This is a genomic window from Streptomyces sp. NPDC006510 (assembly GCF_040611955.1).
Lineage (GTDB): Bacteria > Actinomycetota > Actinomycetes > Streptomycetales > Streptomycetaceae > Streptomyces.
Map to the genome: position 1 here is coordinate 1 of NZ_JBEXPH010000015.1, position 43,458 is coordinate 43,458.

Genomic DNA, 43,458 nt, shown 5'->3' on the forward strand with positions numbered 1-43,458 from the left:
TGCAGGGGGGACCCTGTGGGAGAGTAGGACGCCGCCGAACTCCTTTTACGGGAAAGCCCCGTGTCCGCAGGGACACGGGGCTTTTCTGCGTTCACCGCCCTTTATGCCGGCACCACCAGGTGGGTGTCGTAGGCCAGGATGACCGCCTGGACACGGTCACGGGATCCGGTCTTGGCGAGGATGCGCGTGACATGTGTCTTCACCGTCGATTCGGCGAGGTGGAGCCGTTCGGCGATCTCCGTGTTGGACCAGCCCTGTCCGATGACGGTGAGGATCTCCCGTTCCCTCTCCGTGAGGGACGCGATGCGTGCGTCCGGGGTGGCGGGGCCGCCGGGAACGGTCGGGAGATGCTGGACGTACGCGTCCAGAAGACGGCGGGTGAGGCTGGGGGCCACCACCGCGTCGCCGCCCGCCACGGCCCGGATGCCGGAGAGGAGCTCCTCCGGCAGCGCGTCCTTGACGAGGAAGCCGCTGGCGCCGGCGCGCAGGCCGTCGTACGCGTACCGGTCCAGGTCGAAGGTAGTGACGATGAGGACGCGGGTGCGGTTACCGGCCCTGATGATGCGTCGGGTGGCTTCGATGCCGTCCAGGAGCGGCATACGGATGTCCATCAGCGCGACATCCGGCCGATGCTGCTGGACGAGGCTCAGGGCTTCGAGGCCGTTGTCGGCCTCGCCCACGACGGTCATGTCGTCCTGGCTCTCCAGCAGCATGCGGAATCCGAAGCGTTGCATCGGCTGGTCGTCCGCGATCAGCACGGTCGTCACGAGGGTGTGTCCTCCAGAGGAAGTCGGAGCCGGACCTGCCAGCCCGTCGCGGGTGCGGATGCCGGCAGCGGGCCCGCTTCGAGTGTGCCGTCGTAGAGGGATGCCCGCTCGCGCATCCCGTTGATTCCCTGCCCACCGCTCTCGGAGCCGTGACGGCCGGCGGTGCCGGTGTCCGTGATGACGGCCTCCAGTTCGGTGGCCCGGTAGGTCAGAGTGACCTCCGCGGTCGGTGACGGGTCCGTGCCGCCGTGCTTCAGCGTATTCGTCAGGGCCTCCTGCACGACCCGATAGACCGTCAACTGTCGTCCCGCGGTGGGCGGGGCTGATGGGGGTGTGCCGCGGATGCGCAGGCGTACGGGCAGACCGGCTGTCCGTACGCCGGTGAGGAGCTCGTTCATGTCGTCCAGGGTCGGCTGCGGGGTGCGGTCCGCCTCGGCGGGGTGGTCGCGCAGGACGCCGAGCAGACGGCGGAGTTCGGTGAGGGCCTGGCGGCTCGTGGTTCCGATGGCTTCGAGGGCCTGGGCGGCCCGTTCCGGGCTCTTGGCCGCCGCGTAGGCGCCGCCGTCCGCGAGGCCCGTGATGACGGACAGGTTGTGGCCGATGATGTCGTGCATCTCCCGGGCGATCCGGGTCCGTTCGGCGGCGGCCGCGAGCCGGGCCTGCTGGTCGCGTTCCAGCTCCAGCCGGTGGGCGCGGTCGACGAGGGCCTCGGTGTACTCCTTGCGGGTACGGACCACGATCCCGAGCATCGCCGAGAGCGCGAACGCCCAGAGGTGGGGGACGGTCAGCGGGTCCCAGCTGTGCGGGTGGTGCACCGCGCCGGCCAGGAGCGGGGCGGCCACCAGGGCGCCCGCCCACGCCAGGGCCCGGCCGGGCAGCCGCAGCGCGATGTTGAAGACGACGATTTCCTGAAGGTAGGTGGCCTGGATGACGGCACCGGACCAGGCGTTCACCAACGAGACCGGTGCCGTGAACGCCAGCACGGCCAGGGGATGCGTACGTCGCCACAGCAGTGGCACGGAGAAAGCCAGGCTCATCAGCAGAACCAGCGTCCCGGACACGTTCGGGTCGATGGCCACGCTGCGCCAGCCGCCCGAGGTGACGTCGAGGACGGCGAACAGGATCCAGGACGTGGTCAGCAGCCCGTCCCAGACCATCGGCCGGCGCACGTCGAACGCACGGACGCGCTGGAGCAGCTGCTGGATGTGACCGGTGAGCGGGGTGGCGCCCGGAGTGGAGTCCGAGGTGGATTCCGGGGCCCGGATCTTCTCGTCGTACGTCACACGTCCCATCCTCACAGCCCGCCGTCCTCGGGTCATGCGTCGCGTCGGCGCAGCAGCAGGGCAGCCGTGGCCAAGGACGCCCCGGCCCACAGGCACAGGGCGAGCACGGCGCCGCCCGTGGAGGCATCGCCCTCCAGCGGGGTGGCGGAGCCGAGGACACCGGCCGCCTGGGTGGGGAAGTACTTGATGGCGCTCTCGACCACGTCGTACGGAAGCATGGAGAGGACCTCCGGCAGGATCATCACGCCGCCGATGTAGGCGCCGATCGCCCCCGGCACCGAGCGGAGCAGGGCGCCGAGCCCGAGTGCGATCAGGCTGAGCAGGGTGATGGCGGCGGAGTTGCCGACGACCGCGCCGAACACGCCCGGGTCGCCGAGCGAGGCCGCCTGGTCGGTGTCGTGGAGGAAGAACTGGGCGACGAGGAAGGTGAGCAGGGAGGTGGCGAGCATGATGACGAAGACCGTGACGGTGAAGACCGCCGCCTTCGCCCACAGCACCGGGAGTCTGCGGGGGACCGCGGCGAGCGAGGCGCGGATCAGGCCGGTCGAGTACTCGCCCGCGGTGACCAGGATGCCCAGGACCACGGTGCACAACGCGCTGAGCACCGAGCCGTAGAGGACCAGGACCACGGTGTCGACGTCGGAATCGCCGCCGTCGGAGGTGTACGTCGCGCCCATGACCACGCCGACGGCGAGCATCAGGACGGCCGCCGAGACCAGAGTGATCCACGAGGAGCGCAGGGACCGGAGTTTGTGCCACTCGAAGCGCAGGACGCGGGCGGGTGTGACCCGGTACGGGCTCCGTCCGTCCGCGTGAGGTCGGTGGTCCGGGCGGGCTGCTGCGGTGGTCATGCGAGGGCTCCGGTCGGTTCGGGGGTGGTGATCCGGTACTCGACCGACTCCTGGGTCAGGTCCATGAAAGCCTGCTCCAGGGAGGCGGTCCGCGAGGTGAGTTCGTACAGCGGGATGGCGTGGGCGGCCGCGGTGCGGCCGATGTGCGCCGCGTCCGTACCGCGGATCTCCAGCTCGCCGGGGGATTCGGCGGAGCCGGTGGTCAGGTCGATGTCGACGCCGGGACCGGTGAGGAGATCGCGCAGGGTACCGGCCTGCGGTGTGACGACCTTGACCGAGGCGCCGCCGGCCGTGGCGACGAATTCGGCGACCGTGGTGTCGGCGAGGAGCCGGCCGCGGCCGATGATGATCAGGTGGTCGGCGGTGAGTGCCGTCTCGCTCATGAGGTGCGAGGAGACCAGGACCGTACGTCCCTGCTGGGCAAGGGATTTGAGGAGGTTACGGATCCACAGCACGCCCTCGGGATCGAGGCCGTTGACGGGCTCGTCCAGGATGAGCGTCGCCGGGTCGCCGAGGAGTGCGGCGGCGATGCCGAGCCGCTGACCCATGCCGAGCGAGAAGCCCTTGATGCGTTTGTGGGCGACCGCGGTCAGCCCGGCCAGGTCGAGTACGTGCTCGACGCGGCCGCGCGGGATGCCATGGGTGTGGGCCAGCGCCATGAGGTGGTTGAAGGCGGTGCGGCCGGGGTGGACGGAGCGGGCCTCCAGGAGCGCGCCGACCTCGGTGAGCGGTGCGCTGTGGGCGGCGTACGCCCGGCCGCCGATCGTCGAGCGGCCCCGGGTGGGCGCGTCCAGACCGAGCAGCATGCGCATGGTCGTCGACTTTCCGGCGCCGTTCGGGCCGAGGAATCCGGTGACGGTGCCGGACCGGACCGTGAAGTCGAGGTCCTGGACGACGGTGTTGTCTCCGTACTTCTTGGTGAGTTCGTATGCCCTGATCATGCGTTCGACGCTACGGAGCGGGCCCGCGGCAGGCGTCCGACCCGGGGCGGGACGTGGCGGTGCGCGTAGTACCGGGGTACGACGCGCACCGGGCGGGCGATGCGTCCGGCCGCACGTCCGGCCGCACGTCCGGCCGTGCGTCCGCGGTGCGTTCGGTGGTGCGGGAATGTTGTTTGCGCAGGTTGGACGGCAGAGGCAGGATCGGCGGATGGAACATGTGATTAGAGCCGTACGCGCCGATGAATGGCCCCTGGTCAAGGAGTTGCGGCTGGCCGCTCTGCGGGATCCGGCCGCCCCTGTGGCGTTTCTGGAGACGTATGAGCAGGGCGTGGCCCACTCCGACGAGTTCTGGCAGGACCGGGCGCTCGGCGCGTCGGGCACCGGGAGCGGTGACGCGCGGCAGTTCGTCGCCGTCGCGCCGGACGGGCGGTGGGACGGCGGTGTCACCGTGCTGATCGAGCGGCCGGACGCGGAGGTGCGGTTCGGGGAGGCGGTCAGCGTCCACCAGGCGCATGTGGTCGGCGTGTTCGTGCGGCCCGAGGCGCGGGGCGCGGGTCTGGCCGAGGAACTGTTCCGGGCCGGGACGGACTGGGCCTGGTCGCTGACGGATCCGCGGATCGAGCGGGTGCGGCTGTATGTGCACGAGGACAACCCGCGGGCGGCTGCGTTCTACCGGCGGATCGGGTTCGTGGCGACCGGGCGATCGGTACCCGTGCCGGGCGACCCGTCCGCTCAGGAGATCGAGTACGCGGTGGAGCGGGTTCCATCAGCGTGAGGTGGTGAGTTCTTGGGTCCAGCGGGCGCGAGCCTGCTCCTGGGAGCGGAGGAGGGCCAGGGCCGGCAGCCCCATGGCCTGGCCGGTCGCCAGCAGCTCCGGGAGCCGGGGGAGGGGGGCCACCGCGGCGACGTCGTCGAGCACGAGCGTCATTGGTGGGTCGAGCTGACCGTCGGTTGACCGTGCGGCCATGCGGCGGCCGTGCTCGACCACGTGTGAGGCGAGTGCCGTGAGCAGGGGCATTGCTCCCGGTCCTGAGCGGGGGTCCTCGATCGGTTCACCCACCACATAGAGGGTGCCCCCCTCACCCGCGAATGATTCCAGCGCGAGCGAATCGGCCCGGTTCGGTGTGCAGGCCTCGCGGATGTGGACCGACGACAGCGCGCCGAACGCCCGCACCGTCAACTCCTGTGCCATCTCGCGGCGTTCGGGGTGGGCGGTCAGTGCCGACTCCAGTAGACCGGCGAGTCCGGAGGCCGCTTTGGGGTGGGTACGGAGCAGGCGCACGGGTTCGTGGGCGCTGCCGCCGAGGGCCCAGCGGTGGACCTGGCGGAAGGGCCGGCCGTCGATGGCGGCGGCGTGCAGCCAGCACTGCAGGAGCGTTTCCGCGGTGTCGGCGGTCGCCGCGTCGATCCGGGCCTGCGGTCGGACCGGGGCCAGGAGCGCGGTGGCGCGGGCGGCGGCCGTGTCGGGCTGTTCGCAGCCTGCGGTGGGGGACCAGTGCAGACGGGCCGGGGTGTCGCAGAGGTGGCCCGGGTCGTAGACGAGGACCGGGCCGAGCTTGGCGCGGGCGTCCTTCGTCTCGGCCCAGACGGTGGGGTCGGAGGTGACGACGAGCGCGGGGCCGTCGGCCTCGCGGATGGCCTGGACGACGGTGGGGCGACGCGTCGCGGCCGGTCCGTAGACGACGAGGGGGGCGCGGGGGGAGGGGACTTCGACTCCGGCTCCGGTGGGAGGAGCGGTCTCGGCCGGTGTGAGCTCCACGGGGGCTGCGGGGGCTGCGGGGGTGGGAGCGGGGATCGGCGCAGGCGCAGGCGCAGGCGCAGGGGCGGGGGCGGCAGCGGGGGCGGGCGTCTGTGCTTGCGTTGCTGCCTGCGGTTGCGGCTGCGGTTGCGGCTTCTGAAGGGGTTCCTGCCGCTGCCGTGCCCGTACGGACTCGCTCCCGCTCCAGTCCCCGTCCCCGCTGCCGCCCCCGTAACGCTCGCTCCGCTGCCGTGCCCGTACCGCCCGCCAGCGGGCCACCACGCCCAGCACGAACACCGTCAGCACCAGCAGCACCATCAGTTCGCCGATGAACAGGCCCCAGAAGAGCCCGTACCCGGAGAACTCGCCCGCCGGGGTGTTCGGCCAGGCGGCCGGGAGATCGTGCGGTGCGGTGACGAGCCGGCGCATCGCCAAGGGAGTCTCGGCGAGCGTGACCCCCTCCGGCCAGGCGCCGTGCGCGATCAGTCCGGCCAGACCGGTGGCCGTCCACGCCAGCAGCGTCAACCCGAGCAGGAAGGCCAGCAGGCCGATCAGCAGGCCGTCCGGGATGCCTCCGCCGCTTCCGCTGCCGCCGGTACGTTCTTCAGCGCGCCCCGCCATGTCATGCCACCGTCGACTCGGACGAATCGTTCAGCCGTTGTTGGTGCTCGATCCGGGCCGCGCGCTGCTCCGCCTCCAGGTCCGCGGCGCGTACGTCCTCGGGGAGGAGTTCGGCGGCGGAGGACTCGGTCATCGCGCGGTCGGTGAAGACCAGCGGGCGTTCCGCCTCGGTGATCAGGTGTTTGACCACCTGGACGTTGCCGTTGACGTCCCAGACCGCGATGCCGGGGGTGAGGGTCGGGATGATCTCGACCGCCCACCGGGGCAGGCCGAGCACGCGTCCCGTCGCTCTGGCCTCGTCGGCCTTCTGGGCGTAGATCGTGCGGGTCGACGCCATCTTGAGGATCGCCGCGGCCTCGCGGGCCGCCGCCCCGTCGACGACGTCGCTGAGGTGGTGGACGACGGCCACGAACGAGAGGCCGAGACGGCGCCCGAACTTCAGCAGACGCTGGAAGAGCTGGGCGACGAACGGGGAGTTGATGATGTGCCAGGCCTCTTCCACCAGGAAGATGCGTTTCTTCCGGTCGGGCCTGATCCAGGTGTGCTCCAGCCAGACGCCGACGATCGCCATCAGGATCGGCATCGCGATCGAGTTGCGGTCGATGTGCGAGAGGTCGAAGACGATCAGTGGGGCGTCGAGGTCGATGCCGATGCTCGTCGGGCCGTCGAACATGCCGCGCAGGTCACCGTCGACCAGCCGGTCCAGGACGAGGGCGACGTCCAGGCCCCAGGCCCGTACGTCGTCTATGTCGACGTTCATCGCCTCGGCGGACTCGGGCTCCGGGTGGCGGAGCTGCTCGACGATGTCGGTCAGGACCGGCTGCCGGTCGGTGATCGTCTCGTTGACGTAGGCGTGGGCGACCTTCAGCGCGAAGCCGGACCGCTCGTCCAGGCCGTGCCCCATGGCGACCTCGATGATCGTGCGGAGCAGGGCGAGCTGGCCGGTGGTGGTGATCGCGGGGTCGAGCGGGTTGAGCCGGATGCCGCCGTTGAGGGCGGCGGTCGGGTCGAGGCGGATCGGGGTGAGGCCGAGCTCCTGGGCGATGAGGTTCCACTCGCCGACGCCGTCCTCGCCCTGGGCGTCCAGGACGACGACCTGGCGGTCGCGGAAGCGGAGCTGGCGGAGCACGTACGTCTTCTCCAGCGCGGACTTGCCGTTGCCGGACTCGCCGAGCACCAGCCAGTGCGGGGCCGGCAGCTGCTGTCCGTACAGCTGGAAGGGGTCGTAGATGTAGCCCTTGCCGGAATAGACCTCGCGGCCGATGATCACGCCGGAGTCGCCGAGGCCGGGGGCAGCGGTGGGTAGATAGACGGCCTGGGCCTGTCCCGTTGATGTGCGGACGGGCAGCCTGGTCGTCTCCACCTTCCCGAAGAGGAAGGCGGTGAAGGCGTCCGACAGCGCGGACAGCGGATCTCGCATGGCGTGACCGACCTCCCTTTCGGTTCTCTCGGTTGTCTCGGTTGCGTGCGGTGCGGTGCGGTGCGGGGGCTGCGCTGTGCCTGCGGCTAGCGGCGGATGCCGGTGGCGAACGGCAGGGTGTTCACGAAGGCGCGGTGGTGCTCGCGGTCGCACCACTCCAGCTTGAGATACGACTTGCCGGCCGAGGCCCGGATCGTCCGCTTGTCGCGGGCGAGGGCCTCCGGCGAGCGCGATGACACGGTGATGTACCCCACCAGGTTCACCCCGGCCGCGCCGCTCGCGAGATCTTCACCCCGCTGGTCGAGCCGGCCGTGTGCGGCGATGTCGCGCGGGTCGACGGTGCGGTTCATCTTGGCCTGACGGCTGGCTTCCGCCTCGTCGTTCGTCTTCTCGGTGAGCATCCGCTCGATGGCGACCTCGGTGGGTTCGAGGTCCATGCAGACCGCGACCGTACGGATCACATCGGGCGTGTGGACGAGGAGCGGGGCCAGGAAGTTGACGCCGACGGGAGTCATCGGCCACTCCTTCACCCAGGCCGTGGAGTGGCACCAGGGTGCGCGGGTGACCGACTCGCGGGTCTTGGCCTGGAGGAACGTCGGCTCGACCGCGTCCAGTTCGGCCGGCCAGGCGTTGCGCTTGGTCATGGCCTGGATGTGGTCGATGGGGTGGTCGGGGTCGTACATCGAGTGCACGAGGGAGGCGAGCCGGCTCTGGCCGAGCGGCTGGCGGACCCGGATGTCGGCCTCGGCGAGGCGGGCGCAGATGTCGGTGAGCTCGCGTGCCATGACGACGGCGAGGCCCGCGTCCCGGTCGAGCCTGCGGCCGGCCTGGGGGCGGGCGGCACGGGCCATGGCGTTGGCCTCGGCGGCCAGCTCGCGGGTGTAGTGCATGCAGGCCACGAGGTAGGCGCGGTGCTGCTCGCTGGAGGTGGAGACCATGGACTGGAGCTGGTCGTACGACTCCTGGAGCCAGCCCGGGGACGTCTTGTCGCCGCGCTGGGCGACGTCCTTGGCGTGTGCGTCGGGGTCGGCGGGCAGGGTACGGGCCAGCATCTGAATGCGGGTCACGAAACCGTCGCCGTTGGCGACGTGCTTCAGCAGCGTGCCGAACCGGTCGACGAGCGCTTCCTGGTCCTCACTGTCGCGCAGCCCGACGCCGGGGCCCTCGATCTCGATCGCGGCGGTGACGGTGCGGCGGTCGGCGTGCAGGAGGACGGCGATCTCGTCCGGGCCGAAGGGGGCGGCGAGCCAGTTGATCCGGCCGATGCCGGGGGGCGGTCCGATCTCGACCTCGCGCCCGTCGGCGCCGACGCCCGCCTCCATGGCGGCGGATCGGTAGGACGTACCGCGGCGCAGGGAGCGCTTGTAGCTGCGGTTGATCTCGAACCATTTGTAGAAGGTGCGGTGCTTGTACGGGAGGTACACGATCGCCAGGGCGAGCAGGGGGAAGCCCGTGAGCAGCACGATCCGCAGGGACAGGATCGGGACGATCAGCCCGCTCATCATGCCGAGGAACGCGCCGGCGATGATCAGCGCGATCTCGCCGGTCTCGCGGTTCTTGCCGACGATCGCGTTCGGCCGGGCCCGGCCGATGAGATACGTACGGCGGGGCGCGATCGTGTGGGACGGAGTCGTCAACGCCCTCCACCTCCCGTGCTGTTGTTACCTGAACTGCCTGATCCGCCACCTCGGTGGGAGCGGCTGCCGTGCGGGGTGCCGGAGGTCGGCCCCGATCCGCTGCGCGGCGGGGGTGCGGCGGAGGGGACAGATCCGCCGCCGACTCCGCTCCCGCCGGAGCCGCGGGAGCTGTGCGCGGCGACCCCGCCGCTGATCGCGTTGGCGGGCCGGCCGCCGCCGTTGCCGCCGTCGCCGCTGTTCTGGCCGCTGCGGCTGCTGTGGGTCTTGATGCCCTGGGAGACGAGGGCGGCCGGGGAGCTGATCATCGCGGCGGCCTGGGAGCCGTCGGTGGCCTGCTTGCGGTTGGTACGGGCGCCCTGGATCTCGTCGCCGAAGCCGGGGACGAACCGGTAGATCATCGCGGAGGCGAAGATGGCCAGCAGGATGATGGCGAGACCGGACACGACCGCGGAGATCGCGTTCGGCCCCTCGTTCTGGGAGAGCGCACCGGCCAGCCCGAGCACGACCGCGATGACCGGCTTCACCATGATCACCGCGACCATGATGCCCGCCCAGCGCCGGACGTGGCCCCACATGTTCTTGTCGACGAGCCCGGCGTAGACGACGGTGCCGAGCAGGGCGCCGACGTAGAGCAGGGCGGCCCGGATGACGAGCTCCAGCCAGAGGATGCCCGCGGCGAGGATCGACACGAGCGAGACGACGATCAGCATGATCGGTCCGCCGCCGATGTCGGAGCCCTTCTTGAGGGCTTCGGCGAACGACCCGAAGAAGACGTCGGTCTGCCCGCCCGAGGACGTGGCGATGACTTCGGTGACGCCGTCGGTCGCGGAGACGATCGTGTAGAGGATCAGCGGAGTGAACGCGGAGGCGAGGACCGTCAGCCACAGGAACCCGATGGCCTCGGAGATCGCGGTGGTCAGCGGCACGCCACGGATCGCCCGCTTGGCGACGGCGAGCAGCCACAGGACGAGCGTGAGGACGGTGGAGGCGGCGAAGACGATCGCGTACTGCTGGAGGAACTTGGTGTTCGTGAAGTCGACGTTGGCGGTGCTCTTCACGGCCTCGCTCAGCTTGCCGACGATCCACGTGGCGGCGTCGGCGCAGCCGCGGGCGAGCGAGGAGAGGGGGTCGAGGGAGTTGTCGAGGGTGGAGGGGGCGTCGGTTTTGGGGGCGGCGTCGCCGTCCTCGCAGTAGTCCTTGGCGAGCCCAACGATGAGGTCGCAAGCGTTGTCGCTCTTGCTGGGCGATGGTGTGGGCGACGGAGAGGGGGCTGCGACTGCCCGCGAAGCCAGCAACACCACTGTGATCGGCAGGCTGCTGAGGATTGCCAGGAGGGACCGGGCACTCGGGTGGTGGCTAGCGGGCATAGGTGAAGCCTCCGTATCCCTCAACTGCACCAGCGATCTCGTCGGCAGTGGACGCCCTGTTGTCTCCGTTGACGGGCGTGGGCCCTTCCGTCTGACTCGATGACTCGATTCGCCAGTCGCCGCCAACCCATTTGAGCTTCTCTGAGATGGTGAACCATGTCGCGGTGACGGGCTTGGTGGAGCCTTGTCCGGCCATTCCGACGAGGCCAGTGCACCAGACCTCGATGGTGGCTGTGTCACCGCTCCGTTCGACCACCTTCGTGCCTACCGGGATGGTGCGGGAAACGAACGTCAGGCCGCTGGGGGTGGTGCCGTCGTCGTTGAGGCCGACGTTCTTGAGGAAGCCTGGCGAGTAGGCCTTTGTCAGGTCGGCCAGTAGCGTCTCCACGACAGCCGGGTCGTGGGTGGCCCGAACGATGCTCCGCCGAGTGACCGCGTTGAACATCCCGTCAGAACCCAGCGCCACCGCATAGTTGGAGGCCGCACTCTGCGCCCCCTGCTCATCATGCGCGAACCCCGACGGAATCGACCCGTTCTTCCCCGTCACCGGCTTCGTCCCCGTAGCCGCCGTGGACGCCGCCCCCGGCTTGTTCCCCGCGCTCCCCGAACCGCCGTCGTTGTCGTTCTTGCCGCCGCCCCCCATGTTGGCGAACGCGATGGCCGCGATCAGGAGGACGACCACGCCGACCACCGTGACGAGCGAGCGGGAACCGCGGGCCGGGCGGCGGGAAGCGTTGTAGCCGTCGCCGCCCTCGCCGTCGGGAAGGCGGGTACGGGTCTGGCGCGTACCGCCGATGGTGCTGTATCCATCGTCCGTACGGCCTGAGTCGTTGCCGTAGCCGTTGTCGTCGTCGAGGCTCATGCCGCGTACGCCCCCTCAACCGTTGCCTGAACCAGGTAGTACGACGGTAGCCGTGCGGGATTCCGCGCGGACGCGGTGTGGTGACTCGACATCAGGGAACGCAACCTCTGCCGGTGGGCACGACGGACGGATGGTGTGGGGGGTGGGCGGGACTGCCCCTGGCATGGGATGACAGCCGGTCAGACGGCCATTCCGTAGACGATGGTGAACAGGGTTCCGAGCGATCCGATGATGAACACACCGGTCAGACCGGCAACGATCAGCCCCTTGCCCTGCTCGGCGCTGAACGTGTCGCGCAGTGCCGTCGCGCCGATGCGCTGCTTCGCCGCACCCCACACCGCGATGCCGAGGCAGAGCAGGATGGCGATGGCCATCACGACCTCGATCATTACGCGGGCCTCGTTGCCCAAGGTCCCGAACGGCCCCCAGTTCGGGGCGATTCCGCCGATGATGGTGGTGATGTCGCCCTTTTCAGCTGCCAGGATCATGTAAGTCACCGCCCCTGTTGGGTAGTTCATTGCCCATGCCGCACGGCACGGGTCGCTCTCTATCTTCGCTGATGAAACTGCTCTCGTACGACGGCTCGACGGCTCTCTTTACCCGGATCCCGCACATTTGACCGGTCCCACCGCCCTGACCTGCGGATCGAATCAATATGTGACCGAATATGTATGGTTACTCTGTGTATCACGAGGGGTGACCCCGGGCAATGATTGCCATCCCGCCACCCTGGCCGAGAATTCTGAACATGCCCTGGTCAGCGCGTCGGGCTGCTCGGAGCTTGGGGTGGTCTGAGAAGAGGATGGCGTGGGACGGGCGGCCGGGGCGGCGTGGTCCAGGCGGTCGGCGGCCGGAAATCGCACCAGGTCCCGTCGAAGGGAAACGTTCCGGCCTCGGCGAGCCGGGCGACCGAGGCGCCCTCGTTCCGGATCGCCGACGCTTCGTCGGCCGACCAGTAGACGGGATGGCCGGTCTTCTCGGCGAAGGACTCCTCGTCCTTCCACTGCCAGCTCCGGTCCGGCGCGATATTGATGTCGAGTTCGTGGTCGGTGATGTCGATGTCGTCACCGTGATGGATCCGGCGCTCCAGGTTTACGTACCAGCCACGGAACTTCTGTCTGCGGCCGAAGAGCCAGAGAACCGAGTGCGCGGCACCGGCCGGCTGGTAGAAGAGCGCGTTGCCCATCGGCCAGCGGTCGGCCACCACCGGGTAGCCGTCGGCCGGGCGATCGTCCGGGGCGATGTCCCGTAGGTGTGCCCCGCGCGGAAGTTCCGTACGCCACATCGGCGTGCCGCTCTCCATCCACACCAGTTGGCCTCGGTCCGTGCGCTCGACGAGGCGTACGGGCACCGACGCACTCAGGTGGCCGCCGATGAAGAAGTTCCAGCGGAGGATCCGGCCCGGCTCGTCGTTCATGCCGTTGATCATGCCCGCGGCGCGGTGACCGAACACGTTGTCCGATCACTTGACCCGGAGTCACCGGAGCCGCAGCCGTGTGCGGGCGTGCCTCAGTCGGCGACGATGCCCCGGGCGGCGAGGACCTCGGCCTTGAACGGGACGCCCAGCCCGCAGTCCCGGGCGCCGATGAGCCGCCGCAGGTTCGGCAGCAGGTCGAGGTCGTCGAGCGAACCCACGTCGAACAGGTCGTCCTCGCCGTCCCAGACCGGGGAGCACTCGTAGTACACCTGGAGCCCGCCGTCGATGAGGAGCGTGTCCACCGTCGCGAGCAGTTCCTCGCTTATCTCCAGTGCCTCGAAGTGGGCGCGGGCCTCGTCGAGCACCGTGTAGTCGAGATCGTTGTCGAACGCGTAGAGCTGCGCGTCCTCGATTCCCTTTGCCCGCAGGCATTCATCGATGCTGAAGGCAGGAGTGAGCGTCTTGTCCTGGTACATGAGTTTCTCGATGACCAGCAGCTTGAAGTTGAAGTCGCGGAAGGCAGGCATGCCGGGACCCTACATAGGGGTCCCATTGCCCTGCACAAGCTCCCGCGGTTCGTTGTCAGTGCCGCCTGCCAGACTCGTACACATGACCAGCAGCACCGGAACTCCCGTCCCGCTCCCGGCCAATCACCGCATCTCCGAGACGTACGCCGACTGGGCGCGCGCCCAGGCCCCCGGCGCCGAGGCCGACGCCCGTGACGTGCTGGAGCGGGCGGGCCGTGGCAGGCATCGGGCCTGGGAGAAGCCCGGACGGTTCGTGGACGAGGCGGTGCGCCTGGCCCGGGGTCTGCCGGCCGCGCACCTGCCGTGGTTCTGGGACACCATCGGGCACTGGATGCTGGAGACGCACCGTCGGTCCGCCGCCCGTGCGTACGCCTGTGCGCGCGCCGCGGAGCGCACCCATGAACTGCCCGTCGATCCCGGCTGGCGGTGGGCGAACCTTCAGCTGTTCGCCCGGTTCGGCGCGCTTCCCGCCACCGAACTCAGCGGGGCCCCGGCCTGGCTGGCCGAGGTGTTCGAACCGGGGGACGCGCACCGCGAGTTCGTGCGGCTGCTGACCATCTGGACGGCGTCGCCGGGCGAGCTTCCCGCCGATCTGGCCCGCCGGGTCCGGGACTCCGCACGCGCGGCCGGGCTCGGCGCCGACGAGGAGGCGCGGGTGCTGGGCGAGGTGCTCGTGTCCGCTCGCGGCAAGGCCGTCCCGGACCGGCTGTTCGACGCGGCGCTCGCCCCGCTCACCGCTCACCGGCCGGCCGACGACCGGGCCGCCGCGCTGCTCGACCTCTTCCCCGAGTCGAAGAACGACGCGGCCGCCTGGCTGCGGCTGCTCCTCGGCTGCGGGGCCGCCGACGCCGCCGCGTCCGGGCGGATCACCCCGGAGGGCGGCCTCGGCGAGTGGCTGCGGCGGTATGCCACCCAGTACTCCCACCGCCCCTCCGGCGGCGGGGTGTGCCGCCAGGCCATGCCCGCCGAGCTGTTCGACCTGGTGGCCCGGTTCGCACCGCTGCTGAAGGAGGACGGCACCCCGGTCCGGCTCCACGAGGACCGCTACCAGTGGCCGCACCTGGACGCCGATTTGCTCGACGTCTGCCTCGCCGAGGGCGTACCCGTCCACGACCCGGGCCCCACCGTCTCCCTGGAGTTCTGGGACAAGGACGCGCAGCGCGACCTCAGGGCCCTCGCCGCCGATCCCGTGTTCGGCTCCCGGCTCGAAGGCACGGTGCACGCCGGGCTCCGGTCCCGGGGAGGCAGCGCCATCAGCCGGCTTCCGCACAATCCCGGCATCGCCGCCGAGGTGCACGGCCGGATCGAGAAGCTGCTCGACAGCCTGCGCGGCGGCGGGCTCGCCGCGGCCGACGAGGCCCTGGACGAACTGCACGACCTCCTGGACCGCCCCACCGCCATCGCCCTGGACGGCATCGAGGAGGCCCTCGACGCACTGGACCTCACCGGCCCGCTGACCCGCGCCCTGCGCGCCGGCCTGCCCGAGGAGCTGGGCTGGCCCGCCCTGGAGGAGGCCCTCGCCGAATTCCGGCCGGACGAGACGGTGTACACCACCTGCACCTGGCCGGTGCTCACCGTGTACGGGGAGACCCGCGCGGTCGCCGTCGACCACGCGGGCCGGCGCGGCGCGCACACCCTGGAGCTGCCGGAAGGCGCCCTCCGCCCCACGGTGCACTGGGCCGGCGGCCAGTTCCTCGTAGCCTGGTCCGTCACGAGGGACGACAACGGGCCCGACACGGTGGCGTACTGGTCCGACAACCCCGCCGACACATTCGAACCGGAACAGTCGTACGGGCTGCGCCCCTACGGCGGCAGCATCCAGGGCGGCCTCGGCTACCAGTTCCAGACCCCGGACGGCGGCGGCCGGTTCGACGGCGAGAACGTCCTGCGCCCCGGCGACACCAGGGGGATAGGCCACCGCGACTACCAGATGTACGACGGCCGGGACTTCTGGAGCACCGCGGTGTTCAGCGAGGACCACGGCAGGGGATGGGCCCGTCTGGACCCCGCCACCGGCGTGCCCACCGCCGACCGCAACCTGCCCGACTTCCACCGCCCCGACACGTTGCCGGACGGCACCAGGCCCTTCCCCGACCACCGCATCCTCGCCGAACTGCCGCCCGGCGCCCCGCCGTCCCCGCTCGGCCAGGACGGCCGGCTCACCGGCTGCCGGGTCAACTACCGCACCCCGTACGCCGGTCCCTCGCCCCGCGAGTTCGTGCTGGAGTCCGCCGACGGCCGTACCGCGTCCTACCGCACCACCACCTGGGGCCGCCGCCCGTGGGGCATCCTCGCGCTTCCGGCCGGCGGCGAGGACGCCGTCGCGGTCGGCAGCACCACCGTCCGCTGCCATGCCGCCGGGGACAACTCGCTGCTCTGGCAGGTCCGGGGCTTTGCCGGCAGCCGCCACCGCGGACCCGTCCGGGCCACCCTCGGCGAGCAGGCCGGGCCCGTACCGCCACCCGCCTTCTGGCACTTCCTCACCCCGCGCGACGAGCCCTCCTCCCGTGCGCTGCGTACGGTCACCGACGCGGCCGTCCGTGAGCTGCTGCGATCCGGCGCCGGGGACGCACTGCCCGGGGTGACCGACCCCCGGATCCGGCAGGGCGTCGCCCGCGCCGCACGGCTCGCCGCCGATGTGCTGCGCCGCCGCCGGGAGCTGTCCCACAGGGTGGCCGTCATGCGCTCCGGACCGGTCGTCGAGCTGCCCGACCCGGTGCCCGACACCCGGCTCGTCCCGGCCCTGCACGGCCTGCTGCCCCAACTGCGGGGCTACGAGGAACGGCCGTTGCAGCCGCAGTCGGCCCTCCTCACCGCGGTCGCCGCCGACGGCCGGTATCTGCGTGGCGAGATCGACGACGAGGTGCGGGTGCTGGCCCTGCCCGCCCTTCCGTCCGAATGGGCGGTGCTGACCGGCCGGATCGACGCCGTGGCCTGGCGGGCCACCGTGGCCGCCACCCCGGACGAGCACCGGCAGGCACTCACCGCGCTGCTCGACGTGTGGAGCCGCCAGCCGTTCGCGGAACCGGGCACCACCTGGCGCACCGGCCGCGCCCCCGAGCCTCGGATCGCCGAACTCCGCGCGTCCGGCGCCCCGGTGGCCTCCGGCCCGGTCCGCAGCGACCTCGCCCCCTTCCTCCAGCGGGCCGCCGACCCGGCACCCGCCGATGCCGAGGAGTGCGAGACCCGCACCGTCGCGGGTGACGACACCACCCGGCTTCCCCGCCTGCTCGCCCTGCTCGCCGAACGCGGCCCGCTGCCCGTGCCCGAGGAAGCCGTGGACCTGTTCCGGTGGCGTACAGGGGTGCCGCGCGCGATCGCTGCCCTGGTGCTCGACGGCTTCGCCGGCAGCGACGACTACACGGCCCACCGCAAGCTGTGCCGAGCCAAGCCGTACAAGGCCGACCGGACCACCGCGCACGAGTACGACGACATACGGCGACGCCTCGGCCCCGGGGGCAGGCGCGCCGTGCTCGGCGCTGCCGTCCCCGCCGATCCGGCGGACCTCTGGGCCCCCGGCGGCATGACCGCCGCCGCGGACCGGATGGCCGCCGAATGGTCCGAACGGCTCGCGGTCACCCCGTACGCCGACGACGGCAGCCACGCCGCCGCGCTAACCAAGGACCACGGCCTGCCCGCGACCTGGGCCACCGCCCTGCTCACCGGGCGCCTGGCGGAACGCCCGCTGGAAGCCGACGGGATACGGGCTGCGGTCACCGCCCTCACCTGGGCGTTCACCGAGCGCCCGGTCGGCGACCCGGCCGCGGAGGGCGCCCGCCTGCTGCTCGACCAGCTCACGGACATCCCCGCCGATCAGCTCACGGCCCTGCGTGCGCTGGCCGACCGCTCGACGACCACCCCGGTCCCGCCGGGCCAGTACGAGGCCAACCCGCTCTCCAGCGTCCCGGACCTGGTGGACGAGGTGGCGGCGTCCCTCGGCGTCGGCCGCGACGCGGCGGCCCTGCACCTCCAGCTGCACGTCCTCGACCGCCCGGCCGACCGCACCGTACGCCGCTGGAACACCTGGACCCTCGACCACCACCGCGCCGTCCGCAAGGAACTCACCGCCGCGAAGGCCCCGCGCCCCGCGCCGACGCCTCCGACCGCCGTCCCGCCGCCTGCGCACGAACGGTTCGCCCGTGCCTGGGCGGACGCCGGTGCTCCTCCTCGGCGGTGAGGCCCGGCACCAGCCGGAGGGTTCGGCGATCCTCAGGGCGCCGTAGGTGCCGTCCGACTCAATATGGACTGGGCGTGTGCGCCGGCCGAGCCGGTCCCCGGCGGTCTGACGGGCAGGCAGAGCACGCATCCGGACGCCGTCCGTCAGTCGCCCGGATCCCAGTTCCGCAGCTCCGGTGTCAGGGCCCGTCCTCGGGCGCGATGCGGCCCGGACGTGGCCCTCGGTCGTGGTTGCGACGGAGCCCACTGCGTCGCTCTTTCTGGAGGCTACGCGTCGAATTCGCCGCGCCAGGCGAAGTCCAGCAGGGCGCTCGGCAGGTAGCCGGACTCGACCTCGATCGGAATGCCGTTGGCCTTCGCCAGGCACGCCACGGCCAACGGGGCGATGGCCATGACCCCTTCGATGTTCTGGGTGCGGTCCTCGTCGGCCGTCCAGTACTCCTTGTGCCGGCGAAGAGCGTCGTTCAGGGCCTCGTTGAAGCCTGCTGCGTCGTTGCGCAAGTAGCGGTAGAGCATCATGATCGGCGGGTACTCCAGCTTGCCCATGGTCTCGGCGTCGAGGACGTGGGTGGCCTCGGGAGCGCTCAGGTCCACGGCCCGCACCAGGTGCCGGCTGACGTCGTCACGCCGCAGCCAGAAGCTCCGGAGTGTCTCCACCCAGGCGTAGACGTACTCGTCCAGCACACCACCGCAGTCACGCAGCAACGACGCGGGCACCCGCGCCAGCATGTCGAGGCGGGCCGTCTCCCGGCAGATCAGCGCCAGAAAGAAAGCGTCGAGCCAGGTCCCCGCATTGAGATAGAACTGCGGACCGGTGGCAGTGAGCTGCCGCCTTTCCTGGCGGATCTTGCAGGTCACGGTCTCCTGATCGGTGATTGCGGCGGCGAAAACCGCCGAGCGCACCTGCATGGCCAGCAGCCAGGACTCCCAAGTCTCCAGCATCACCGCGTCCGGGTCCCCGACACAGCGGACGCGCGCCACATTCAGGGACGTTGTCAGCGCCCCGATCCTGGCGTCATGTGAGGTCCCGATGGTCTGCAGCGAATTCGCCAGGGACTTCTCCATGACAGGGACGACTGCCTCCATCTCAGCCACCGGGTAGCGCTGGCGAGACACGCTCGTAACCACTGATTTTCCTTGCCAGGCTCAGATCTTGAAGTATTCGAGGGCCGCTCCAGCGTGCGTGCCCTTGCCCTCGACTGCGTCCTGGGCTGACGCGACGATCGGCGCCATGGCCTCGGCCGCGTTGTCCGTACGGAACGCGTGGCGGGGAACGACGGTGGTCATGTATGCCTTACGTGGGGAATTCGCCGCACCAGTTGCGCCCCAGGAGGGTGGCGGGCAGGTACTCGGACTCGACTTCGATGGGGATGCCCGCGTCGTGGGCGAAGCAGGCCATGGCAAGCGGTGCGAGCGCGACGAGCCCCGAGATCAGACCGGCCCGGGTTTCATCGGTCCAGTACTCCTTGTGCCACTGGAGGGCGGCGGCGAGAGCGCGGTTGAAGCCGGCGTGGTCGTTGCGGATGACCCGGTGAAACATCTCCATCGGCGGGTAGAGGAGCTTGCCCACCGTCTCCTGGTCGGCGATGGTGTCCGAGTCCGCGCCGTCGACCGCGGCCACCAGCTTCGAGCCCAAGCCGTCGCCGCCGAGCCAGTACGTCTGGAGGGCATCGATCCAGGCGTACTCGAACTCGTCGTAGTGCGCGCCGTTCTCCCGCAGCAGAGACAGGGGCACTCGGCACAGGGCCGTGATCCTGTCCCGTTCCCGGCACACCACGGCGAGGTAGAAGGCGGCGAGCCAGGTGCCCGGGGTCACGTACCGCTGCGGACCAGTGGCTTGGAGTGTGCGGTCCTTGTGCGCGATACGGCACTGGACGTGGCCCTCGGTCGTGGTCGCCGCGGCGAACACGGCGGAGCCGATCTGCATCGCGTTCACCCAGGCATCCCAGGTGGGGAAGATCGAACCTCGCGGATCCAGCAGGCAGTGCCCATTAGCCAGCATGAGCGAGGTGTCGAAGGCCTCGCCCAGACCCGTGGAGTCCGCCTCCAGACCGTCGATCCATCCGTCGACGCTCTCCTGGAGAACGGCGAGGCCCGCTTCCGCGTTCCCCGTGGGAAAGGGGTGGCGGGGAATGGTCGAGACCAACGCGTTTCTCCTTAGAAGAGTTCGAAGTGCTTGAGCACGGCCCCAGCATACTGACCGGTGTTCTCAGAGGCCTGGACAAGGACGTAGCGCAAGGTCTTGTACTTGATGGCGTTCTCGAGCTCGATGATGTGCTTGCCCTCCCCCGGTGAAGTCATGACGCGCTCCTTCATATCGGCAATGATCGTGCGGACGTACTCGAGGGATCCCTGCTTCACCATGAAGGGGCGGTCAAGCCGACCGTTACCACGGCGCCACTCCAGCGTCCCATTGGGGCTCTTCGCCTCAACGATGACGAGGTTGCCGTCCTTGTCACGCCAGAGCTGGTCGAACCTCTTCGAACCGTTGGCCGTCTCAGGAAGGTCGGTGATCTCATGGGCACCTTCGAACTCCTTCTGCAGGAGCATGTGGCGCCTCGCGGCCTCTTCTCCAAGATCCTCGCCGAGCTTGGAGTTGTTAGCGACGCCCTCGCCGACCGTCTGGCTGTAGTGCTCCTGCGCGTGAGCTAGGTCGTACGCGTTCTCAAAGCTCGGATTCTTCTCAAAGACCTTCTCGGCCGCGGTCAGGTCCATGCCTGCCATGCGCTTAGCCGCGACCTTGTCAAGATGCGTGAGGTCGTCGGGGGCGACAGTGGCCCTGCCCCTCTCCAAGGGGGTGAGGTGGAACCCGCCCGGGTGTGCGTGCGGGATGTCGGATACGGCGATCCAAGTGCCGGGAGCCTTCTCGGTCAGCTTTGGCAGGAGTTGGCCGTCGACCAGCTCCTCGGCATTGTTGCGATAGCCGAGCCTCCACTTGTCGTAATGCTCCGCCCGCCAGACAGGGTCCTCGTTGGCCAACCGGACGTGCTCGCGGGTGATAGCCATATTTTCTTCAGGCGTTCGGTCCTTGACCGGAACCTCACGGGCAGCCTCGTACTCCGCGCGGTGGGCCGCGCGGGTCACCTCGTCAGGGGCCGCCGAGGCCGGAGGCTCGTGGCGGTCGGCGCCCGTGCCGCCCGGCCCGTCCGGGTGGTGGCCGCCCGCGGGCGGGGGCTCGTGGCGGCCGCCAACGGTGGACGGGCCGTCCGTGTGGCCGGTGCCGCCCGGGCCATCCGCGTGGCCGACGGTCGACGGGGTGTCCGTGTGGCTGCCCGTGGAGGGGGTGTCGCCGTGGCCGCCCCGGGGAGCGTTGAGGGCGTTGGAGGGCCCGTGCCCCGCGTGGCCGCCATAGGTGGCGTCCGGGCGGGCGCCCGGTGTGTGGTCACCCACGTGGACTGGGTCGGAGATGTCGGTGCCCAGGCGGATCGCGTTGTCGCCGCGGCCGCCGACGCCTGCCAGCGCGCGCTCCGGGACCCCGACCGTGGTCGGGGAGTCCACCTTCGGGGCGTCGACGCGCGGGATGTCCGTGCCCGCGTCCGGTTTGTTCGTCGGGGCGTCCTTCGCGTGCTGGGTGATGTCGCCCGCGGCGTCGTAGATGTTGCCCTTGGGGTCCATGAACTGCGACGGGCCGTCCACTGGCAGCTTCACCGTGCCCGGCGGAAGGGTGGTGGTGCCCTCGGGGAGCTTGATGTTGCGGTCGGGGAGCTTGATCGCCCCGTCCGGGACCGCCGAGCCCGACGGGAGGTGGATCGCCCCGTCGGGGAGGTGGACGGCACCCTCGGGGAGAGCGATCGCACCGTCCACGTTGATGGTTGGGGCCTCGAACTTGCCCAGGCCCTTGAGCCCAGCCATCACGTCGCTGATCTTCGACAGCCCCGCGCCTGCGCCTTTGAAGACGTAGGTCATGGGGTCCACGGCGCGGGCGGTTTTGCTGGTGAGGGAGAGGGACTTGGCTGCGAGGCCGGCTTTGCCCGCGCCTGCTGCTGCGCCGCCGGTGCCGCCGGTGAAGACGGTGGTCAGCACGTTGAAGGTGACCGCTCCGGCGGCGTGGGAGGGGTTGCTGCCCCACTGGTCCCAGGCGATCAGGGCCTTGCCGGTCTCCTTCACCGCGGTCTGGGAGTCGCGTATCCAGGCGGAGTGGTCGCCGGGCAGGGCGTGCAGGACGAGCATCGCGGCGGGGGAGAGCCCGGTGGCGAGTTTCGCCAGGCCGGTCCATGCCTGCTCCGCGGCGTCCCCGCCCTCGAAGCCGGCCAGGGTGCCCAGGCCCTTGAGGGTGCCCCAGACCCCGTCGACGAGGAAGCCCTTGCCGAAGTCGTAGGCGTGCTCCCAGACCTGCCACCAGGGCGTCGACTCCTCGACCGCCTCTCCCCAGGGCAGGCTCTTCGCCTGCTTGAGGGCCTCGGCGTCGTACCCGTACACGCCCTCCTTTTTGCCGGAGCCGTCATCGATCTTCAGAGCCTTGCCGCCGACCAGGGCGACGATCTTGGCGTGACAGGCCCGTTCCACCTCCTGGAAGGCGGTCCAGACCTCGGCTATCTCGCCACGGCGCCGGTTGTTCTCCTCGACCAGGTCACCGTCCTCGCGCCACTTGTCGTCGCCTTCGGCCTTGACCCGGAAGGCGACCGCATCCCGCTTCAGCTCCTTGAGCTTCTCCACCAGCGGGAACGCATCGTCCGAGTACGTACTCAGCGCACCGGCGATGACGCACAGGTCCGAACTCAGAGACAGCCCGGTCGCCGCCACCGGCCCCGTCGTCGCGAACAACTGCTCCGCCTCGGGCGCCTTGTAGAAGGCGCTCAGCCCACCGAAGCTGCTGTGCACATCACCGGCAGCCGTCGCGATCGCGGCCCCATGGCCCGACAGAGCCGTCACCTTCGTGTCCAGCAGGGCCAGGTCACCGGTGAACACCGGTATCCCCACCGGGTCGACCGGCTCGGCGTCACTCACCGGTGCCCCTGCATGCCCTTGAGGACGTCCAGACGTACGGCCTTCGCCGCGTCCTGCGCGTGCCTGGCCGTCTCCAGATCACCCTCGCAGTACGCGTTGGTGGCCTCGACCGCACCCAGCACGGACGCCTCGATCCGCTCGGCCGCCGCCTTGAGGTCCTTCTTGCGCTCACCCAGATACACACCCAGCGCCGCGGCCACCGGCCCCATCGCCTGGCGGGACAACGGCGCCTGACCCGAAGCCACCGGCCCCTGCACGTGTGTGACCGCCTGCGCACCCGGCACCGCCGTACCCGCCGCCTGAGCCGCCTCCGACACCGTCGTCATCAGCGCCGTCAGAGCCTTCTCCAGATCACCGGCATGCGTACCGACAACCCTCAACTGCCCCTGCACACCCTGCGGCCTGATATCCCACCCCACCATGGGGAGGCCCCCCTCTTTCTTTGTTGCGCCCTGCTGAAACCGGCTGATGACCCGCTCCAACGACACACGTAGCTGACCCTGGGCGGAGCGAACGGTTGTTCGCTTGATCATCCCTATCAACCGGGCATCGCTGGCGCAATCAGCAAATCGGCAATTGGCTAACACTGGCTCACTCATGACTTGGTGATGCGTACTGATCGCAGCCTTGCCAGCGTCGGGAGAGGTGTTTGCAGCTATGGATGTATGCGGGTCTTCCGCCGCCCGCGCACGAACGGTTCGCCCGCGCCTGGGCGGACGCCGGTTCTTCTCCTCGGCCGTGAGGCTCCGGCGCTAGTCGGCGAGCTCGGCGAAGTGGTCGAACTCGCCCGCCAAGACGCCCTTGGTGAAGGCCACCCATTTCGTACGGGTGGTCGTGACGATATTGGTGGGGTCGCCGGTCTCGCGGAGGTAGACGAGTTCGTCCGGCCCGAAGGCGATCTCGATCCAGGGGCCCGGCCCCTCCTCGCCTTCGGGCGCGGCGCGGACCCAGGTCAGGTCGGCGGGGATGCCAGGGGTGTCAGTCACGGGTGCGGCTCTCCTTGATGGTGCGTACGAGGGTGGCCCAGGCGGCGGGTGTGGCGTGGAGTATTGCTCCGGTGGGGTCGCCGGATTCGGTGAGGCGAACGGTGCGCGCGGGCGAGGCGGAAATGTGTATACACGCATCTCCTTCCCCGCAGTACGACGACTTCGGCAACCGGAAATCCGCGATCCAACTTTCTCCCGTGAACGGAGACTTCCATGGTCAGTGCCACGGTATCCCCGCCCTGGACATACACCATCCAACTCCCGCAGGATCACCGCGCCCCCGGCGTCGCCCGTGCCACCCTGCGTAACGTCCTACGCATGCACGGCATGCCCGAACTCACCGAGGTCGCCGAGTTGTTGGGCAGCGAGATGGTCACCAACGCCTACCTGTACTCCTCGGGGCCGTACGCCCTGCGCCTGCGCGACGCCGGGCGCGGCCGGGTACGGCTGAGCGCCTGGGACACCGATCCGCGCATCCCGGCACCGTTCCGGTGGGGCGCCGAGACGCCGGAGGAACTGGCCGAACGCGGGCGCGGGCTGTATCTCGTCACGCTCTACGCGGAGTGCTGGGGCGCGTATCTGATGCGGGGCGGGCTGCCGGGGCAGGGCGGGAAGCTGCTCTGGGTGGAGTGCGCGGCCAAGGCGTAGGGGAGGGGAGGCGGGAGAGGGCTGCGTGAAATGAGCCCGGACCGTTTGTAAACGCCAGGGAGGCAGGGGAAGTTGTTCCGCAGAGTAACGAGCTGGATCGCCGCATTCGCGGCGGTATTGGGTGTGACGCTGGTGCTTGCGCCCTCGGCATCCGCCGCGGACACCGAGGCGATCGCCAAGTCCGCCGGCCAGAAGTGGGCCCTGAAGTCGGAAGCCACCGGCAAGTACGTCTCCACCGAGATCAAGGACGGGGACAACCAGTGGGCCAAGCTGCGTGCCAGGAGCGACACGATAGGTGCCTGGGAGAGGTTCACGCTGCACACCGATGACGAGGGAAAGACCGTCAGTCTGCGGTTCGAGGCCAGCGGGTACTTCGCCAGCACCGAGATCGAGGACGGCGGGTCCCACGACGGAATGCTGCGGGCCCGTGGCGCGAAGATCGGTGGTTGGGAGCGGTTCGACCTCGAATCGCTGGGGGACGGGAAGTACGCGCTGAAGGGGCAGAGCGAGGGCCTTTACGTCACCGCGGAGAAGAACGAAACCGGGGACGACTACGGGCTCTTGCGGGCCCGCGCCGGTTCTGTGGGGTCTTGGGAGCGGTTCACCCTGGTGAAGGCCGGGGCGGCCGGTATTCCGGAGGGCACCACCGATGCCGGAAGCGCTGTACCGCCACTCGCCGGATCAGCCACCGCGACCACGACGCGGGTCATGTCCTGGAACGTCTGCGGCAACATCAACAAGGTGAGCCCGTGCAACGGCGGCGAGCCGATCGGCAAGGCCGCCCTCACCGCAGGCCTCAAGGAACGCCTGGCCAAGGCCGCGTCCTACCCGGATGTGATCTTCTTCCAGGAGTTCTGCGAGAAGCACGCCAAGCCGGTCGAGTTGGCGCTGGAAGAGGGCCCCTATGAGTGGGACGTGCGCTTCGCGCCGATCAACTACAACGTCGACGGGACCGGCCTGAAGGCGCAGAAGGAATGCATGGATGCCGACGGCTGCGACCGGGGAGCGTATGGCGTCGCCATCGCGGTTCCCGACGAGAACGCCTGGTACCAGGCGTACGACCTGCCGTCCCCGGCCACGTACGTGAACAACGACGGGGTGACCCGCAAGGCGGAGCAGCGTACGGCTGTGTGCGCCACCGTTCCGTCCCGGGCCGCCATGTACTGCTCCGCGCACTTCAGCACCGGGGGCAAGGGCTGGGACGATCCCGAGCGCACCTGGCAGAAGAAGCAGGCGGCGACGCTCATGGAGAAGGCCGACCAGCGCGGCTACCGGCCGGTCTTCGGGGGCGACCTGAACGTGAGCCCGCCCGCTCGGAACCTCGACGTACTGACGACGATGTACGACCGGTACCAGGAATGCGCCGAGAAGGACGGTGTGTATGACGGTCCCAACACCAAGGACGGCGAGAAGATCGACTACATCTTCAGTCCCTTCCAGTTCAGCGCGTGCTCGGTGACGGCTTACGTCGGGCTGTCCGACCATTACTCCATCCACGGTTCGGTGCCGCTGCCCGCCAAGTGATCCGCGCGGCCTCGCTCCCGGAGCGAGGCCGCTGGGTCGTCTTCCCCCCGGGCGTCAGGGCTGGATGCCGTCGTACTGGAGGACGCGGTACGGCGTCTTGCCGTGGTTCACCGACTGCCACTGCGAGGCGATCAGGGTCAGGGACGTCGCGCTTGCGCTGCCGGGGTGGATGTATCCGCCGTAGAGGAACGGGAGCTGGGGCTTGCCCCAGTGGTGCGGCGGGAGGCCGTCGCCGACGATCTGGGGCTTGGGGGCGGTCCATACGGCGTCCGGGCGGGGCGCGGTGCGCGTGCAGATCGAGTAGTCGTCCACGTCGAAGTAGCTCATGCAGTACGTGTTGCCGATCCGCTTGACGGAGAACTCCCCGATCTTGTTGCCGGACAGCATGATCGACGGCCCCACCGCCCTCGTCCACTGCCAACGGCCGTCCAGGAAGGCCCAGTTCTCCTGTGCCCCGAAGTTGCCGGCGCGGAACTCGTCCGGCCGGATGCGGAACAGCTGGATCGCCCCGCCGTCGGCGGTGTTCGAGTGGGTGCCGTTCCAGCGCTTGGAGAAGATGTACAGCCAGCCGTCGGGGTCGATGCCCGCGAACGACCACATCCCGTACATGGACTGGTTCGAGCCCTGAGTGTCGCCGGCCCAGTGGTAGGGGTAGTCCTGCCAGGTCACGCCGTAGTCGTCGGAGTACGCGACGCCCGACATCAGCGAGCCGTCGTACCCGGCCGGGATGTTCTCCCACAGGGCCACGGACGTGTACTGGATGTAGGTGCGCCCGCCGAACTCGATGCAGTCGTTGGGAATGCGGGAGATCTCGAAGCCGTGCCCGTTGTCCGCCCAGTGCGCGTAGTCGAAGCACTGATTGGCGGCGCCCCCGGTGGGCATCGCCCACGAGAACGAGATCGGGGTCCGGCCGGAGGCGTCGAAACCGGCCTGGTTCAGGATCACCGGAGACCCCAGGTAGGGGTCGGCCTGGGCGATTCCGCCGAACGCGTCGCCGAACACGTAGCCCCAGGTGTTGTCGTGCTCCCGGTAGTACGGGATCGCCAGGTCCCCGGAGCCGAGCCCCTGCGCGCTCGCCGAGTCGCCGGGCTGCTCGCACAGCGGCGTGCCGGTCTGGAGCAGTCGCGCGGTCGGGCGCCCGGCTGCCGTCCGGGCGGATCGGTCGTCGGCGGCTGCCACACCGGGGGCGGCCCCCAGCAGGCCGGCGCCCAGGGCGAAGCCCATGCCGGCCTTGAGTGCCGACCGGCGGGTGGCGTCCCGGCGGTCCGGCTGCGAGGGGGAGGGGGTGGGCATGTTCGGTCCTCCGTGTGTCTGGGGGTGGGGCGAGCGGGGCGGGGCGGCGTGGTCGGGGCCGGGGGTTTCGGCCGGTCCCGACCACGTCCGCGCCGGCTCCTCACAGCGCCGTGCTACGCCTTGCGGAGGCGCCCGATGATGCCGTCGAGGTCGCGGAGGAACAAGGGGACGCGGAACTCGTGGCTGCCGGGCTCCTCGTGCGCCTCGTACGGGATGCCGGCCCTGTCGAGGAGGCCGCGGAACTCCCGCTGGCCCTGGAGCACGTTGTCCTCGCTGACCTGGCTGAACCAGGGAACGGGCCGGCCACCGGTGCCGGCGACCAGGAAGACCCGCTTGTTGCGGTAGCTCTCGATGCGCTCGACCGGGTTGTCGGCGCTGACCCTGGCCTCGTCCCACAGCGGAGCGCCGTAGACGGTGCCGCCCGCCAGGTCCGCGGCGGCGGAGGACACATTGGCCCAGTGCGTGATCGCGCCGAGGTTGCGGCGGAGGCTGGCCGGGCCGGAGTGGGCGCTGACCGAGGCGAAGTGGCCGTAGTACTTGGCCGCGTACTTCAGCGCGCCGAAGCCGCCCATGGAGAACCCGGCGACCGCCCGGCCGTCGTACTCGGCGTACGTCCGGAAGTTCGCGTCGATCCAGGGGAGGAGTTGCGCGATGTGGAAGGTCTCCCAGTTACGGGGGCCGGTGTTGGAGCTGACCGGGTTGGAGTACCAGCCGGCGTGGCCGCCGTCGGGCATCACGACGATGATCGGCTTGCCGGCGGTCCAGTCGCGGACACCGGCGCGGTCGAACTCGATGAAGTCCGAGGTGAGGCCGCCGCCGTGGAAGAGGTAGAGCACGGGGTAGGTGCGGCCGCTGGTGTCGTAGTCGTCGGGGAGCAGGACGTTGACTCCGGGGTTCCAGCCGATCGCGTCGGTCTGGAACCGGTAGTACTTCATGCGGCGATCACGCTCGTCGTGGTTCACGATGTGCAGCCCGAAGCCGTCACCGGCCGCGCTAGCCGTCGTGGCCGTCGCGAGGACGCTCCCGGCGCCGAGCGCCAGCGCGGCGGAGAGTCCGCCTGCGGTCTTCAGGACGTTCCTGCGGGTGGGTTGGTGCTTGCTCAACACGACCTCCGGATCGTAAGGGGCAGTGGGGGTGGCTAGTTGTCGGTGATCCACGTGCCTCGGTCGGCGTTCCAGTGGATGGTGACCTTCTGGAATTTCTGGGCCTTGCCGCCTGCTTCGTCCATCTCGTCGGTGACGGGGTAGCCGAGTGCGCCTTCGTGTCCGGCGGCGTGGAAGGCGTCGTGGATCGCGCCGTGGACGGTGTGGGCGCCGGTCTGTGCGGACCACAGGAGCAGGCCGCGTTCGAAGAACTGGTAGCGGCCGCGGGTGCCGTCCGGTGCCTGTGCGGCGTCCGCTTCATCTGTTGTGGGGAATCCCCAGCGGCGTTCCGCGTCCGTGTCCCAGAACTTCTTCAGGATGTCGCCGTAGATCGCGTGGGCCTCGTCCGGGTGCCAGATGATGATCCCGTTCTGGAAGAGCTGGAACCGGCCGCCGAGCGAGGAGTCCTCCTCGGCACGGACCGGTCGGCCGAGCGGTCCGTCGTGGCCGTTCAGGCCGGCGTACTTCGCGCCTATCGTCCCGTACGGCTGGAACGCCTCGGCCATCAGTTCGCGGGCGGTGCCCTCCGCCTGGGGGTAGCGCTCGGGGTACGCGGAGCGCTGGACGGCCTGGGCCAGCTCGCCCGCGGTGTCCCAGTCGGGCTCCATCTGCTGGGCCACCTCGAAGAACTTGTTCGCCGCGTAGTCGACGTCGAGGCACTGGGCGGGTTCGCACCAGCCCATGGAGGGCCGCTGCTGGAAGACGCCGAGCGAATCCCGGTCCCCGCACGCCAGGTTGTTCATGCGGGACTCGACCCAGCCCGTCTCGAAGCCGGCCAGCATCACCTTGTCGGACACGCCGCGGCGCTGCCCGACCTCGTACACCTTGCGGGTCACGGCGATGTCCCGGTCCGCCGGGATGTCGCAGAACAGTTCGGCCGGGGCGGAGTTCCCGAGGGGGCCCGGTACGTCGCTCGCGCTCTGTGCGAATGCCGGGTTGCCGAGGCCGGAAACGGCCACTACGACCAGCAGGACCGCTGATCTCCAAATCGCGCGTCGTTCGGTAGAGCCACGCACGTGCCTGCTCCTTCGTGTCGGAATAGCCGGGTGGAGAAGTGGAGAGAACCGGTGAGGGCGCGGCCCGTCGGCCAGCGGTCCGCAAGGTAGTCGTGGGGCGCCGGGCGGCACATCCGGAACGATCCGGAGTGACAGCCCGTCACGGGGATGCCGACAATCGACGCACGGACTCGGGCCGCGGGCAGTCGGGAACCCGGGGGTGGTCCGTCGTGCGCACGGCGGGCAGCCAGGCCGAGGAGCGGGTGGAACCGGCCGGCGGACGGACCCGGTACCACTCGGTGGAGCTCGCGTCCGACTCGTCGATGATGGGTATCCCTTGCGGGAGGCGGCAGTAGACGGCGAGGACGTCGCCGTGCCACACCCGTGTCGGTACGACGTTGTCGACGGTGTACGGCTGAAGGGGGTCGATCGCCAGGCCGAGACTGCACTGCGGGTTCCGGTCCGTGCGTTCCCGGCAGCCGTCGTCGGCATTGAACACCCGGAGCCGACCCGGTGGTTCACCCGCGCCCGACGCGGCGTCGCCGACGGCGTGCGACCAGATCGTCGCGGCCACCGCGCACACCGCGACGGTCACCGGGACGGCGCGGGTCCACCGGCTGCGGCGTACCGGCCGGGGCGGCGCCGACCGCGCGGTGATGCGTGCCAGGAGGCTCTCGGCGCTGTGCGCGGCGCGGTCGGCGTGGCTCGGGGCCAGGCAGTCGGCGGCCAGGGCACGCCAGAACGGCGGCAGCGCACTGTCGATCCGCAGCGGTGCGCGCCCCTCGGCGTACTCCTGCACCGCCGCGCCGCGCGCCACCGGCGTCGCGCCGGGGAACGGCGAGGCGCCGGACGCGAACACCTCGTGGACCATGATGCCCAGGGCCCAGATGTCGGCACTGGGCCGGACCTCCACGCCGTGCTCGCCGAGTGGGGCCTGCCAGCGCTCGGGCGGGAGGTAGTCCAGGGTGCCCATCGGCGGCGCGTATCCGTGGGTGCCGGCGGTGCCGGTCAGCTCGGTGGCGAGCCCGAAGTCCGACAGCTTGAGCGCACCGTCGGCCATCAGCAGGATGTTCTCCGGCTTGAGGTCGCCGTGCACCCAGCCGCTGCCGTGCAGATGGGCCAGACCTTCACAGATCTCGGCGAACAGCCGGGCGACGTCCGCCTCCGCGACTCCGGCGTCGAACAGGTCCCGCAGACTGCGCTCGGCCCGCTCCATCACCAGCACGATCGCGCCGTCCAGGAACGCCCGGTCCGGATCGCTGATCACGACGGAGTCCAGCAGCCGGATCAGTCTCGGATGGCCGGCCCGGTGGCCGAGTTCGACCTCGCGCCGGGCGGTCTCCGCGACCTTGCGGGCCTGGCGCGGTGCGAGCCCCGCCGTCGGCAGGACCTTGAGCGCGACCTCCACCGGCTCCTGTGCCGATGCCGAGGAGCCGGCCGAGCGGCCCGCGTACACCGTTGCCCAGCCGCCGGACGCGATCGGCTCGGTGACCTCCCAGCCGCCGACCCGGTAGCCGCGCGGGAGCAGCTCCGTGCGGTCACTGCCCGATGTGCCGCCCCGTCCATACACCGTCTCCCCCTCCGGTCCCCCGTCCGTAGCGCTGCGGGCCGCCGCGTCCCGTGACCCCGCTGTACCCAGTGAGCCCGCGTCTCAACTGCCCGACTCCCGCGCCCACTCCCGCTCCCGGACGCGGGGTGCGGCCCGGGGCGGCAGCAGCGCCAGATGTTCCTCCCGTACGAGTCCGAACCGCAGCGCGATCCCGACGAGGGTCTCCCGCTTGCCGTTGCGGCGAGGTCCCCCGGATCCGTGTCCGGGCGGAGCGCTGATCCGCATCTTCTCCTCGGCGAGGTAGTCGATGTGCGAGCTGACCGCCCGGGCCTTCAACCGGCCGCACGCGACGTGCCCCCTCAGCCGCTCGACGATCTGCGGGGTCGTCGGCACCGCGACCGGCGACTCGTCGCGCAGCCGCGGCTCGCAGAGCGCGACCAGGACCAGGAAGTAGAGGGCCGTCTCGTCCAGTGAGTACGCCGTGACGGTGCGGCTGCCCCACTGGCCCGCCATGCCGTCGGGGTCCAGATAGACGTGGTCGGGTGCGAACACCTGGAAGGCGACGGTGGTGTTGCGGCGGGTGGGCAGCACGACCCGGGAGAACTCGAAGGGGATGGGGGCGCCGGCCCGCCGGGGCGGGACCCGCAGATATTCTCCCGCTCCCTCCGGGTTCTCCACCAGGTAGCTCTGGGTCGCGCTGTGGTTGCTGAGCTGCCAGTGGTCGTCCGTCACCCGGATCTCGCCGGCCAGCCGGGAGATGGCCTCGTCGTCCAGGCGCAGTTCGACCGGGATCGTCGCGGAGCCCCGCCCGAAACGCGCCGTTTCCCCCGGGCCGAGCCGCAACGTCACCGGGTCGCCGGACGGTACCCCTGCGACGTCACCGTTCCGCCGCGGCAGATAGACCACTATCCCGCTCAGTGCACCCACCTCGCCCCGTGTCGGTGACTCTCACACCCGTCGAACGTTACCCATCCGGGGATGCGGTCCCCGCTCGGGTTCTGGTCGTTTTCGGACTGCCATCAGGCCGTCCGAAAAGGCCGCCCGCCGGGCCGCCCGCCACGGTGCGGTGCTGGCTCGAATACGGGCGTCGACGGGGCTCGTGCCGGGCACCCAGCTTCAGGTTCTTGCCCAGGGAGGAGAGCCGGAACCGGCCGGACTCCGTGCGGAACCCGGCGTCCGGCAGGGGAGTATTCGCTGCGGAACGCGCCTTTGCCCGCTTTGGCGAACTGGCTCGATTTGGCGCATCCGTTGAACTGGTCCGGTAGCCCTCCGGCGGGGGCCGGCCCGCCAGAGAGGGCCGGGTCGGCGGCCGCGATCGTCCGTGACCGTGAACGCCGCAGGGCCCGGATCCCATGCACTGGGGATCCGGGCCCTACGCGAGTCGGGTGCGGTACGGGCGGCGAGGGGAGAGGGGGAGGGAGAGAGAATCTGCCTCCCCGCAGAGCTCGTCGTACGCCCCGGCTCAGCAGGTCAGGAGTTGCCCGCCGACTTCATGGAGGTCACCGCGTCGGCAACCGTGCTCCGGTACAGGCCCAGCTTCGGGTCGAGCACCTTCACGTCGGGGCCGAGCGGGAAGTTCTGCGTGTCCGCGTTGGCCATGTGGTCGCCGTCGGCCAGCACGTTCAGCTCGTCGATCCAGGTCAGGCCGTTCGCCCCGCTCGGGTTGAGGTCGATCACCGCGATTGCGGCCGTCTTGGGCTTGACCGGGTATGCGGGTGCGCCGCCCAGGCCACCGGGAACCGCCGGCGTGATGTCCTTGCTGTGGTCCGAGGCCTTCGCGGCGCCCAGGCTGACCCGCGGGAAGTAGCTCAGGCCGCAGGAGTTCGCGCCGGTGTTGTTGACCTCGATCACGTGTTGGGTGGCCGAACCCTCCCGGGGGTACACGCGGATCGACAGGTCCCCGCTCTTGCACGGGTGCTTGTAGGCGTAGCTGTCGCTGGTGTTGCCGCCCGTCGCGGAGCCACTGTTGGACGTGCCGGTCTTCGAGGTGCCCGCCTTCGTGGCTCCGGTGTTCTGCGCGGCACCGCCGGTCTTCGCGGTGTCCGTGTCCTTCCCGTCGGCGGGCTGGGAGGCGTCCGTCGAAGCGCCGTCCGATGCGGCGTTGTTCGCCGCGCCGGCGGACTTCGTGCCGGAGTCGTCCCCGTTGCAGGCGGTGAGTGCCAGGGCGAGCACCGCGGTGACGGCGCCGAGAGCAGCGGTGTGCTTGCGGGTGCGGATCGTACGCATGGAATTCTCCCAGGATGAGGGTGAGGCAAGGCCCGGATCCTGCGGCTAACCGCTCTCTCTGACCTCTTGACAACCAAAGCTTCCTGTGGATCGCTCACGTTCCGCTGATGCCTCGCTGACGTACTGCTGACGTCTTCGAAATCGGTCCCGGAAAGGTCCTGGGGCTCACGGCCCAAGGCGGGTGGCCCGCCCATCGGCCGACCCGCCGCCTGAGCCGGGCCGCCACCTGAGCCGAGCCGCCTCGGGCCGGCTCAGGCCGTCCGCCGCGTGGCGGGCGGTGCGGCACTGACGGATGTGCTGGCCCCTCTGACGGCCGCCCCGGACCCGGCTCGCACCGACACCGACCCGCCTGACGCGGCCGACACCGTTCGGGCCGCCGAAGAGATTCATCTTCGCCTCGCCGGACCGAGCATTCGGGGCGGGCATGTCCAGTTCGCGGTCGCCGGGCTGCCGTTGCCGGACGAGGCCCGGGCGCGGGCGCTCGGCCGGTGCCTGACACGTACGGGAACCAGTCCCATGGCGGTCTGCGTCGGCCTCGCACTCCTGACCCGCCTCGGTGAGCCCGAGGACGTCCCGTACCTCAGGATCCTCGGGCAGCTCCAGGACCTCGCCGGCCATGCCGTGCAGGCGCTCGACGCCATCGACGGCCCGACCGCGGCCCTGGTGTGGCTGGGCCACTACGCCAGGGCCCCTGAGCTGCGCGACCTGGTCGACGCCCTCGCCGCCGGCGAGCCCACCATGTGCGTACGGGGACGGCTGGAGGCTGTTCTGGACAAGGCGGGCGCCGTGCGTCCCGAGACCGCTCGCAGAGTCGCCGAGGCCGTCCGGCTCGCCGAGATCCTGCGGGAGGAGCGCCCCCACGAAGCCGGGCTGGTGGCCGGGACGGGACGGTTGCTGCGCCGGATGTCGAGTGCGAACGACGACCGGGCCGAGATCCTCGCCTGCCCGGTGGCCGTCAGACTCCACGAAGCGTTCGCCGCGTGCGTCACCGAACTGCCGCCCGCCCTCGACCACTACGCGGTCCTGCTGTCCGTCGCGCTCGAACTGCACAGTGGCCCGAGCCGCCTGCTGGAGTGGGGGACGGGCCGGCGTGAGGCGTTGCTGGGGACGGCCTGGAGTCCGTACTGAGCCGGCCGGCCTGGCAGGCTCTCCTGGACGGTGAGCCCGAAGAGGGCGTCGACTCCGGTGAGCGGCGGCGGGTGGAGTGGGCCCGGCGCACGGCACGGCAGCCGTTCCGCCGCGGGGCCGAATCGACGGGCAGCCCTGAACACGCGGGCCCGGTACGCCGGTTGAGGATAGAGGCCACGGTGCACGATCCGGTGGACCCGGACATCGTCGAGACGCGCATGCTGATCGACGGACGCCTTCTGGTGCCGGAGGCGTTCGGCCGGGGTCCCACGCACGCCCCGGAGTACCTGCTGGACAGCGGCCGCCTGCGGGCCACGGACGAACCACGGGAAGTGCAGCTCGCGGAGGCGTACTGCAGCGAGGGCTGCTGCGGCGCGCTCCACGTCACCATCCGCAGGGACGGGGACCACGTCGTCTGGTCCGACTGGCGCCGCCCGTCCCCGCCACCCTCCCTGCTGCCCGCGCGCGAGCTTCCCGAGTACCGCTTCGAGGCCGCCGCGTACGACGCCGAGATCGCGCGTGCCGAGAACGACCACTCGTGGACGTGGCCGGCCCGCAGGACCGCCCGGCTGATCGCGGCGGGTCTGCGTGACCGGCCGGATCTGCTGACCCGCTGGGACGTGGAGCCGGGCTGGGTGGGCACCGACTTCAGGGACCGGGACCTCACCGCCGTCTCCCTCGCATACCGCACTGGGCCGGCCGCCGGGCAGAGCGGAGAGGACGCCTGGCAGTACGTCATGTGGTACATCCCGGAGGACGGAACCGCCCCCGAGGACCGGGCCGCCGCTGCGCTGCACCGCCTGGCCACGGGTGGACCCGAGGACGTACGGCGGGGCGCCGGCCGCGGGTAGGAGCGGCCCGGTGGGCTCCCCCTTGCCCCCCTTGGGACCGTCCACCGTTCGGGTGATCCGCGTTGGGTGCCGTCGCGTTGGGACGACCGGGAATCACGGGCCGCTCCGCTCGTCCCCGTCCGGATGCGTGGCGTGTCGCGTTCGCGGGATTTGGCACAGTGCCGCTCCGCGATCAAGGAACGGGGTGGGCGGAGTGGCAGTGGCGGGACAGCCGGGCGGCCGTCAGCGGCTGAGCGATCTGGCGGGTGGTGGTGGCGGGGAGGTAGGCGGGGACGTACTGAAGCACAGCGACGATGTGTGGCTGCGGGCAGCCGGTGGCGCGGAGGGGATGTGTACGCACCTCGGCCCGGTGAAGTCGGAGCTGGAGACCGCACACGAGGGCCTTCTCGCCGGGACGGGCGGGCTGACGGCGCTGGCGGAACTGGGCGCCGTACGGGAGTCGTGGACGCGGAGGTTCGAGGCGGCGCGCGGGGAGTGCCGGGCGCTGGCCGGGAAGCTACGGGCCGTGGCCCAGGCCCAGGGCGAGACGAACGAGACCGTGAAGTCCGCCTTCGCACCAGTGACTTCGGCGGGTCGGGGCGAGGCGCGATGACTCTGACCTGGGCACAGTTACGGGACCTGAAGTGCGGCGAACTGGAGGGCGCGGCCGACGGGTGGGGGAAAGCGAGCAACCGTGCCGACGCGGGCCGGGACCGGATCGAGACGCAGCTGCTGAACGGATTGCGCGATACGCAGCGCGGCGAGGCGGCGAAGGCGGCGGTCGGACGGCTGCGGCAGATGAGCCGGAACCTGAGTTACGTCTACACGGAGTGCGGCTTGCTCCGTACGACGCTGAACAGCCTGGCCCATGAACTGCGTGCCCAGCAACGGTCGTTGCGGGAGGCGCTCGATGACGCGGAGGCCCTGAAGTTCACCGTGCACGGGGACGGTTCGGTGACGTATCCGGAGGCGGGGGAGGGCCTGATCGACGGCAAACCGTTGCCGGGCGGGCGGGTGTCGACGGGGGACGCGCTGCCCGGCCTGCACTCGCCTTCGGGCCTGGTCGCCCCCAACCCGAACGCGGCGAAGGCGCAGGACATCGCGGACCGGGTGGCGAAGGCCGTGCGCACGGCGGCCGAGATCGACTGGCGGTATGCCCGAATCCTGCGGAAGCTGAAGGCCGAGGAGGGCCTGAAGGTCCCGGACTCGACGTGGCAGGACGCGGCGGGCGATGCGGCAGCGGTACGGGGAGCGGCGCGCGGCTACCTGAAAGAAGCGATCCCGCGCGACGCGTCACCGGCCGAGCGGAAGGCATGGTGGGCCGCCCTGACGGACGAACAGCGCGAGGAGTACCTCGCGGTGTACCCGGACCAGATCGGCAACCTGGACGGCATTCCGGCCTTGGTGCGGGATGCGGCGAACCGGGACAACATCCAGCTGCTGATGGGGAAGCTGGAGGGCCGGGACGACACGAAGTCGGAGACACAGTTGGCAGCGCTGCGGGAGATCGACCGGCAGCTGCGAGCGGGCAGCCAGCCCCCGATGTACCTGCTGGGCATCGGGGACGAGGGGAACGGGCGGGCGATTGTCTCCTTTGGGAATCCGGATACGGCGAAGAATGTGGCGGCTTATGTGCCCGGGCTGAATACTTCCCTGGATGAGGAATTCGCAAAAGGTGACATCAAGCGTGCCTGGGACACTGCCAAGGGTGCCCATAAGTACGATCACTCCAGTGCGGCCATTACTTGGCTCGGGTATGACGCACCGCAATCTCCGGATGGCACCGCCAGTCTGTCGGTGATGGGAACTGAAAGGGCTGAGAAGGGTGGAGTCGCCTTCAATGGGTTCATGGCTGGACTGTCGGCTACCAATGAAACCGGGGATCCGCACCTGACGGCTATCGGGCACTCGTACGGTTCGCGCACAGTAGGAGCTGCGACGCAACATGGCGATGGCATCCCGGGGGTTGACGAAATCATCTTGGTCGGAAGTCCGGGGGTAGGTGTCAATCGCGCTGAGGATCTCGGAGTCGGCAAGGATCACGTCTTCGTTGGTGCAGCCGAACATGACGTGGTAACCAAGGTTCCGTCCGGGCGGGAGGGTGTTGTGGGCGCTGTGGCAACGATCGCTGCCGGACCGGTGGTCGGATATTTGGCGGGGGACATTGTCGACCAGGGGGACGACGACCTCTGGTTCGGCAAGGATCCGGCGAGTGAAGCTTTTGGTGCTCGACGCTTCCCCGTCAACGAGGGTCCTCCTCTTGTCGGCGGGCATGGTCTCTCGCTCGATGCGCACTCCCAGTATTTCAATCCGAAGAAGGATTCCGTGTCCGCGGACAGTATTGCGCTGATCGCTGCTGGGAGATCTCGCGATATCGAGATGGAGGAACCTCGGTGAGGTCTAAGTTTCAGGATTTCGTCGTAGCGGTGGCGTCGTGTTTGGTGCTTTCTGGTTGCGCGGAGGAAATTGCCTCACCAAGTCCGGGAGGGCGGGAGATGATGGACATGCAGGACGCGGCGAATCGCGCTGATCGGCTTCTCGATTCCGTGTTGGGAGAGATCAAGCCAGAAGTTCAGTGGGCGCACGGACCAACCAGCAAGGGTAGCTGCGATGTGTCTCGTATGCGCGTAGTCATGACTGTTGTATCCGAAGGTCGGAGGGGGAATTTTCTTGGTGTGGTGGACCGCTTCTGGCGCCGGAGTGGGTACAGAATCAAGGCCGTTAACAAGAATGCGAGTGTTCCGGCGATCTATGCGCAGACGAAGGACGGCTTCGGGGTCAGCCTCAGTATCGGTGGCGAGGGCCAGGCCTTCTTCGAGGTGGACAGCCCCTGCGTGAAGGAGTCGGAGGTCGCTGAATCCACCACGCCGCCGAACGGCCCCGGATACGACGGCGTCTACCCCCTGCCCCGCCCCAACGTCCACTCCGACTTCTGGTCCGCCGGAGCCTCCTGACGTTCTGTCGCTGCCCCCAATGACCCGTAACAGGCTGGTCGGTGGCGGTACGGGATGGGTCGGGGGATCGACGTTGAGCCCGGCATTGGGTCCTGGGGCCCATGCCGGGCCCCGCGCTGTTGTGGTCGCATACGGATACCGGGGGGGGAACTGTCGCTGCGCCCACTCACAAAGCTGGGGAGACTCGCCGTGTCTGGCATACGAGAATTAGCGGTACCAGGTGGTGCTGACGTGAGCACCACTGAGGTCCCTCCGGGCAGGCAGTCACTGTCGCGCCCCTTGCAGGCGGTGCTGATTCTCGTCCGATTGCTCTTCGTCGTCACGGTCATAGGCGCGTTCAACGCGCTGCTCGTGGCGTCGTCGGTCGATGCGGTGGACGGTCGGCTCCTTGGAATGGTGCTGTACGCCGCGCTGCCCGGCCTCACCGGGTTCGCGTTGTCGCTGTACATGCGGACCGGTGGCGTCTGGATCTGGCGCGGGCTGCTGGCCGTTCATGCCTGGCTCCTGCTCGGCGCGCTGGCGACGCTGAGCGACGCGGACAACGGCCGGGGCGTGACGCAACTGGTACTGCCCGTTGTCGGACTCGTCCTGCTGTGCCGGCCCCGGTCGCGTGCGTGGTTCCGGCTCACTGCCGAACAGCGCGTCGAGCACCGGCTGTTCAGCGTCGTTCGGATGATCAAGTGGCGTCGGGACACCGGTCAGACCGCGATGGAGTACCTGGGCATGATCCTCGTGGTCGTGGCCCTCATCGGCGGGCTCGTGGCCACGGGGATCGGCGGTCAGCTGACCGGCCAGCTCCAGAACGCCATCTGCCAGCTGACCGGTAGCTCCTGCCCGCCGCCCGATGTGGACGTCGTCGCCGGAAACGGTGGCAACGGCAACGGCAATGGCAACGGGAATGGGAACGGCAGCGGGGGCGGCGCCGGGGGCGATGGTGCGACCGTGACCGGTGGAACCGGCTCCGGCGGGTCCGACGCGACCGGCGGCAACGCGACCGGGGGCAACGGCTCCGGTGGAAGCGGGGCCGGAGGCAGTGGTTCCGGCGGCAGTGGCTCCGGTGGGTCCGACGCTTCCGGCGGTTCCGGCTCGGCCGGCGCGGCCGGTGGTTCGAACGGGACCGGTGATTCTTCTACAGAGGTCAACGCGGGTAGACAAACCCCGGTCCCCGGATCCACCGACAACTCGAAGGGCAACTTCCTCACCGGCGTCGTGGGCAACGACGGTCTGCTGGGCGACGTCACCGGGGCCATCGACACGATCGCGCACCCCGTCGACACCGCCAAGGGCGTCGTCGACCAGTACGCGCAGGCCGCGAACAAGGCAGGCGGCAAGTGGGACAAGGGCAAGTACGTGGCCGCCGCCTGGGACGTGGCCAAGGGTTCCGGCGGAGGCGGCGGCGCGCTCACCGGGCTGCCCGGGTCCGGTACGCGCGTCGAGTCGGCGGTACGGGACGCGGAGCGGCAGTACCTCAACGACCGCATCCCGCGCGGTTCCAGCGCGGCCGGCCGCAAGGCGTGGTGGAACGGGCTGACGCAGCAGCAGCGCGATCGGTACCTGGAGCTCTCCCCGGACCAGATCGGCAGCCTGGACGGGATTCCGGTGGCGGACCGGGACACGGCCAACCGCCGGCACCTGCCGGACCTGATCTCGAAACTGGAGGGCCAGACCGACAAGAAGTCGAAGGAGCAGCTGGCCGGGCTGCGGGAGATCGACCGGCAGCTGAAGGAGGGCAGCCAGCCCCCGATGTACCTCATCGGCATCAGCGACGAGGGCAACGGACGGGCGATCGTCTCCTACGGCAACCCGGACACCTCGAAGAACGTGTCGGCCTACGTGCCGGGGCTGAACACCTCCCTCGACGAGGAATTCGCGAAGAACGACCTCAAGCGCGCCCGTGACACGGCGATCGGCGCCCAGGGCTACGACCCGTCCAGCGCGGCGATCGTCTGGCTCGGCTACGACGCACCGCAGACGCCGGACGGGCTGTCGAGCCTGGCGGTCGCGGGCACCGGCCGGGCGGAGAAGGGCGGTGCGGCCTACTACGACTTCATGGGCGGCATCGCGGCCACCAACCAGAACAAGGACCCGCACATCACGGCCATCGGACACTCCTACGGTTCCCGCACCGTCGGTGCCGCGACCCAGCGCCTCGGGGGAATCCCGGGGGTGGACGACATCATCCTGGTCGGCAGCCCCGGGGTGGGCGTGGACCGTGCCGTGGACCTCGGAGTCGGCGCCGGGCACGTCTTCGTCGGCGCCGCGGCCAACGACCCGGTGACCAAACTCCCGTCCAAGACGCAGGTCGTCGTGGGTGGGATCGGGATGCTCCTGGGCGGTCCGGCCGGTGCGTACGCCGCAGGGGACCTCGCGGACCCGGGCGACGACGACCTCTGGTTCGGCAAGGACCCGGCGAGCAAGGCCTTCGGAGCCCAGCGGTTCCCGGTGGCTCCCGGTCAGCCGCTGATCAGCGGTGACGGTGTTAGCTTCGACGCGCACTCCAACTACTTCAACCCGGTACGGGACGCCATGTCCGCCGACAGCATCGCTCTTATCGTGTCGGGACACTCCGACCGGCTCAAGATGGAGGAACAGCGATGAGGCGAAGGTTCCAGATCATTGCGGTGGCTCTGGCTGTCGGCTTCACGCTGTCCGCCTGCGGCAGCGAGAAGGCGCAGTCCGGTGCGAACACGAGCACCACGGCCACCAAGAGCGCCAAGAGCGACAAGAGCACCAAGGGGAACGGCATGGACATGCAGGAGGCCGCCGACCGGGCCGACGGCATGCTCGATGCCGTGCTGAAGGAGATCGACCCCGAGGTGCAGTGGGCCCACGGTCCTACGACCAAGGGCAGCTGTGACGTGACGCGCAGGCGCACCGTCATGACCATCGTGTCCGCGGAACGGCGGCAGAGCTTCCTGGACCAGATCGAGAAGTTCTGGCGCGCGAGCGACTACCGCATCAAGGCGAAGAACAACGACACGGAGTTCCCGGCGGTCTACGCGGTGACGAAGGACGGATTCGGCATCAGCGTGAGCATCCGGGCCAAGGGGCAGGCCTTCTTCGAGGCGGACACCCCCTGTGCGAAGGAGTCGAAGGTCGCCGACTCCGCGTCCAAGCCGAACGGGCCGGCCTACAAGGGCGTCTACCCGCTCCCGAGCCCCAATGTGCGCTCCGACTTCTGGTCGGTCGGCGCATCCTGATAGTTACTCAGCACACCGGACGACCCGCCCGACCCGCCCGGCGCACCCGGTGCGCCGGGCGGGTCGTCCCGTGCGCCGGGCTCCCGTCCCCGTGCGCCGGAATGGCGTTCACGTGCGCCGAAATGACCGGTCGGTGAACCCGATGACCCGGAAGGCTCGTACACACCCTCGAAACCGCCCATGAACGCGTCCCGGATGGGGGATGGTTGAGGGGTGCGGAAATTCTGGGTGGTCGGTGGCATCGGTGTCGGCATGGCCATGTGCTTCGTGGCGCTGCTCGTCGTCGGTACGTACTCCGCCGCCGCCGGACTTGTAGGGTCCGGTGGCGGCGGGGCTGTTGCGCTGGCCAAGGGGGCCGTGCCCGCGAAGTACCAGCCGCTGGTGGAGAAGTGGGGCAACCTCTGTCCCGCCATCAACCCGGCCCTGCTCGCCGCCCAGCTGTACCAGGAGAGCGGGTGGAACCCCCGGGCCGAGAGCCCCGCCGCCGCGCAGGGCATCGCCCAGTTCATCCCGGGCACCTGGGCCGGACACGGGATCGACGGGGACAAGGACGGCGACCGGGACGTATGGGACCCGGCCGACGCGATCCCGTCCGCCGCCTCGTACGACTGCGAACTTGCCGGCTACGTGAAGAAGGTGCCGGGGGATCAGACGGACAACATGCTGGCCGCGTACAACGCCGGCGCGTACCGGGTGATCCGGGCCGGTGGAGTTCCGGACATTTCCGAGACACAGAACTACGTCACCATCATCCGTTCCCTGGAGAAGAGCTTCGCCAGGCCCGTCGGGCGCGTGCAGCCCTCGCAGCAGGCGGCCGGGGCGATCTACTTCGCGCAGAAGAAGCTCGGTACGCCGTACCTCTGGGGCGGCAACGGCACGCCCGAGCAGAACGGGCGGTTCGACTGCTCGGGGCTGACCCAGGCCGCGTACCGGACCGTGGACATCGAACTGCCCCGGGTGGCGAACGATCAGTACAACGCCGGGCCGCACCCCTCCCGGGACGAGCTGCTCCCGGGCGACCTCGTGTTCTTCTCCGACGACCTGACCAACTCGCGGGCCATCCATCACGTGGGGCTCTATGTCGGCGGCGGGTACATGATCAACGCTCCGTACACCGGGGCCGTGATCCGGTTCGACAAGATCGATACGCCCGACTACTTCGGCGCGACGCGGGTGACCAAGGACGGAGCTGCGGCCCTTCCGACGGCCCGGCCGGCGGCATGACGCAGCGGCGGCGGTGGCCGGAACTCTCTGTGAAGCCTGGGCCCTGAGCTGCGACGATGAGTCACTCTTCGATAACGTCATGGTGATCATTCGGTGGAGAGTGGAACGCACGCACAGGGGACGTCGTTCCCTGGGTGGACCGGGGCATCGATCCACGCAGCACCGATTTACGCGGTACCGATGCGTGCAGTACCGATCCGCGCAGTGATCGAACCGACACGGGGGTTCGTCAAAGCGGTGCACACGGGTGTGCCCGCGGCAGCAGACAAGGCAAGGGGCCGCAGCAGATGGCTGGACTCGCACTGGATGGGTCGAACCCCGACGTCAGCCTGCTCTACGACATCAACGGACTCGCGAAGTCCGCTCCCACCTGGTTCGACCGGGTCATGGAGTTCGTCGGTGAGTACGGAATCATGCTCGGCATGGTGCTCGTGGTCCTGTGGTGCTGGTGGAGCGTGCGCCGGCGCGGCACGGCCGACGACTCGGTGACGGCGGTCTCCGGGATCGTCTGGGCACCGCTCGCCGCCGGGATCGCGCTCCTGATCAACATTCCGATCCGCGGATTCGTGCACCGGCCCCGCCCGTTCAAGGACCACCAGGGGCTCGACGTCCTGGTGGCGGGGAAGAACGACTTCTCCTTCGTGAGCGACCACGCCACGATGGCGATGGCGCTGGCCGTCGGGATCTTCGTGGCCAACCGGAAGTTCGGCATCGCCGCCATCGCGCTCGCCCTCCTGGAGGGCTTCTGCCGGATCTACATGGGCGTCCACTACCCGACCGACGTCGTCGGCGGATTCGCGCTCGGCACGGCGGTCGCCCTGCTGCTCGCCCCGCTGGCGATGATGCTGCTGACCCCGTTGACGGCGGCCGTCTCGCGTTCGGACCGGTTCGGGTGGCTCGTACGGTCGCGCCGGCCGGTGTCGGTGGCCGCGGCCGGAAGCCGGGCCGGGGCGTTCGGAATTCCCGAGCCGCGGCCGGGCACGGGCGGCGGAGACGGCGAGAAGGACCTGGCCGCGTAGGGCCGCCCTGCCGGACGCCGACGCCGCGTAGAACCCGGCCGGGCAGGACCTGGCCGCGTGGACCCGGCGCAGGGCCCCGGCCGTGGGGGGGGGGGGGGGGGGGGCGGGCCCCCCCCCCCCCCCCCCCCCCCCCCCCCCCCGGGGGGGGGGGGCGGGGGCGGGGGGCGGGGGGGCGGGGGGGGGCAG

Annotated in this window: 38 protein-coding genes; 13 read left to right on the top strand and 25 right to left on the bottom strand. The window is 70.1% G+C overall.

Annotated features, from left to right (window positions below; genetic code table 11):
• Positions 1-101 precede the first annotated feature (101 nt).
• The 4 genes from ABZY11_RS07515 to ABZY11_RS07530 are packed head-to-tail and all read right to left on the bottom strand — an operon-like array spanning position 102 to position 3,842.
• Complete coding sequence (locus tag ABZY11_RS07515; protein WP_356478219.1) at positions 102-767, bottom strand: response regulator transcription factor; 666 nt, start codon at positions 765-767, stop codon at positions 102-104.
• Positions 764-2,032 carry a histidine kinase gene (locus ABZY11_RS07520; RefSeq protein ID WP_356478281.1) on the bottom strand — a complete coding sequence of 423 codons (1,269 nt, stop codon included), beginning with the start codon at positions 2,030-2,032 and terminating at the stop codon, positions 764-766. Before ABZY11_RS07520 ends, ABZY11_RS07515 begins: the two co-directional genes overlap by 4 nt.
• A gap of 50 nt (positions 2,033-2,082) precedes the next feature.
• Positions 2,083-2,901 (bottom strand): ABC transporter permease, encoded by an 819-nt coding sequence (locus tag ABZY11_RS07525; RefSeq protein WP_356478220.1) that lies wholly within the window; start codon positions 2,899-2,901, stop codon positions 2,083-2,085.
• The gene (locus ABZY11_RS07530) at positions 2,898-3,842 is read right to left on the bottom strand and encodes an ATP-binding cassette domain-containing protein (RefSeq protein WP_356478221.1); all 945 of its coding nucleotides are present in this window, start codon (positions 3,840-3,842) and stop codon (positions 2,898-2,900) included. The genes ABZY11_RS07525 and ABZY11_RS07530 overlap by 4 nt, the downstream gene beginning before the upstream one ends.
• Before the next feature lie 208 nt (positions 3,843-4,050).
• On the opposite strand from ABZY11_RS07530, the gene ABZY11_RS07535 reads away from it, so the two are divergent.
• Positions 4,051-4,617, top strand: a complete 567-nt coding sequence (locus ABZY11_RS07535) for a GNAT family N-acetyltransferase (RefSeq protein WP_356478222.1) — start codon at positions 4,051-4,053, stop codon at positions 4,615-4,617.
• On the opposite strand, the gene ABZY11_RS07540 is transcribed toward ABZY11_RS07535, so the two are convergent.
• From ABZY11_RS07540 to ABZY11_RS07575, 8 genes are all read right to left on the bottom strand, one after another.
• Complete coding sequence (locus tag ABZY11_RS07540; RefSeq protein WP_356478223.1) at positions 4,609-6,201, bottom strand: type VI secretion protein; 1,593 nt, start codon at positions 6,199-6,201, stop codon at positions 4,609-4,611. The genes ABZY11_RS07535 and ABZY11_RS07540 overlap by 9 nt on opposite strands.
• A 1-nt stretch (position 6,202) precedes the next feature.
• The gene (locus tag ABZY11_RS07545; protein WP_356478224.1) at positions 6,203-7,621 is read right to left on the bottom strand and encodes an ATP-binding protein; all 1,419 of its coding nucleotides are present in this window, start codon (positions 7,619-7,621) and stop codon (positions 6,203-6,205) included.
• 86 nt (positions 7,622-7,707) lie between these two features.
• The gene (locus ABZY11_RS07550) at positions 7,708-9,258 is read right to left on the bottom strand and encodes an SCO6880 family protein (protein ID WP_356478225.1); all 1,551 of its coding nucleotides are present in this window, start codon (positions 9,256-9,258) and stop codon (positions 7,708-7,710) included.
• On the bottom strand, positions 9,255-10,625 hold the full coding sequence (locus tag ABZY11_RS07555; RefSeq protein WP_356478226.1) for a hypothetical protein: 1,371 nt from the start codon (positions 10,623-10,625) through the stop codon (positions 9,255-9,257). Before ABZY11_RS07555 ends, ABZY11_RS07550 begins: the two co-directional genes overlap by 4 nt.
• A complete protein-coding gene (locus ABZY11_RS07560) occupies positions 10,615-11,487 on the bottom strand; it encodes a hypothetical protein (protein ID WP_356478227.1) in 873 nt (290 codons plus the stop codon). The genes ABZY11_RS07555 and ABZY11_RS07560 overlap by 11 nt, the downstream gene beginning before the upstream one ends.
• A gap of 179 nt (positions 11,488-11,666) precedes the next feature.
• Positions 11,667-11,975, bottom strand: coding sequence for a hypothetical protein (locus tag ABZY11_RS07565; protein WP_018101695.1), 309 nt, complete (start codon positions 11,973-11,975; stop codon positions 11,667-11,669).
• A gap of 269 nt (positions 11,976-12,244) precedes the next feature.
• Positions 12,245-12,904 carry a DUF402 domain-containing protein gene (locus ABZY11_RS07570; protein ID WP_356478228.1) on the bottom strand — a complete coding sequence of 220 codons (660 nt, stop codon included), beginning with the start codon at positions 12,902-12,904 and terminating at the stop codon, positions 12,245-12,247.
• A gap of 92 nt (positions 12,905-12,996) precedes the next feature.
• On the bottom strand, positions 12,997-13,431 hold the full coding sequence (locus ABZY11_RS07575; RefSeq protein WP_356478229.1) for a hypothetical protein: 435 nt from the start codon (positions 13,429-13,431) through the stop codon (positions 12,997-12,999).
• Between the two features lie 82 nt (positions 13,432-13,513).
• Between ABZY11_RS07575 and ABZY11_RS07580 the strand changes: the two genes are divergently transcribed.
• Positions 13,514-17,608, top strand: coding sequence for a hypothetical protein (locus tag ABZY11_RS07580; RefSeq protein ID WP_356478230.1), 4,095 nt, complete (start codon positions 13,514-13,516; stop codon positions 17,606-17,608).
• A 266-nt stretch (positions 17,609-17,874) separates the two neighbouring features.
• On the opposite strand, the gene ABZY11_RS07585 is transcribed toward ABZY11_RS07580, so the two are convergent.
• The 7 genes from ABZY11_RS07585 to ABZY11_RS07615 form a co-directional block, all read right to left on the bottom strand.
• Positions 17,875-18,693 carry an immunity 49 family protein gene (locus ABZY11_RS07585; protein ID WP_356478282.1) on the bottom strand — a complete coding sequence of 273 codons (819 nt, stop codon included), beginning with the start codon at positions 18,691-18,693 and terminating at the stop codon, positions 17,875-17,877.
• 60 nt (positions 18,694-18,753) lie between these two features.
• On the bottom strand, positions 18,754-18,894 hold the full coding sequence (locus ABZY11_RS07590) for a hypothetical protein (protein ID WP_356478231.1): 141 nt from the start codon (positions 18,892-18,894) through the stop codon (positions 18,754-18,756).
• 7 nt (positions 18,895-18,901) lie between these two features.
• Entirely contained in the window at positions 18,902-19,753 is an 852-nt protein-coding gene (locus ABZY11_RS07595; RefSeq protein ID WP_356478232.1) for an immunity 49 family protein, read from the bottom strand.
• Positions 19,754-19,764: 11 nt separating this feature from the next.
• Positions 19,765-22,554 (bottom strand): hypothetical protein, encoded by a 2,790-nt coding sequence (locus ABZY11_RS07600; protein WP_356478233.1) that lies wholly within the window; start codon positions 22,552-22,554, stop codon positions 19,765-19,767.
• On the bottom strand, positions 22,551-22,976 hold the full coding sequence (locus ABZY11_RS07605; RefSeq protein ID WP_356478234.1) for a DUF6507 family protein: 426 nt from the start codon (positions 22,974-22,976) through the stop codon (positions 22,551-22,553). Before ABZY11_RS07605 ends, ABZY11_RS07600 begins: the two co-directional genes overlap by 4 nt.
• Positions 22,977-23,306: 330 nt before the next feature.
• Positions 23,307-23,540, bottom strand: coding sequence for a DUF397 domain-containing protein (locus tag ABZY11_RS07610; RefSeq protein ID WP_356478235.1), 234 nt, complete (start codon positions 23,538-23,540; stop codon positions 23,307-23,309).
• Complete coding sequence (locus ABZY11_RS07615; RefSeq protein ID WP_356478236.1) at positions 23,533-23,709, bottom strand: DUF397 domain-containing protein; 177 nt, start codon at positions 23,707-23,709, stop codon at positions 23,533-23,535. Before ABZY11_RS07615 ends, ABZY11_RS07610 begins: the two co-directional genes overlap by 8 nt.
• A gap of 44 nt (positions 23,710-23,753) precedes the next feature.
• Between ABZY11_RS07615 and ABZY11_RS07620 the strand changes: the two genes are divergently transcribed.
• Both ABZY11_RS07620 and ABZY11_RS07625 read left to right on the top strand, forming a co-directional pair.
• Positions 23,754-24,188 carry an ATP-binding protein gene (locus ABZY11_RS07620; protein WP_356478237.1) on the top strand — a complete coding sequence of 145 codons (435 nt, stop codon included), beginning with the start codon at positions 23,754-23,756 and terminating at the stop codon, positions 24,186-24,188.
• Between the two features lie 72 nt (positions 24,189-24,260).
• Entirely contained in the window at positions 24,261-25,712 is a 1,452-nt protein-coding gene (locus ABZY11_RS07625) for an endonuclease/exonuclease/phosphatase family protein (protein ID WP_356478238.1), read from the top strand.
• Positions 25,713-25,766: 54 nt separating this feature from the next.
• On the opposite strand, the gene ABZY11_RS07630 is transcribed toward ABZY11_RS07625, so the two are convergent.
• From ABZY11_RS07630 to ABZY11_RS07655, 6 genes are all read right to left on the bottom strand, one after another.
• Positions 25,767-27,005 (bottom strand): DUF4185 domain-containing protein, encoded by a 1,239-nt coding sequence (locus ABZY11_RS07630; RefSeq protein WP_356478239.1) that lies wholly within the window; start codon positions 27,003-27,005, stop codon positions 25,767-25,769.
• A gap of 113 nt (positions 27,006-27,118) precedes the next feature.
• The gene (locus tag ABZY11_RS07635) at positions 27,119-28,108 is read right to left on the bottom strand and encodes an esterase family protein (RefSeq protein WP_356478240.1); all 990 of its coding nucleotides are present in this window, start codon (positions 28,106-28,108) and stop codon (positions 27,119-27,121) included.
• A 35-nt stretch (positions 28,109-28,143) separates the two neighbouring features.
• Positions 28,144-29,163, bottom strand: a complete 1,020-nt coding sequence (locus ABZY11_RS07640; protein ID WP_356478241.1) for a hypothetical protein — start codon at positions 29,161-29,163, stop codon at positions 28,144-28,146.
• Between the two features lie 139 nt (positions 29,164-29,302).
• Complete coding sequence (locus ABZY11_RS07645; protein ID WP_356478242.1) at positions 29,303-30,712, bottom strand: serine/threonine-protein kinase; 1,410 nt, start codon at positions 30,710-30,712, stop codon at positions 29,303-29,305.
• A gap of 81 nt (positions 30,713-30,793) precedes the next feature.
• Entirely contained in the window at positions 30,794-31,609 is an 816-nt protein-coding gene (locus ABZY11_RS07650) for a serine/threonine protein kinase (RefSeq protein ID WP_356478283.1), read from the bottom strand.
• A gap of 552 nt (positions 31,610-32,161) precedes the next feature.
• A complete protein-coding gene (locus ABZY11_RS07655) occupies positions 32,162-32,917 on the bottom strand; it encodes a DUF4232 domain-containing protein (protein WP_356478243.1) in 756 nt (251 codons plus the stop codon).
• A gap of 267 nt (positions 32,918-33,184) precedes the next feature.
• Between ABZY11_RS07655 and ABZY11_RS07660 the strand changes: the two genes are divergently transcribed.
• The 9 genes from ABZY11_RS07660 to ABZY11_RS07700 all read left to right on the top strand — a co-directional run bounded on the left by ABZY11_RS07660 (position 33,185) and on the right by ABZY11_RS07700 (position 43,272).
• On the top strand, positions 33,185-34,045 hold the full coding sequence (locus tag ABZY11_RS07660) for a hypothetical protein (protein ID WP_356478244.1): 861 nt from the start codon (positions 33,185-33,187) through the stop codon (positions 34,043-34,045).
• A gap of 179 nt (positions 34,046-34,224) precedes the next feature.
• Positions 34,225-34,896: a hypothetical protein gene (locus ABZY11_RS07665; RefSeq protein WP_356478245.1), complete on the top strand. Its 672-nt coding sequence runs from the start codon at positions 34,225-34,227 to the stop codon at positions 34,894-34,896.
• A gap of 184 nt (positions 34,897-35,080) precedes the next feature.
• Positions 35,081-35,488 carry a hypothetical protein gene (locus ABZY11_RS07670; RefSeq protein ID WP_356478246.1) on the top strand — a complete coding sequence of 136 codons (408 nt, stop codon included), beginning with the start codon at positions 35,081-35,083 and terminating at the stop codon, positions 35,486-35,488.
• Positions 35,485-37,272 carry an alpha/beta hydrolase gene (locus tag ABZY11_RS07675; protein WP_356478247.1) on the top strand — a complete coding sequence of 596 codons (1,788 nt, stop codon included), beginning with the start codon at positions 35,485-35,487 and terminating at the stop codon, positions 37,270-37,272. The genes ABZY11_RS07670 and ABZY11_RS07675 overlap by 4 nt, the downstream gene beginning before the upstream one ends.
• Before the next feature lie 101 nt (positions 37,273-37,373).
• Positions 37,374-37,829, top strand: coding sequence for a hypothetical protein (locus ABZY11_RS07680; RefSeq protein ID WP_356478284.1), 456 nt, complete (start codon positions 37,374-37,376; stop codon positions 37,827-37,829).
• Positions 37,830-38,096: 267 nt separating this feature from the next.
• A complete protein-coding gene (locus ABZY11_RS07685) occupies positions 38,097-40,427 on the top strand; it encodes an alpha/beta hydrolase (protein WP_356478285.1) in 2,331 nt (776 codons plus the stop codon).
• The gene (locus ABZY11_RS07690; RefSeq protein WP_356478248.1) at positions 40,424-41,029 is read left to right on the top strand and encodes a hypothetical protein; all 606 of its coding nucleotides are present in this window, start codon (positions 40,424-40,426) and stop codon (positions 41,027-41,029) included. The genes ABZY11_RS07685 and ABZY11_RS07690 overlap by 4 nt, the downstream gene beginning before the upstream one ends.
• Positions 41,030-41,242: 213 nt before the next feature.
• Positions 41,243-42,253, top strand: coding sequence for a bifunctional lytic transglycosylase/C40 family peptidase (locus ABZY11_RS07695; protein WP_356478249.1), 1,011 nt, complete (start codon positions 41,243-41,245; stop codon positions 42,251-42,253).
• A 287-nt stretch (positions 42,254-42,540) separates the two neighbouring features.
• Positions 42,541-43,272: a phosphatase PAP2 family protein gene (locus ABZY11_RS07700; RefSeq protein WP_356478250.1), complete on the top strand. Its 732-nt coding sequence runs from the start codon at positions 42,541-42,543 to the stop codon at positions 43,270-43,272.
• Positions 43,273-43,458: the final 186 nt, after the last annotated feature.

Bases quoted from the DNA above. Each gene is read 5' to 3' on its own strand.
- ABZY11_RS07525 (WP_356478220.1), bottom strand. From the start codon at position 2,901: ATGACCACCGCAGCAGCCCGCCCGGACCACCGACCTCACGCGGACGGA.
- ABZY11_RS07530 (WP_356478221.1), bottom strand. From the start codon at position 3,842: ATGATCAGGGCATACGAACTCACCAAGAAGTACGGAGACAACACCGTC.
- ABZY11_RS07535 (WP_356478222.1), top strand. From the start codon at position 4,051: ATGGAACATGTGATTAGAGCCGTACGCGCCGATGAATGGCCCCTGGTC.
- ABZY11_RS07540 (WP_356478223.1), bottom strand. From the start codon at position 6,201: ATGGCGGGGCGCGCTGAAGAACGTACCGGCGGCAGCGGAAGCGGCGGA.
- ABZY11_RS07545 (WP_356478224.1), bottom strand. From the start codon at position 7,621: ATGCGAGATCCGCTGTCCGCGCTGTCGGACGCCTTCACCGCCTTCCTC.
- ABZY11_RS07555 (WP_356478226.1), bottom strand. From the start codon at position 10,625: ATGCCCGCTAGCCACCACCCGAGTGCCCGGTCCCTCCTGGCAATCCTC.
- ABZY11_RS07560 (WP_356478227.1), bottom strand. From the start codon at position 11,487: ATGAGCCTCGACGACGACAACGGCTACGGCAACGACTCAGGCCGTACG.
- ABZY11_RS07565 (WP_018101695.1), bottom strand. From the start codon at position 11,975: ATGATCCTGGCAGCTGAAAAGGGCGACATCACCACCATCATCGGCGGA.
- ABZY11_RS07570 (WP_356478228.1), bottom strand. From the start codon at position 12,904: ATGAACGACGAGCCGGGCCGGATCCTCCGCTGGAACTTCTTCATCGGC.
- ABZY11_RS07575 (WP_356478229.1), bottom strand. From the start codon at position 13,431: ATGCCTGCCTTCCGCGACTTCAACTTCAAGCTGCTGGTCATCGAGAAA.
- ABZY11_RS07580 (WP_356478230.1), top strand. From the start codon at position 13,514: ATGACCAGCAGCACCGGAACTCCCGTCCCGCTCCCGGCCAATCACCGC.
- ABZY11_RS07585 (WP_356478282.1), bottom strand. From the start codon at position 18,693: ATGGAGGCAGTCGTCCCTGTCATGGAGAAGTCCCTGGCGAATTCGCTG.
- ABZY11_RS07590 (WP_356478231.1), bottom strand. From the start codon at position 18,894: ATGACCACCGTCGTTCCCCGCCACGCGTTCCGTACGGACAACGCGGCC.
- ABZY11_RS07605 (WP_356478234.1), bottom strand. From the start codon at position 22,976: ATGGTGGGGTGGGATATCAGGCCGCAGGGTGTGCAGGGGCAGTTGAGG.
- ABZY11_RS07620 (WP_356478237.1), top strand. From the start codon at position 23,754: ATGGTCAGTGCCACGGTATCCCCGCCCTGGACATACACCATCCAACTC.
- ABZY11_RS07630 (WP_356478239.1), bottom strand. From the start codon at position 27,005: ATGCCCACCCCCTCCCCCTCGCAGCCGGACCGCCGGGACGCCACCCGC.
- ABZY11_RS07655 (WP_356478243.1), bottom strand. From the start codon at position 32,917: ATGCGTACGATCCGCACCCGCAAGCACACCGCTGCTCTCGGCGCCGTC.
- ABZY11_RS07675 (WP_356478247.1), top strand. From the start codon at position 35,485: ATGACTCTGACCTGGGCACAGTTACGGGACCTGAAGTGCGGCGAACTG.
- ABZY11_RS07680 (WP_356478284.1), top strand. From the start codon at position 37,374: ATGGACATGCAGGACGCGGCGAATCGCGCTGATCGGCTTCTCGATTCC.
- ABZY11_RS07690 (WP_356478248.1), top strand. From the start codon at position 40,424: ATGAGGCGAAGGTTCCAGATCATTGCGGTGGCTCTGGCTGTCGGCTTC.
- ABZY11_RS07700 (WP_356478250.1), top strand. From the start codon at position 42,541: ATGGCTGGACTCGCACTGGATGGGTCGAACCCCGACGTCAGCCTGCTC.